53 protein-coding genes and 1 other RNA gene (2 of these 54 cut by a window edge) are annotated in these 57,671 nt (G+C 52.8%); 33 read left to right on the forward strand and 21 right to left on the reverse strand.

Translation table 11 applies throughout. The annotated features are described in order from the left end of the window. The 13 genes from E3E32_RS06880 to cca all read left to right on the forward strand — a co-directional run. On the forward strand, positions 1–815 hold the 3' end of the coding sequence (locus tag E3E32_RS06880; RefSeq protein WP_240910601.1) for a DUF4129 domain-containing protein. It extends 934 nt beyond the left edge of the window; 815 of the gene's 1,749 nt are visible here — the last part of the coding sequence; its start codon lies off the left edge, out of view; it ends in the stop codon at positions 813–815. Further along, the gene (locus tag E3E32_RS06885; RefSeq protein WP_167731118.1) at positions 808–1,806 is read left to right on the forward strand and encodes a DUF4350 domain-containing protein; all 999 of its coding nucleotides are present in this window, start codon (positions 808–810) and stop codon (positions 1,804–1,806) included. The genes E3E32_RS06880 and E3E32_RS06885 overlap by 8 nt, the downstream gene beginning before the upstream one ends. Before the next feature lies 1 nt (position 1,807). Next, positions 1,808–2,728 carry a MoxR family ATPase gene (locus E3E32_RS06890; RefSeq protein WP_012572793.1) on the forward strand — a complete coding sequence of 307 codons (921 nt, stop codon included), beginning with the start codon at positions 1,808–1,810 and terminating at the stop codon, positions 2,726–2,728. Then, a complete protein-coding gene (locus E3E32_RS06895) occupies positions 2,725–4,008 on the forward strand; it encodes a DUF58 domain-containing protein (protein WP_167731119.1) in 1,284 nt (427 codons plus the stop codon). Before E3E32_RS06890 ends, E3E32_RS06895 begins: the two co-directional genes overlap by 4 nt. Then, positions 4,005–4,559, forward strand: a complete 555-nt coding sequence (locus tag E3E32_RS06900; protein WP_167731120.1) for a hypothetical protein — start codon at positions 4,005–4,007, stop codon at positions 4,557–4,559. Before E3E32_RS06895 ends, E3E32_RS06900 begins: the two co-directional genes overlap by 4 nt. A 111-nt stretch (positions 4,560–4,670) precedes the next feature. Next, entirely contained in the window at positions 4,671–5,660 is a 990-nt protein-coding gene (locus E3E32_RS06905; RefSeq protein WP_167731121.1) for a DUF1616 domain-containing protein, read from the forward strand. An 84-nt stretch (positions 5,661–5,744) separates the two neighbouring features. Beyond that, complete coding sequence (locus E3E32_RS06910) at positions 5,745–6,341, forward strand: TasA family protein (protein WP_167731569.1); 597 nt, start codon at positions 5,745–5,747, stop codon at positions 6,339–6,341. Between the two features lie 40 nt (positions 6,342–6,381). After that, positions 6,382–7,188, forward strand: coding sequence for an HAD-IIA family hydrolase (locus E3E32_RS06915; RefSeq protein WP_167731568.1), 807 nt, complete (start codon positions 6,382–6,384; stop codon positions 7,186–7,188). Beyond that, positions 7,185–7,619, forward strand: coding sequence for a ferritin family protein (locus E3E32_RS06920; RefSeq protein ID WP_167731122.1), 435 nt, complete (start codon positions 7,185–7,187; stop codon positions 7,617–7,619). Before E3E32_RS06915 ends, E3E32_RS06920 begins: the two co-directional genes overlap by 4 nt. A 190-nt stretch (positions 7,620–7,809) precedes the next feature. Further along, on the forward strand, positions 7,810–10,542 hold the full coding sequence (locus E3E32_RS06925; protein ID WP_167731123.1) for an adenosylcobalamin-dependent ribonucleoside-diphosphate reductase: 2,733 nt from the start codon (positions 7,810–7,812) through the stop codon (positions 10,540–10,542). Between the two features lie 137 nt (positions 10,543–10,679). Continuing rightward, on the forward strand, positions 10,680–11,144 hold the full coding sequence (locus E3E32_RS06930) for a phosphoribosyltransferase (RefSeq protein WP_167731124.1): 465 nt from the start codon (positions 10,680–10,682) through the stop codon (positions 11,142–11,144). 62 nt (positions 11,145–11,206) lie between these two features. Beyond that, the gene (gene thpR / locus E3E32_RS06935; RefSeq protein ID WP_167731125.1) at positions 11,207–11,761 is read left to right on the forward strand and encodes an RNA 2',3'-cyclic phosphodiesterase; all 555 of its coding nucleotides are present in this window, start codon (positions 11,207–11,209) and stop codon (positions 11,759–11,761) included. 2 nt (positions 11,762–11,763) lie between these two features. Beyond that, positions 11,764–13,131 (forward strand): CCA tRNA nucleotidyltransferase, encoded by a 1,368-nt coding sequence (gene cca / locus E3E32_RS06940; protein WP_167731570.1) that lies wholly within the window; start codon positions 11,764–11,766, stop codon positions 13,129–13,131. Here cca and E3E32_RS06945 read toward each other — a convergent pair. Continuing rightward, on the reverse strand, positions 13,128–13,271 hold the full coding sequence (locus E3E32_RS06945; RefSeq protein WP_167712302.1) for a hypothetical protein: 144 nt from the start codon (positions 13,269–13,271) through the stop codon (positions 13,128–13,130). The two genes, cca and E3E32_RS06945, sit on opposite strands and share 4 nt — an antisense overlap. Before the next feature lie 139 nt (positions 13,272–13,410). Further along, positions 13,411–15,147: a glycoside hydrolase gene (locus tag E3E32_RS06950; RefSeq protein WP_167731126.1), complete on the reverse strand. Its 1,737-nt coding sequence runs from the start codon at positions 15,145–15,147 to the stop codon at positions 13,411–13,413. Between the two features lie 116 nt (positions 15,148–15,263). On the opposite strand from E3E32_RS06950, the gene E3E32_RS06955 reads away from it, so the two are divergent. Further along, entirely contained in the window at positions 15,264–15,572 is a 309-nt protein-coding gene (locus E3E32_RS06955) for a hypothetical protein (protein WP_167731127.1), read from the forward strand. Here E3E32_RS06955 and E3E32_RS06960 read toward each other — a convergent pair whose 3' ends face one another. The 3 genes from E3E32_RS06960 to E3E32_RS06970 are packed head-to-tail and all read right to left on the reverse strand — an operon-like array spanning position 15,573 to position 18,217. Continuing rightward, on the reverse strand, positions 15,573–15,794 hold the full coding sequence (locus E3E32_RS06960; protein WP_167731128.1) for a MoaD/ThiS family protein: 222 nt from the start codon (positions 15,792–15,794) through the stop codon (positions 15,573–15,575). It abuts the gene before it with no gap. A 19-nt stretch (positions 15,795–15,813) separates the two neighbouring features. Next, a complete protein-coding gene (locus E3E32_RS06965; protein ID WP_167731129.1) occupies positions 15,814–17,685 on the reverse strand; it encodes an aldehyde ferredoxin oxidoreductase family protein in 1,872 nt (623 codons plus the stop codon). A 4-nt stretch (positions 17,686–17,689) separates the two neighbouring features. Next, the gene (locus E3E32_RS06970; RefSeq protein WP_167731130.1) at positions 17,690–18,217 is read right to left on the reverse strand and encodes a 4Fe-4S dicluster domain-containing protein; all 528 of its coding nucleotides are present in this window, start codon (positions 18,215–18,217) and stop codon (positions 17,690–17,692) included. A gap of 113 nt (positions 18,218–18,330) precedes the next feature. Between E3E32_RS06970 and E3E32_RS06975 the strand changes: the two genes are divergently transcribed. The 3 genes from E3E32_RS06975 (at position 18,331) to ileS (ending at position 23,225) form a co-directional block, all read left to right on the forward strand. Beyond that, on the forward strand, positions 18,331–19,161 hold the full coding sequence (locus E3E32_RS06975; protein ID WP_167731131.1) for a DMT family transporter: 831 nt from the start codon (positions 18,331–18,333) through the stop codon (positions 19,159–19,161). Between the two features lie 62 nt (positions 19,162–19,223). Further along, complete coding sequence (locus E3E32_RS06980; RefSeq protein WP_167731571.1) at positions 19,224–19,598, forward strand: hypothetical protein; 375 nt, start codon at positions 19,224–19,226, stop codon at positions 19,596–19,598. A 426-nt stretch (positions 19,599–20,024) separates the two neighbouring features. After that, on the forward strand, positions 20,025–23,225 hold the full coding sequence (gene ileS / locus E3E32_RS06985; RefSeq protein WP_167731132.1) for an isoleucine--tRNA ligase: 3,201 nt from the start codon (positions 20,025–20,027) through the stop codon (positions 23,223–23,225). A 183-nt stretch (positions 23,226–23,408) separates the two neighbouring features. Here ileS and E3E32_RS06990 read toward each other — a convergent pair whose 3' ends face one another. From E3E32_RS06990 to E3E32_RS07010, 5 genes are all read right to left on the reverse strand, one after another. Continuing rightward, positions 23,409–23,804 carry a hypothetical protein gene (locus tag E3E32_RS06990; protein WP_167711407.1) on the reverse strand — a complete coding sequence of 132 codons (396 nt, stop codon included), beginning with the start codon at positions 23,802–23,804 and terminating at the stop codon, positions 23,409–23,411. Between the two features lie 5 nt (positions 23,805–23,809). Further along, positions 23,810–24,781 (reverse strand): halocin C8-like domain-containing protein, encoded by a 972-nt coding sequence (locus tag E3E32_RS06995; protein WP_167731133.1) that lies wholly within the window; start codon positions 24,779–24,781, stop codon positions 23,810–23,812. Positions 24,782–25,062: 281 nt separating this feature from the next. Then, entirely contained in the window at positions 25,063–25,224 is a 162-nt protein-coding gene (locus tag E3E32_RS07000) for an antitoxin VapB family protein (RefSeq protein WP_167731134.1), read from the reverse strand. Between the two features lie 38 nt (positions 25,225–25,262). Then, on the reverse strand, positions 25,263–26,039 hold the full coding sequence (locus tag E3E32_RS07005; RefSeq protein ID WP_167731135.1) for a hypothetical protein: 777 nt from the start codon (positions 26,037–26,039) through the stop codon (positions 25,263–25,265). 105 nt (positions 26,040–26,144) lie between these two features. Next, entirely contained in the window at positions 26,145–27,230 is a 1,086-nt protein-coding gene (locus E3E32_RS07010) for a radical SAM protein (RefSeq protein ID WP_167731136.1), read from the reverse strand. A gap of 75 nt (positions 27,231–27,305) precedes the next feature. Between E3E32_RS07010 and E3E32_RS07015 the strand changes: the two genes are divergently transcribed. Next, positions 27,306–27,668, forward strand: coding sequence for a ribonuclease P protein component 2 (locus E3E32_RS07015; RefSeq protein WP_167731137.1), 363 nt, complete (start codon positions 27,306–27,308; stop codon positions 27,666–27,668). Positions 27,669–27,670: 2 nt separating this feature from the next. Here the strand turns inward: E3E32_RS07015 and E3E32_RS07020 are convergent, their stop codons facing one another. Then, positions 27,671–29,023 (reverse strand): glycogen synthase, encoded by a 1,353-nt coding sequence (locus tag E3E32_RS07020; RefSeq protein ID WP_167731572.1) that lies wholly within the window; start codon positions 29,021–29,023, stop codon positions 27,671–27,673. A gap of 40 nt (positions 29,024–29,063) precedes the next feature. Then, positions 29,064–30,086 carry an HTH-type sugar sensing transcriptional regulator TrmBL1 gene (gene trmBL1, locus E3E32_RS07025; protein ID WP_167731138.1) on the reverse strand — a complete coding sequence of 341 codons (1,023 nt, stop codon included), beginning with the start codon at positions 30,084–30,086 and terminating at the stop codon, positions 29,064–29,066. A 71-nt stretch (positions 30,087–30,157) separates the two neighbouring features. On the opposite strand from trmBL1, the gene E3E32_RS07030 reads away from it, so the two are divergent. The 8 genes from E3E32_RS07030 to glmM all read left to right on the forward strand — a co-directional run bounded on the left by E3E32_RS07030 (position 30,158) and on the right by glmM (position 42,762). Then, positions 30,158–32,116, forward strand: coding sequence for an alpha amylase N-terminal ig-like domain-containing protein (locus tag E3E32_RS07030; protein WP_167731139.1), 1,959 nt, complete (start codon positions 30,158–30,160; stop codon positions 32,114–32,116). A 126-nt stretch (positions 32,117–32,242) separates the two neighbouring features. Continuing rightward, positions 32,243–33,562, forward strand: coding sequence for an extracellular solute-binding protein (locus tag E3E32_RS07035; RefSeq protein WP_167731140.1), 1,320 nt, complete (start codon positions 32,243–32,245; stop codon positions 33,560–33,562). A gap of 38 nt (positions 33,563–33,600) precedes the next feature. Continuing rightward, positions 33,601–34,500 (forward strand): carbohydrate ABC transporter permease, encoded by a 900-nt coding sequence (locus E3E32_RS07040; RefSeq protein ID WP_167731141.1) that lies wholly within the window; start codon positions 33,601–33,603, stop codon positions 34,498–34,500. Continuing rightward, a complete protein-coding gene (locus E3E32_RS07045) occupies positions 34,500–35,747 on the forward strand; it encodes an ABC transporter permease subunit (RefSeq protein WP_370456375.1) in 1,248 nt (415 codons plus the stop codon). Before E3E32_RS07040 ends, E3E32_RS07045 begins: the two co-directional genes overlap by 1 nt. Positions 35,748–35,756: 9 nt before the next feature. After that, positions 35,757–39,770: a glucodextranase DOMON-like domain-containing protein gene (locus tag E3E32_RS07050; protein ID WP_167731143.1), complete on the forward strand. Its 4,014-nt coding sequence runs from the start codon at positions 35,757–35,759 to the stop codon at positions 39,768–39,770. A gap of 30 nt (positions 39,771–39,800) precedes the next feature. Continuing rightward, positions 39,801–40,928, forward strand: a complete 1,128-nt coding sequence (locus E3E32_RS07055) for an ABC transporter ATP-binding protein (RefSeq protein ID WP_167731144.1) — start codon at positions 39,801–39,803, stop codon at positions 40,926–40,928. 32 nt (positions 40,929–40,960) lie between these two features. Continuing rightward, positions 40,961–41,365, forward strand: a complete 405-nt coding sequence (locus tag E3E32_RS07060; RefSeq protein ID WP_167731145.1) for a UPF0146 family protein — start codon at positions 40,961–40,963, stop codon at positions 41,363–41,365. Between the two features lie 29 nt (positions 41,366–41,394). After that, entirely contained in the window at positions 41,395–42,762 is a 1,368-nt protein-coding gene (gene glmM, locus E3E32_RS07065; RefSeq protein ID WP_167731146.1) for a phosphoglucosamine mutase, read from the forward strand. A 2-nt stretch (positions 42,763–42,764) separates the two neighbouring features. On the opposite strand, the gene E3E32_RS07070 is transcribed toward glmM, so the two are convergent. Next, complete coding sequence (locus E3E32_RS07070) at positions 42,765–43,580, reverse strand: MBL fold metallo-hydrolase (RefSeq protein ID WP_167731147.1); 816 nt, start codon at positions 43,578–43,580, stop codon at positions 42,765–42,767. Between the two features lie 116 nt (positions 43,581–43,696). Here E3E32_RS07070 and E3E32_RS07075 point away from each other — a divergent pair, with 116 nt between their 5' ends. Both E3E32_RS07075 and E3E32_RS07080 read left to right on the forward strand, forming a co-directional pair. Beyond that, the gene (locus tag E3E32_RS07075) at positions 43,697–44,962 is read left to right on the forward strand and encodes a M20 family metallo-hydrolase (RefSeq protein ID WP_167731573.1); all 1,266 of its coding nucleotides are present in this window, start codon (positions 43,697–43,699) and stop codon (positions 44,960–44,962) included. A 36-nt stretch (positions 44,963–44,998) separates the two neighbouring features. Continuing rightward, a complete protein-coding gene (locus tag E3E32_RS07080) occupies positions 44,999–45,742 on the forward strand; it encodes an RlmF-related methyltransferase (protein ID WP_167731148.1) in 744 nt (247 codons plus the stop codon). Between the two features lie 93 nt (positions 45,743–45,835). Here E3E32_RS07080 and E3E32_RS07085 read toward each other — a convergent pair whose 3' ends face one another. Continuing rightward, a complete protein-coding gene (locus E3E32_RS07085; protein WP_167711424.1) occupies positions 45,836–47,026 on the reverse strand; it encodes a class I SAM-dependent rRNA methyltransferase in 1,191 nt (396 codons plus the stop codon). 71 nt (positions 47,027–47,097) lie between these two features. Here E3E32_RS07085 and E3E32_RS07090 point away from each other — a divergent pair, with 71 nt between their 5' ends. Beyond that, on the forward strand, positions 47,098–47,406 hold the full coding sequence (locus E3E32_RS07090) for a DUF5748 family protein (protein WP_167731149.1): 309 nt from the start codon (positions 47,098–47,100) through the stop codon (positions 47,404–47,406). An 11-nt stretch (positions 47,407–47,417) separates the two neighbouring features. On the opposite strand, the gene E3E32_RS07095 is transcribed toward E3E32_RS07090, so the two are convergent. From E3E32_RS07095 to E3E32_RS07105, 3 genes are all read right to left on the reverse strand, one after another. Beyond that, positions 47,418–48,533 (reverse strand): tripartite tricarboxylate transporter permease, encoded by a 1,116-nt coding sequence (locus E3E32_RS07095; RefSeq protein WP_370456362.1) that lies wholly within the window; start codon positions 48,531–48,533, stop codon positions 47,418–47,420. Next, on the reverse strand, positions 48,527–49,693 hold the full coding sequence (locus tag E3E32_RS07100; protein WP_240910602.1) for a hypothetical protein: 1,167 nt from the start codon (positions 49,691–49,693) through the stop codon (positions 48,527–48,529). Before E3E32_RS07100 ends, E3E32_RS07095 begins: the two co-directional genes overlap by 7 nt. 81 nt (positions 49,694–49,774) lie before the next feature. Further along, on the reverse strand, positions 49,775–50,524 hold the full coding sequence (locus E3E32_RS07105) for an ATPase domain-containing protein (protein ID WP_012572741.1): 750 nt from the start codon (positions 50,522–50,524) through the stop codon (positions 49,775–49,777). Positions 50,525–50,837: 313 nt separating this feature from the next. Here E3E32_RS07105 and priL point away from each other — a divergent pair, with 313 nt between their 5' ends. The 3 genes from priL to E3E32_RS07120 are packed head-to-tail and all read left to right on the forward strand — an operon-like array spanning position 50,838 to position 53,924. Continuing rightward, complete coding sequence (gene priL, locus E3E32_RS07110) at positions 50,838–52,043, forward strand: DNA primase large subunit PriL (RefSeq protein WP_167731151.1); 1,206 nt, start codon at positions 50,838–50,840, stop codon at positions 52,041–52,043. Further along, entirely contained in the window at positions 52,036–53,076 is a 1,041-nt protein-coding gene (priS, locus tag E3E32_RS07115) for a DNA primase catalytic subunit PriS (protein ID WP_167731575.1), read from the forward strand. The genes priL and priS overlap by 8 nt, the downstream gene beginning before the upstream one ends. Then, entirely contained in the window at positions 53,073–53,924 is an 852-nt protein-coding gene (locus E3E32_RS07120; protein ID WP_167731152.1) for a DMT family transporter, read from the forward strand. Before priS ends, E3E32_RS07120 begins: the two co-directional genes overlap by 4 nt. Here the strand turns inward: E3E32_RS07120 and rnpB are convergent. The 4 genes from rnpB to E3E32_RS07140 form a co-directional block, all read right to left on the reverse strand. Further along, an RNA gene (gene rnpB, locus E3E32_RS07125) (RNase P RNA component) lies at positions 53,910–54,231 on the reverse strand. The genes E3E32_RS07120 and rnpB overlap by 15 nt on opposite strands. 47 nt (positions 54,232–54,278) lie before the next feature. Next, positions 54,279–55,886, reverse strand: a complete 1,608-nt coding sequence (locus E3E32_RS07130) for a hypothetical protein (RefSeq protein ID WP_167731153.1) — start codon at positions 55,884–55,886, stop codon at positions 54,279–54,281. Between the two features lie 41 nt (positions 55,887–55,927). Beyond that, entirely contained in the window at positions 55,928–56,209 is a 282-nt protein-coding gene (locus E3E32_RS07135) for a hypothetical protein (protein WP_370456363.1), read from the reverse strand. Beyond that, positions 56,209–56,616, reverse strand: a complete 408-nt coding sequence (locus E3E32_RS07140; RefSeq protein ID WP_167731154.1) for a DUF61 family protein — start codon at positions 56,614–56,616, stop codon at positions 56,209–56,211. The genes E3E32_RS07135 and E3E32_RS07140 overlap by 1 nt, the downstream gene beginning before the upstream one ends. Positions 56,617–56,836: 220 nt before the next feature. On the opposite strand from E3E32_RS07140, the gene glnA reads away from it, so the two are divergent. Next, positions 56,837–57,671 carry the 5' portion of a type I glutamate--ammonia ligase gene (gene glnA, locus E3E32_RS07145; RefSeq protein WP_167731155.1) on the forward strand. The gene runs 497 nt beyond the window's last position, so only the first 835 of its 1,332 coding nucleotides appear in the window; the start codon lies at positions 56,837–56,839; the stop codon falls past the right edge of the window.

Consider the following 57,671-nt stretch of genomic DNA (forward strand, 5'->3'; position numbering starts at 1 on the left):
CCGATGGAGGCTTCGCAAAGAGCTACCAATCCTCCGAGGCCGTGACGTTCCAGGTGCCGCTGGAATTCACCGGCGACGGAACCCACACCGGAACCTCAGAGATAGTCACTGTTGAGTTCAGGCGCTTCCCGGTTGCGATAACCCTCAACGGGCCCGAGGGAATAACCCTCGGGGAAAAAGCCGCGTTCACAGGAAGGGTGGAGCCGAACATGACCTTCCACCTCATCGTATATGTCAACGACACCCCTCAGTTCAACATCACGGCCGAGAACGGAACTTTCTCCTTCGCCCTGGAGCCGCAGAGCCCCGGCCGGCTGAAGGTCTACGTGGCATTCGCCGGCAGCGAGGTGTACGAGGGAGCTACATCCAACGTGGTTCTCCTCACCGTCGTCCCGCCGGAGAACATGCTGCCGAGGTACATCGCTATCGTTGTCCTGGCGATGCTCCTCGCGGCTGGCATCCTAACTAGGAGAAAGAAAGACCAAACAACGCCTCAAGCATCCCAGAAGACGGCCCCCAAGTACGCGGCAGAGGAGAATGAAACGTCCGGAGAGTTCCTTGAAATCCCCGGAGACGTGGGTGAGGCTTATAAGCTCCTCAGAGAAAGGCTGAGGGAGATGTTCGGAATAAGCGAGAGCCTGACTCCGAGGGAAGTCCTGAGGATTCTCCGTGACTGGGAACTGTATCCAGACCTTGAGGCCGTAACAAAGCTCCACGAGAAAGCTGTTTACGGGGAAATCCCCCTGAGTGGGGAGGAGCTAACCGAGTTCAGGGCGAGCATCGAGAGGCTGCTTCGGGGTGAGAGAGGTGAATAAAACCATAAAGTACCTCGTTCTTATCCTACTCATCTTCACCCTCATCACCATGCCGCTGACGGTACCCCTGTTCAAGAGCTCCACCCAGTACAGTATGTTCAACACAAATTGGGACGGGATTTCAAACTTCGTCAAGCTTGCTCACGGAGAGGGGAAGCGGGTCGCTCCCATCTTCGAATCCTTCGACATGGCCAACATCAGCGAGAATAACGGTGTTCTCGTCATAGTCGGCCCCAACATGACCTTCACTGACGCCGAGATAGAGCAGATTAAGACCTTCCTGGAGCGTGGAAATACCCTCTTCATAGCCGACGACTTCGGCACGGGCAACGGGATACTGAGGGCCCTCAACTTGTCAGTGAGCATATCCAACTATCCCCTCCGCGACTTCTTCTATGAGAAGGATGACAGGATCATAGTCTCCGTTAGGATAGAGGACCCCCTTCTGGCAAGAAACGTCACGAAAATAGTTACAAACGAGCCCTCGGCCGTTCTCGTGACGAGAGGAGGTGAGGCCTACACAAGCAAGGTGGCTATGATAAACTTCCAGAGGAAGCAGTATCCGCTCATGACTGAAGTCGAATACGCGAAGGGAAGGGTCGTAATCCTGGCAGATCCGGATATACTGATAAACCAGCTCTACGGCGAGAACGAGCCCTTCCTGAGGAACCTCATCGAGTACCTCGGAGGCGATACCTTCTACATAGACGAGGCCCATCACCCGGACTTCAACCTGTACACCGCTGGAACAGTCACGATAACGAGGCTGCTGCCCAAAGACATGGTCATCAGGCTGATACTCGTCATCGGCATTCTAATACTCCTCAGGGAGCTGGGCATCTTCAGAGTGGTGGGGAGGCTGCTCTGGAAGCCTGTCTCGCGCTTCTTCAGAAGGAAGGAAAGCCCCGAAGAGCTCGCCCTGGCTCTGGCGAGGGAGCGGGGCTGGGATGAGAAAGAGGTAGTGGAGATGCTCGAAAGGATGGGTGGTTGATATGATACTCGAGAAGATTAAGGCCGAGGTTGGAAAGGCAATAGTCGGAATGGACGATGTGATCGAGCTGATGACGATAGCCATTATAGCCAACGGGCACGTGCTCCTGGAAGGAGTCCCGGGAATAGCGAAAACGACCCTAAGCAAGAACTTCGCACAGACCCTTGGACTGAAGTTCTCGAGGATACAGATGACGCCAGACATACTGCCGGCAGACATAATCGGCCACACCTTTTACGACATGCGAACCGGGGAGTTCAAGATAAGAAAGGGCCCCATCTTTGCCAACGTCGTTCTCGTCGACGAGATAAACCGTGCCTCTCCAAAGACACAGTCAGCTCTCCTCGAGGCGATGGAGGAGCGACAGGTCACCATAGAGGGCCTCCCCCTCAAGCTCCCGGAGCCGTTCATAGTCCTCGCGACGATGAACCCTGTGGAAATGGAGGGCGTCTACGAGCTCCCTACCGCGCAGATTGACAGGTTTATGATGAAGATAGACCTCACTTACCTCCCCGAGGAGAGCGAGAAGGCAATGCTCAGGATGAAGAGCCTGGGGCAGTTCTCGGAAGCAAACCAGGTCGTCCTCGGGAGCGAGCTGGCCAGGGCCAGAAGAGAGGCCATGAGAGTCCACGTGAGTGAGGCAGCAATCGACTATATATACGCCATCGTCAAGGAGACGAGGCTCGACGAAAGGGTGATCCTTGGAGCCTCGCCGAGGGCTGGCGAGCATCTCCTCTACACCGCCAAGGTTAAGGCCTACCTAGAAGGGAGGAGCTACGTCATCCCGGATGACGTTAAATGGCTGGCTATTCCAGTCATCTCCCACAGGATCGTCGTCAAGCCTGAGTACGAGGTGGACGGCATCGACGGGAAGACCATTGTAAGGGAAGTCCTCGAAAGGGTAGAGGTGCCAACGGAATGAAAAGGGCAGGAGTCTTGCTCTCCCTCGCGGCAGTCCTTTCGGCCGCCGCCTACCTGATGGGCAGCCCAGCGGCGGCGCTGATGGCGGTCGGGATAATGGCCCACTACGCCCTCGCAAGGTTAAGCTTTGAGCCCAGTGTAAGGGTCGAGAGAACCGTTCCGGAGAGAGGAACCGAGAGGGAGCCTGTAAAGGCCAGGATCAAAGTCGAGAATCTCTCCGGGGTTACGGGCGTACTGAGGATAAGGGAAACATCGAAGAGCGTCTTCGCTAGGGAGCTCAAGACCTTCCTGAATCCCGGCGATAAGAAATATCTCGAGCAGACGATAGTTCCCCAGGCTAAGGGCAGGATAGCGATCAAAGCAGAGGCGACTTTCGAGGATGAGCGCGGGCTCTTTAAGAAGGACTTCCCTGTGATAGAACACGGAGAGATGACTATCTTCCCATCACCCAGAAGCATAAAAGAGGCCATGAGGGAGAGGCGCCAGGTCGAGGCCCTGGCCGAGGTCGAGAGGGCCCTTGGAATCGGGGCAGAGACCCTTGACTTCGAGGAGCTCAGGGAGTTCCTTCCGGGGGATGATATAACCAAAATCGACTGGAAGGCCACCTCAAGGCTCAACACGCTTATAGTCAGGGTCTTCAGGAGGGAAAGCCTTGCGGATGTTTACCTGCTCGTCAACGTCGACCGCAAGTTCCGCAGGGAGCTGAAGGCGGGCAAGATAGACTACCTCGTCCTCATCATAGCGCAGCTCTTCACCTACTTCAGGAGGTTCGGCCACAGCGTAAAGGTTGTAGCCTACGACGAGGCGGGCATTGTCAGGGTGATAGAAAACGCCAGCGACCCGCTGACACTCGTCTCCGAGCTCGGGCTCAGGGGCGAGAAAGGTTTGCCCCCGCTGAAGCCATCCGGCCTGTCGTCCCCATCGACGATAGGGAGGCTGGTACTGAAGATGAAGCGCGGCTCCAGCGCCTCGGGCCCCCTCAAAGCGGCAATGGAAGTCGAGAGCGGGGCGTACGTGATAATGGTCGATGACCTCGGCCTCCACCCGAGGGAGATAATCAAAGCAGCGGGGGTGCTCGAGAGAAAAGGCTCAAAGGCCGTCCTCCTGTATCCAAACCCGGTATTCTTCGTCAGCAAAGAGGGGCTGACCGAGAGAGAGCTGGAGACCCTCTACCGCGGCTACCGCGAGAGGAAGGAGGTCATGAGGAAGGTCAGGGGCTGGATAAAGGTCATTGAAGTCGGCCCCAGGGACGTGCTTCCAAGGGTGGTGGGTAGGCTGTGATAGGGCTGATAGCGACCATCCTAACTGGAATAGTGCTCAAAAACTACATCTTCCTCCTGATCATGCTGGCTTATCTGCTGAGGTTAAGGAGCAGGAATGCCTCACTGGCAGTGTTCTACCTCTATGTCCTCTCCATAGCAGTATCGCTTCCCAGTACTTCCATCTACATATGGGAAGGACTTAAGCTTGCCGGGTTCGTGGCCCTCTCCACGGTTCTCGCGCTCGACGACGTTCTCAGAGGAATCCGGGTCGAAAGGGAAGAGCTCATCCTCTCCACGGTTCTAATAGTCTCGGCCGTGACGGACTACACATTCCTGATAGTCCTCATAGCAGTAGTTCTCTACTCGTCCTACAGGCACTTCGGGAAAGCGGTTGCATACCTCGCCGGCTGGCTGGGCCTTTCAGCGGCGGTGATGTACCTGATAAGGGACAGCCTCACCGACCCCGTGGCTCAGGCCTTCGTCCTCATCGGCCTGGGACTGCTCTTCATCCTCTTCGCCGAGCGGAAGGACGTCGAATTCCTCGAGGTGAAGCCGTTTGAGGGAGAGTGAATGTCCAGTCCGGCGTGCTCAGGGATGGCTGCACAGGTATTCCCAATTTATTCTAGGTTCCGGAGGAAAGGGTTTTAAACTGGGCGAAGACGCCCAAAGGGAGGGGAGTGAATGAAGCTCAAGGACTACTGGGATCTGCTCACAATCATCACTCTCTCAATTCTGCTCGACCTTCTGATTTTCTACGCACCGGACAGCTTTCTCAGAAAAGCCCTCGGATTAGCCTTTGTACTCTTCTTCCCGGGCTACATCTTCATAACTGCCCTCTTTCCCAACAGGAAGGAGCTCGACAACCTTGAGAGGCTCGCCCTCAGCTTCGGCCTCAGCATAGCCATTGTTCCACTCATAGGCCTCGGCCTCAACTACACCCCCTGGGGTATAAGGCTCATCCCGATACTCGTCAGCCTGACGATTTTCAACATTGCTTTTTCAATCATCGCCATCTACCGCAGAGCAAAGGCCTTCGAGCCGTGGATTCCATGGATAACGCTCGAGGACGTGAAGAAAGAACTTGAATGGGAGGAGTCGAGCAAGCTCGACAAGGCCCTCACGGTGATCCTGATAATCGCCATCATAACATCCATTGGAACGCTGGGCTACGTCATAACCCATCCAAAGCCTGGAGAGGCATTCACGGAGTTCTACATTCTCGGGCCGGAGGGCAAGGCCGCCGATTACCCAACCGAACTGAGAGTCGGCCAGGAAGGGAGGGTTATAATAGGCATAGTGAACCACGAGCACAGGAACGTAACCTACTACGTCCAGATATGGCTCGTCAACCTGACGTGGGACAGCACGACCAACACGACGATAATATACGAGATGTACCCCATGCCGGGCTGGTTCAACGTCACCCTACCGGACGTTCCCGTCAACATCGAGGGCAACTGGACGCCCCAGTTCGAGACCAACTACACCTTCAGCATCGATAAACCCGGTCAGTGGCAGGTCTGGTTCCTCCTCTTCAAAGATGAACCGCCAGAGCTCCCGCCGGCACCTCTTGATGGGAACTACGCTGAAACCGATGCCAAGAACCTCATCCTTGATGCGATAAACGGCACGGTACAGAGCCTCAAGCTCAACGTGAAGGTGACCTCCTGAGCTCTATTTCTTACTATTTTGAGAGAAAATTTTATAAGTCCATCCCACGTAATCACTAGTTGAATACTATCGTTGGTGGTGGAAATGAAACGTAGAGAAGTTGTGCTGAGTGCGGCCCTTCTGCTGCTGGTTGCGCTCGCGGGGCTCTCCAGCTCCCTCTTCACGGACATAGCCCTCTCTGAGAACAACGAGATCTCCTCCGGAAAGTTCGATATAGGCATAAGCAAAGACGGAGAGAGGTTCTACAACGGCCTCAAGCTCTTCGACTTCTCGGATTTAATGCCTGGCGACGAGAAAACCGTAACCTTTTACGTGAAAAACCGCGGGGACCTCGAGGTTTCGAGGATTACGATGACCATTTACGTTAACGACCTGGAGGACGGTGCCCTCTCCCCCGCCGAGAAGGAAGTCGACAACACCACAGAGAGAGGCGAACTGAGCGGCTATCTAGTGATAACCGGCCTCTCGGTACAGCACGGGGACACAACCACCGACCTGACGGAGGTGGCGGGCAGAACACTGAGGGAACTTGACGGGAAGGAGATAGAGCTCTTCAAAGGCTCCCTGGAAGAGGGTGAGGTGCTAAAGGTCGTCATGAGGATAAGGTTCTCACCAGAAGCAGGCAACGAATGCCAGACCGACAGGGTGGAGGTGGACATGAAGATAAACGCAGAGCAGTGAGCTTTTAAACTCTCCACCTTTTCTTCTTCCGGTGCTCGCGATGATCGGGATAATCTTCGACATGGACGGCGTGATATACCGGGGCAATAAGCCCATAGATGGCACGCGGGAGGTAGTAAACTTCCTGAAAGAAAGGGACATCCCCTTCGCCTTCCTCACCAACAACTCCACCAAGAACGCCCGGATGTACCGCGAGAAGCTCCTCGGGATGGGAATAGACGTCGAAGAAGAGCGTATTGTCACCTCCGGCTACGCCACCGCCAGGTACCTCCAGGCCCACTTCAAGGAAGGCCCCATCTTTGTCATTGGCGGGAAAGGACTCCAGGAGGAAGTAGTGAGGATGGGCTGGCCCATGATGGGCCTCGAGGAAGCAAGGGAGAGGTGGAAGGAGGTCAAATACGTCGTGGTCGGCCTCGACCCTGAGTTAACCTACGAGAAGCTCAAGTACGGAACGCTGGCAATAAGGAACGGAGCGAAGTTCATAGGAACCAACCCGGACACAACGTATCCCGCCGAAGAAGGTCTTTATCCAGGAGCGGGGTCGATTATAGCGGCGCTGAAGGCATCGACAGATGCTGATCCCCTCATAATAGGCAAGCCCAACGAACCCGCCTACGAGGTCGTCAGGGAGAAGCTCGGCAACGTCGACGAGATATGGATGGTTGGCGACAGGCTCGACACGGACATAGCCTTCGCCAGGAGATTTGGCATGAAGGCGATAATGGTCCTGACGGGCGTCAGCACGCTGAAAGACGTTGAGAAGAGCGAGGTAAAACCCGACCTGATCCTCCCGAGCGTTAAGGAGCTGCTCGAATACCTGAAGGTCAGGCTGGAGGCTTCAGAATGAACCTTCGTGAGCTGCTCGAAAGACTCATCTGGCAGGAGAACGAGCTCTACAACCTGTACAAGCTCGGCGAAACGTTCGCCACCTACGAGAGGCCCGAGTTCGTCGAGACCTTCAGCCTCATAGCGGAGGAGGAGCTCAGACACAGGAAGACCCTCGAGGGGATGCTCTCCGAGGGAACCCTGAAGGGCACGGCCGTTATAGACTACCTAGACTCACTTTCGCTGGAGCCGATGCTGAGCGACGAAAGGGCTGGGCCCGAGAGCCTCGAGGAGCTGATACTCGAGGCGCTGATAAGGGAGAAGCACGCCTACGAGCTATACACGAAGCTCTCTGAAATCCTGGAGGGCTCTCTCAGCCAGATTTTCAGGATGATGGCAAGTGAGGAGCTTAAACACGCCTACAGGCTCAGGCTGGTCTACGAAGGGCTTTGACGTTTGGATAATTTGTCCGACATCTACCTTTTCTACCTCCTTACCCTGCAGGCAAATTTAGAGGCATAAATTTGTCACCCCGGCAAAGGCCACCGGGGTAAGGTATATGTAGGGGTGAAAGCCATAAAGTTGTGCTGATGCTTCTACTAATAGGGGCAACGATAAACAACTGTACGTCAGGGGTGTTTATATGGCCGTTGAAAAAGTGATGAAAAGGGACGGCAGGATTGTCCCATTTGATAAAGAGCGTATAAAATGGGCTATCCAAAGGGCAATGCTTGAAGTTGGTGTCCGTGACGAGAAGCTTCTCAACAGGGTCGTTAGAAGGGTCGTCAAAAGAGTGAACGAGCTCTACGACGGGCAAGTGCCTCACATAGAAAACATCCAAGACATAGTCGAGCTCGAGCTGATGAGAGTGGGTCTCTTCGACGTCGCCAAGGCCTACATCCTCTACCGTAAGAAGAAGGCAGAGATTAGGGAGGAAAAGAAGAAGATACTCAACAAGGACAAGCTCGACGAGATAGATAAGCGCTTCTCCATCAATGCCCTCCGCGTTTTGGCTTCTCGCTACCTTATCAGGAACGAGAAAGGAGAAATAATTGAGAGCCCGAGGGAGCTCTTTGAGAGGGTTGCGACTCTGGTGGTCATCCCTGATCTGCTCTACGATGAGAGGGTCTTCGACAGGGAAGGAAACCACGAGCAGGACCTAAGTAATGTCGAGAAATACATGGAGAAGCTCGACAAGTACGATAGAAAACTCTCAATCGGCAGGTTCAAGCTCAACAAGTACCACTTCGAAAGGCTCCTCAACCTCTACCGCGAGCTCGCCCAGAAGGGCCAGATGAAGGTCTCCATAGACGAAGTCATCGGGATGCTCGAGAACGGAGCCTTTGACAAGTACGAGGACGAAATAGAGGAGTACTTCCGCCTGATGACAAGCCAGACCTTCATGCCGAACACACCGGCCCTCATAAACTCAGGAAGGCCGCTCGGGATGCTCTCAGCATGCTTCGTCGTTCCGATAGAGGACGACATGGAGAGCATAATGAAGGCGGCACACGATGTAGCAATGATACAGAAGATGGGTGGCGGTACCGGTTTGAACTTCTCCAAACTCCGCCCGGAGGGTGATTTAGTCGGAACCACCACTGGAGCGGCCTCTGGCCCTGTCAGCTTCATGCACCTCATCGATGCCGTCAGCGACGTGATAAAGCAGGGTGGAGTGAGAAGGGGCGCGAACATGGGCATCCTCGAAGTCTGGCATCCTGACATCGAGAAGTTCATCCACGCCAAGGAGAAGAACATCGGAACGAACGTTTTAGCAAACTTCAACATCAGCGTGGGCATATGGTCCGACTTCTGGGAAGCTCTGAGAGAGGGCAAGCGCTATCCGCTCATCAACCCGAGGACTGGCGAGAAGGTCAAGGAGATTGACCCGAAGAGCCTCTTCGAGGAGTTAGCATTTATGGCCTGGGCCAAGGCCGATCCGGGAGTTATATTCTTCGATGTCATCAACAGGAGGAACGTCTTAGAGCCCGCAAAAGGTGAAAAGATACGCGCGACCAACCCCTGCGGAGAAGAGCCCCTCTACGAGTACGAATCCTGTAATTTAGCCAGCATAAACCTCGCCAAGTTCGTCAAGTACGATGAAGAAGGCAAGCCCTACTTCGACTGGGACGAGTACGCCTATGTAATCCAGAAGGTCGCCAAGTACCTCGACAACGCAATCGACGTCAACAAGTTCCCGCTCCCTGAAATAGACTACAACACCAAGCTGACGAGGAGGATAGGCGTCGGAATGATGGGCCTGGCCGATGCCCTCTTCAAGCTCGGCATAGCCTACAACAGCAAGGAAGGCTACGACTTCATGAGAAAGGCAACAGAGTACCTCACCTTCTACGCCTACAAGTACAGCGTCGAAGCAGCTAAAAAGCGCGGACCCTTCCCGCTCTACGAGAAGACGAGGTACAAGGATGGCGAGCTTCCGGTCGAGGGCTACTACCACAGGGAGGTCTGGACACTCCCATGGGACGAGCTGGTTGAGGAGATCAAGAAGTACGGCGTCAGGAACGGAATGGTGACCACCTGTCCGCCCACCGGCTCGGTCAGCATGATAGCCGACACGAGCAGCGGAATCGAGCCTATATTTGCCCTCGTCTACAAGAAGAGCGTCACCGTTGGCGAGTTTTACTACGTTGACCCCGTCTTCGAGGCTGAGCTGAAGAAGCGCGGTCTCTGGAGCGACGAGCTGCTGAGGAAGATAAGCGATAACTACGGAAGTGTCCAGGGCCTCGAAGAAATCCCCGAGGACATGCAGCGCGTTTTCGTCACCTCGATGGACATACACTGGCTCGACCACATACTGGCTCAGGCCAACATCCAGCTCTGGCTCACCGATTCAGCGAGCAAGACAATCAACATGCCGAACGACGCCACCGTCGAGGACGTTAAGGCTGCATACCTCCTCGCATACAAGCTCGGCTGCAAGGGCATAACCGTCTATCGCGACGGCTCGCTCAGCGTTCAGGTCTACAGCGTCGAGGGAGAAAAGAGGCAGCGCGTCAAGGCCAAGCCAAGCGCTTACGCTGTCGAGAAGCTCAAGGCCGTCGTTGAGGCCGAGCCATGGCTGACCAAGTTCATCAACATCGAAGGCATACTCAACGGCACCAACGGCAAGAAAAAGGAGGAAGCCCCAGCACCCAATTTTTCCCTGAGCATGACAAAGACTCTTAAACCCGAAGCCCACGAGCATCCACATCATAGGGAGCCGCCGGAGATTCCCGAGGAGAAGATAAAGGAGCTCTTAGGGGTCACTTACTGTCCAGTCTGCTATGAGAAGGACGGAAAGCTCGTTGAGCTGAAAATGGAGAGTGGTTGCGCCACCTGTCCTGTCTGTGGCTGGAGCAAGTGCGTCATTGGATGAATTCTCCCCCTTTTTCTTATGCTTTGACATCTCTCTGTTAACGGAGGCTTTTTAAGCCTACATATTTAACTTCTTGCCATCAGACGAAAGCCTTAAATTGGAGGCCTTTCCAACCTGCGCTATTCGGAGGTGTTAACATGGACAAGGTTTACCTTACCTGGTGGCAGATTGACAGGGCGGTCTTCGCGCTCGCCGAAGAGCTGAGGAAGAAGTTCATGCCAGACGTCATAGTCGGCGTCGCTAGGGGCGGCCTCATTCCCGCTGTAATGCTCAGCCACATCCTTGGCGACGTTGATGTCGAGATCATAGCCGTCAAGTTCTACAAGGATATAGAGGAGCACATGGAGAAACCAGTGGTGACAATACCGCTGCATGGCTCGCTGGATGGAAAGAGGGTCGTCATCGTCGACGACGTCAGCGACACAGGCAAGACTCTCGAGGTCGTCATAGAGGAAGTCAAGAAGGCCGGCGCCAGGGAGGTAAAGGTCGCCTGCCTCAGCATGAAGCCCTGGACTAAGGTCGTTCCTGACTTCTATGTCTTCAGGACCGACCAGTGGATAGTCTTCCCCTGGGAAGAGTTCCCTGTTGTTGTGAGGGAGTGATTTCCTTTTCTCCCCTCGAAATTGAAATAAACCCTTCTTCCAATTCTTCTCGGGTGAGGACTATGCGCGCGTTCATAGCCATTGAAGTTAGCGACGAGGTCAGGGACAACCTCCTGAAGGCTCAGGAAAGGATTGGAAATAAAGCGGCAAAGATAAAGTTCGTCGAGAGGGAGAACTTCCACGTCACGCTCAAGTTCCTCGGCGAGATCGACGAGGCAACCGCCGAGGAAGTGAAGAGGGCTTTGGCAGAAATAGCGAAGAAGCACAAAAAGCACAGGGTCAGGGTCAAGGGCATCGGCCTCTTCCCCAACCCGAACTACGTCCGCGTCATCTGGGCTGGAATAGAGAATGACGAAGGCATTAAGGCCATAGCAAACGACGTTGAGCGCGAGATGAGGAGGCTGGGCTTCAAGAAGGACAAAGACTTCGTCGCCCACATCACAATCGGTCGCGTCAAGTTCGTGAGGGACAAGCTGGAACTGGCGATGGCGCTGAAAGATCTGGCAAACGAGGACTTCGGAGAGTTTGAGGTCGATGCTATAGAACTGAAGAAAAGCACGCTCACCCCCAAGGGTCCGATTTACGAGACCGTGGCGAGGTTCGAACTGGCGGAGTGATGGTGATGGTTCAGGAAGTTATTGGGGAAGTCCTCGTCAGGATCAGGCCGAACGAAGAGGAGAGGGCTTTTGTTGAAGGCCTGATGCGAGAGATCGAGAACATAGCCCGTGGAAGGGCTGAAGAGCTTGGCCTTGACATTAAACCTTATTTTGTTGGTTCCCTTGCCAAGGACACCTACCTAGCCGGCGACCATGACGTTGACCTCTTCCTGGCCTTTCCCCTCGACACTCCCCTCGAAGAGCTCCGCGGGAAGGGCCTTGAGCTTGGTAAGGCCATAGCGGAGAGGCTCGATAACTACGAAGTTGCCTACGCAGAGCACCCCTACGTGAGAGCCCGCTATAAAGGGGTTAAGGTTGATATAGTCCCTTGCTACGACGTCGACAGCTGGAAGGACGTCAGAACGGCAGTTGACCGCTCCATACTCCACACGAAGTGGGTGCTTGAAAACCTCAACGGCAGAAACGACGATGTCAGGCTTTTGAAGCGCTTCCTCAAGGGAATAAACGCCTACGGCAGCGAGATTTACGTGAGAGGCTTTTCGGGCTACCTTGCTGAAATCCTGATTATCAAGTACGGCTCATTCCTGGATGTTCTGGAGAAGGCCGACTTCATGCTGAGGCAGAAGATAATAGACCCTGCCAGCTGGCTCAAGAGTGAGCCAGAAATAGCCATGAAGACCATCAAGAGGGAAGCTGAAGGGGACAAGCCGCTCATCGTCATAGACCCCGTTGACCCGAGGAGGAACGTGGCCGCAAATCTGGGCTGGGAGAAGTTCGGGAGGTTCTACTTCAAGGCCCATCAATTTCTGGAAGAGCCCCTCGTAGAGTTCTTCTTCTCGACGGAGAGCACGGGAGAGAACTACCTCGGAGAGCTCAGAAGGAAGAGAACACACCTTGTCACGCTCCTCTTCAAAAAGCCCCAGCTTGTTGATGACCTGATCCTCCCGCAGCTGGAGAGGAGTGCCAAAGGCTTCGAGAAAGCGTTGAGCAGGGAGAACTTCAGGGTTCTCGGCTGGGACTACGGCTACGTTGGGGAGGAAGCGTTCATCATGCTGGAGCTGGACAGAATAGTGCGCGAGAAGATAACCATAAAGCCCGGCCCGGAGTTCTTCACTGAGATGGGCTGGGACTTCTACCGGAAGAACGAGAGGGTCTGGCTGATTGGAAAGAGGCTGTACGCGGAGAAGAGGGTTAAGGAGAGCATCGTCGACGTCATCGTAGAGCTCCTGGAGAAGAATCAAGTTGCCTTGGGCAAGCAGGTAAGAGAGTTCATCCACTCCGCTGATATTCTGGTGGATTATGTTCCAGGGGAGCTCAAGAGGGAGGCATACCTCTTCCTGAGCAGGAAAAAGTGGAATTTGAAGGGCTAAGGCGGAAGTTGCCGTTCATCGAACAGCTTTTCAATCTCTTCCAGTATTCGTTTCAACTTCAAATACTCCTCTCCATCCAGGGTTCCAAATATCAGCTCCAGTATGAAAGAGTTCCCTCCAGAGGATTTGGACTCCTTCATTCAGCACCACCTTTGTGATAGGGAGCGGTTTTCTTTTGCCAGCTTCTTCCCGATCTCCACGATTACATCCACGGCATCACCGTGTTTGGGAATTGCTTGCGTCGCTTGCGTCAATAAAGAAAATTTGAAGTCAGAATATTCAGTCTCTGTGCTCGCACCACTCCTGATTCTCCCAGTGGCCGTGCCTCTCGCCCGGAATGTGGCCGGTGTCGGCAACGGCCCACTCGAGGTTGTAGGGTCCGATCAGGGCCTTAAGCTCGCCCTTCACGTCCCTCTTTCCGACGTAGAGTGCGGCCCTCGTCACCACGTTGTAGCCGCTGTTAGGTACCTCTGGCTTCAGCGCGCTATTCCATGCTTTCTCACTCGTTTCCCAGCCTTCAAGAGCCGGTAATGAGCCGAGGTTCCAAAGGTGGTAGAGTCTACCGAAGTTCAGGAGTTTCAGGTAGGCCTCAACGAAGATGTTCCTCTTCTCGTCGTTGAAGTAATTCATAAGCTCGATGAGGGCCTTTGCCATTACCGAGACGTTGCCGAAGGCCACGCGCGTGTCGAGGTTCTCCCAGAACCTCGGGCAAGAGTGATTTGCCAGAAGCATGAGGTAATAAATCCTTCCGAGCTTCAGGGCCTTCTTCTCGCCGTTCGCTGGCTCGAGGACGTAGTCCATTGAAGTTTCAATGCCGAAGTAGTCATAGTAATCCTTGAAGAAAATCCTCGCATATCTCACGAGGAACTCCTCGGCGTTGACGTTGAAATCCTTCAAACCTTCAAGCACGCCCAATCTCACGATCCTATTTAGCTCCTCAAAAAGGCGCGTGAAAGCGACCTTCCAGAGCTGGCTTATCCTCCTCCCCTCCACCTCGCGGGCAAAGACCTTTCCATCGACCCTTCTGTAGCCCAGCCACCTCGAATCGCTCGTCTTTCCGTCGAGGCTTAAGTCGAAGTAGTCGCTCCAGGCCGAGTAGTCCTTGACGCCCATCTCAAACTCGCATTCCCCATCAAGGCGCTTGAACTCACCAGTGAGCTTTTTCTTAACGAACTCCATGGCAGAAACTCTCTCGACACCATTCCCTTCGAGACCCTCCATCCATGCCGTAAACCTGTCGAGCTGGGCCGGATTTCCGAGGAGGCTCTCAAGGTCGCTGGCAGTAAAAACTAAGTACGGAACTCCTAGGCTCTCCTTATAGTCGTCCCGCCGTCCGAGGGTTCCCTCTATCAGTCCCGGGACGTCGAGGGTGTTAAAGGCGAAGGCGTCGCTCAGTCCCCACTCGCGACCGAAGACAAAGGAGTTAGAATAGCGGTTGCAGGAGTATTTGGCCTGAGGGAAGTCGTAGAGGAGCTGCCTCTCGTCGAGGAGGAAGACGAGCCTTTTGTCCGTTGAGGACTCGACTATCTCGGCGCTCCCCCGTGTTATGACAGCCTCGGGAAGCCAGTAGCCAACGACAGGCTTGTTGCCTGTAAGTGGAGCGTAGAAGTCAAAAGAAACCCTCGCCAGAATCCGCTGCTCGAACTCGTCGAGGTGCGGGACGATTGGATGGAAGGGTGTGGTCGGAACAGCGTCAAACTTCTCCAAGAGGGAAACCGTCTCCTCGAAGGCCTTCCTGTGGTAGCGGAGGAGCATTAGAACGGTGAACGGCTCAATGTCTATGCTTATTCCCTTCATTCGCGAGAGTGTATCGGCTATGTGTTCGTAGGAGTAGAGCATTGCCCTCGTCCAGTTCTCCCCCCTGACTTCCTCCCCGCGGATTTTTATGGCAACAGAACTCCTTCGCTCCTCATACTCTATCGGCTTACTTCCATCGCCGTCCTTAACGTAAACTATGTCGCCCGGCTGGTAGGCGTGAAAATGGTGTGCGTACTTCATAAAATACTTCGTGAACATGGTCTCACCGAGAGTGATACATCACTTCCCTTTATTGCCCTTTCGGAGGTGCATTTCTACCCATATATGGCCGATAAGTTAATAAAGCTGTGCATTGAAATTAGACCGGTGGGAGAATGGAACGTGAGTTCCGGAAGATTCTGGGCGAAGATCTGGCCAATTACCTTGAGCTTCTTCAAGCCAAGTTAGCCTTTGCCGAAGAGCTCTATGGCGTTAAGATGAACTACGTCCCGCTCATAACCGAGGGGGAAATAGTAATCCTCGACAAGAACGACGGCAAGATTAAGTGGCTAAAAACCAAGAGACCGCTCACCCTCGAAGAATTCGAGCAACTGGCCGGGAAAATAAAGGAAAATCTCGAATCTGGTTACGTCGAGATGCTCCTTGCAATGAACATGTCCTGCGTCCACGGGCCGGGAGAGTAATCACCCTCCATAGACCACGGGGAGGAGCTTAACGACGTCGCCATCTTTTAGAACGTAATCCTCATCCACTTTTCCCTCGTTAACAAGAATGTGGTGCTCATTCGCGCTTATCCCGAGCTCCCTCAACAGCTTTCCGATAGTCTTTCCCTCGTCCACCTCAACTTCCTTCCGTGAACCGTGGCGAAGCGCGTACTGTCCGTAAAGCACGAGCGTTATTTTCATACCAACCACCGAAAAAGGATTAAAGGCCGAGGCGCTTCCTTATGCGCCTAATCTCGCGCTTCGCTTCACCTATGCCAAGCTCTTCAAGGACTTCCTCCTTCGGGATGCCGTGCTCGTCGTAGCCGACTTCATCGTAGTATTGTCTCACCTTCGCACGTATCTCCTCTCTGCTTGGGGCCTTGCCTTTAACAGGGCCACTCGGCAGGGGTTCGTAGAAGCGCTGTGGATTGTCGTCGTCTCTCCTTGGATCCCAGTAAACGTCAGGTCCGCCGAGGAGAAGGAGTATTCTCTGGAGATGGATTATTCTCAGACCGGTCTCGTTGAACCATTTCTCCGGTGTCAGGTCGAAGCCCGTGATGGCATTTCCAAACTCCAGTATTCTCTCAAAGCCCGGTCTGGTGGTGAACATGCAGATGACGGCCGAGTCGTAGAAAGCATTCACCAGCTCGCCCTCGTAGCTCCTCGCGGGAAGTCCTGCCGTCGCTGTGTGGTCGCCGCCCTGAACGGAAACGGCGTAGCTTATGTCTCTGGTGTAGTCGAGGTCGCTCCTTATCCCGTGCGCTCCGATGCCTATGCCCTTGACGTGGACGGCGTACTTCATGGCATCAACGCCTTTCATCTCGGAAATCTTGAGCGCGGCCCTGTAGGTTCCTTCCGCGAGGATTTCACCTATCCCTTCCCTCTCGACTATCAGTTCAAGGAGCCTCGCAAAGGCCTTCTCATCGTCCCACTCAAGCCTGAAGCCGATGTCCTCCTCCGTAAGGATGTCCCTCTGATAGAGCTCGGCAGCAAAGCCGAGGACGTTGCCGGCGTTTATGCCATCTAAACCCAGCTCATCCACGAGGTATGAGAGGTAGACTATCTTCTCAGGCTCGAAGATGCCGAGGTTGGTCCCCATGTAGGCCATCAGCTCGTAGTCAGGGGCATCTGTGATGGCTCCCTTATACGGCCCGTAGCGGAGGTAGGAAATCTTCATGCAGTTGACGGGACAGCCGTAGTCTGCCCAATACTTCTTGACCCATGTCCTGAGCTCGAAGTTAACTACACTTATCCTCTCGTCGTCGTGATACTCCTCCTGCCAGTTCCTCACCGGCTGGCTCGAGCGATCCTTTCCGACGCTGTAACCGCCAGCTCCGGTTCCCCACTGCCTGAATGTCGTGAGGGTCAACAGTTCGCGCTGGAACTCCCGGAGCATGGCCTTGAACTTCGTTGAATCGTGAACTTCAGGCAGAGGCCCGTTACCCTTCACGAGGACTGCTTTAAGGTTCTTGCTGCCCATCACCGCTCCAAAGCCACCGTAGCCAGCGGCGTGCATCATCTTCGCCATTATCGCGGCGAAGCGGACTTTGTTCTCCCCACCCCTCCCGATGTACATCATGGCTGGTTCCTTAGGGACACCCCTGAGTTTGGCCCTTTTCCTCAGCTCGTCGTGGACTTCCTTAAGGAGTGTCTTATGGAGCTCAACACCACCCATTTCCCAGTACTTCGAGGCGTCGCGTATCTCAATGGTTTCGTCGTTTATGAGGAGGTATACCGGCTCTTTTGCCCTTCCGCGGATTATTATTCCGTCATAGCCAGAGGCTTTGAGCTCGATTCCAACCTCGCTGCTCAGGACGCTGCCAACGATACCGTTGCTCTCCGGGGACTTCGCAACGACAGAGGTTTTAATACCCGGATAGTAGCCGGTCAGCGGGCCCGTGAGGATGAGTAGAAGGTTCTCCTCACCGAGTGGATCAACATCTTCCCATCTCTCTCCTAGCTCCTTCCAGAGGAGGTAAGTCCCCAGTCCCCTACCACCGTAGAACCTCAGCATCTCCTCGTCGAGCTCAACGAATTTCACTGTCTCGGTGCTAAGGTCAACGTCTATCAGCTTTCCAGCGTATCCCTTCATGTTATCACCCCAACAACTCCCCGTACATCTTTCTCGAGAGTTCCTCGCTCTTCTCCACAGGGTCTTTGGCGAACGTCCTGTAGATCGAGCGGTAATCACCCTTCACGAGTGTTAGGGCGTCGTGACCAGCCTCGTGGCATACCTCGACGCATTTCGGGTTTCCGCCACAGAGATCGCAAATGACCACGCTTCTCTTACCGGGGGGAATTCTTGGGACGTTACCTGGGCAGGCAAGGAAGCAGGCGCCGCACTCGGTGCAGTTGTCTTCGTTCACGAGAACCGCTCCGGTTCTCTCATTCACGCTCAAGGCATCAAAGTTGCATGCCTCAACGCACGGATAATCAGGACACTGAACGCAGGTGTGCGGGACGTTAACTCCGGGCAGAAGCTCGTATATTCTTATGCGCGAAGCTTCCGGCCATATTATTCCCTCGTGCTCCAGTGAGCAAGCTATTTCACAGAGTCTGCAGCCGCTGCACTTGTCAGGTGTTATCAGAATCCATATCCTCTCTTTGGTAGCATCGTCACTCATCGGGAACACCTAGTACCATAGTTGGAATTCGAACTATATAACCCTTATGAAAACGCACAGACGTGAGTTTATGCGGGGAAGCTCTTATAAATTAAAGGGGACAACACACGGCGATGAACCGCTCCGAACTAATACTCTTAGGCATCACGGCGATATGGGGCTTCACGTTTCCAGCTATGAAGGCGAGCCTAGATTACCTTCCCCCAATCCTGTTCCTCGCCTATCGCTTCGGAATCGCCTCGCTCCTCATGCTCATCATCTTCCGCTCCCGCGTCCTCAAAAGGGAGACACTGAAGGAGGGATTTGTCCTAGGCCTAACCCTCTTCTTCGGCCACGGCTTCCAGATAGTGGGGCTGAAGTACACCACCGCCTCGAACTCGGCCTTCATCACGTCGCTCTACGTCGTCTTCACGCCGTTTATAGCCTACTTCCTCCTCGGAGACAGGTTGGGAGGAAGGGACGTTCTTTCCCTGATCATGGCGCTGACCGGCCTTTACCTTATATCCGGGGCCAGTCTAAACTTCAACTACGGCGATCTGCTCACCGTCCTCTGCGCGATAAGCTTCGCTTTCCAGATAGTCCTAGTTCAGCGCTTTGAGAAGAAGGACTATCTCAGTTTGGCTTTCTGGCAGATACTCTGGAACTTCGTTTTCTCGTTAGCTTTTGCTCTGCTCTTTGAGTCCTTAGTTGTTCCAAGAGACCCGATGCCTTGGATGGGCATTCTCTACACGGCGATATTCGCAACGGTTGTGGCCTTCACGCTCCAAGTCAAGTACCAGAGGGACACAAAGGCCCACAGAGCAGCATTGATATATTCCGCTGAGCCTATATTCGGCCACATAGCGGCGTTCTTGACGATAGGCGAGATACTGAGCCCCAAGGGCTACCTCGGCGCGGCGCTGATTATGGCAGGCATATGGAATGAAGTTAGAAAAGAGACCTGAGAAGTATTTACCAACAAAAAGTTAATAAATTTCAAAGCTATTCTTTGTTGGAGGTGATGGAGATGGTCCACGCATACATTAAGGAAAAGGCCAGAGAGTTCTCAAAGGAGGAGAAGGAGAAGCGCTACAAGTATCTGGGTAAGGAAGTCCTCGATGTCGGAGATCCCGGACTGGACAGCATCCCCGAGTTCTACGGCATAGCCAACGCCATCTGGCGCGACTGGAAGGAGGGAGAGATAAGCACCAAGACTGCACTGGGCAGGCTCGCACTTCTCAAGCTCCTCACGTACAAAACGAAGAACAAGAAAATCCAAGACATCCCCGAGGAAGACCTCGAAGAGGTCAGGAAGTTCATTGACTACGTGATACAGGTCATCAAGAACGAGAGCAGAAGAAAGGGCGAGCCGGAGGAAGAGAGGCAAGTGAAGACGGAGTAAGCCCCTTTCGATTTTCTAATCCCGTCTTTCGACACAAGCCAAGTAAACAAGCCTCTGGAGGGCCCCCAATTCTCATCGTGCTCTTCACGTCACCCAGTTCTCCGCGAGGTTTAAATTCTCTAGAGAGATAATCATCACCGCGCCCTCCCCCTCACGCCCCTGGGAGAAGTGACCTGGGGTCGGTCGGGGAGGGCACACTTCTCTCCACTAGTCTCCAGCAAGCCAAAATCAAGAGGAAACGTCTGGAAAATGAGAGACGCGTAGCGCTTCCCATCCAAAAACCTTATAAGGAAAGTTCCCAATTTTGCCCCGATGCCAATGAGGGGGGAGTGTTTTATCCTTCGCTTCGCCCGTTACGCGGCCCTCGCTTGAATCCCCCTATTCTGGGTTAGTCTATCGTAAAGATCATTTCTGGAGGGTTTTGAGATGATAAGGGAGCCAGAGTTTAGGGAATACAACCCAGGGAAGCTTGAGGAAAAGGTTGAGCGCTTTTGGAAGGAGAACAACGTCTATGAGAAGGTGAAGGCCAGCAGAGCAAACGGCCCGAAGTACTACTTCCTCGACGGGCCGCCCTACGTCAGCGGTGCCATACACCTCGGAACGGCCTGGAACAAGATAATCAAGGACATGGTGATAAGGTTCAGGACCATGCAGGGCTACAACGTTCGCAGGCAGCCGGGCTTCGACATGCACGGACTGCCGATAGAGGTCAAGGTCGAGCAGGCTCTCGGCCTGAAGACCAAGAAGGACATAGAGACCGAGATAGGCGTTGACGAGTTCATAAGGAAGTGTAAGGAGTTCGCCCTCAACAACCTCAAGGTGATGACCGAGCAGTTCAAGATGCTCGGCATATGGATGGACTGGGACAACCCCTACATGACCATAAAGAACGAGTACATAGAATCGGGCTGGTTCACGCTCAAGCGCGCCTGGGAGAAGGGCCTCCTCGAGAAGGACAAGAGGGTTCTGCACTGGTGTCCGCGCTGTGAGACGGCTCTCGCTGAACACGAGGTTCGCGGTGAGTACAAGATAAGGAAGGACCCGAGCATATACGTCAAGTTCCCGGTTGAGGGCAAAGACAACGAGTACCTTCTCATCTGGACAACCACGCCGTGGACTCTTCCGGCCAACCTCGCGGTTGCAGTTCATCCCGAATACGACTACGTCAAGGTCAGGGTCGAGACCGAGAACGGCGAGGAGTACTGGATAGTGGCCAAGGCCTTGGCTGAGAGAGTTCTCAACGAGGTCGGCGTTAAGGGCGAGATAGTCGAGGAGTTCAAGGGTGAAGACCTCGAGGGACTCCGCTACATGCACATACTCATGGAGGAGTACCCAACTCAGAAGGAGTTCCGCGAGAGGTACGAGTGGGCCCACCGCGTTATCCTCGGCGAGCACGTGACGCTTGAGGACGGTACCGGACTGGTTCACACCGCACCGGGCCACGGTGAGGAGGACTTCGAAGTCGGAAGGGAGTACGGCCTTCCGGCATATTCACCAGTTGATGACCAGGGCAGATACGTGGAGGGCAGGTGGAAGGGAGTCTACGTTAAGGACGCCGACCCGGAGATCATAGAACACCTCAAGGAGAAGGGCTACCTCGTCAAGGCCGGAACGATAGAGCACAAATATCCGCACTGCTGGCGCTGTAAGACGCCGCTTATATTCCGCGCCACCGACCAGTGGTTCCTCAAGGTGAGCAAGGTCAAAGACCAGATAATCAAGGAGAACGACGAGAAGGTGACCTGGTACCCCGACTGGGTGAAGGTCAGGTACGACAACGGCGTTATGAACTCCGGAGATTGGGTCATAAGCAGACAGCGCTACTGGGGAATACCCCTGCCGATATGGCAGACTGAGGACGGCGAAATATACGTCGTTGGAAGCTTTGAGGAGCTTGTCAAGCTTTCCGTGGCCATAGATGTGAACGGCGAGAGGATAGACCTCCCAGAGGACTACAGCGAGAAGCTCAGGGTCATCGAAGAGAAGCTCGGCCCGGAGGACCTCCACAGGCCCTACGTGGATGCATTCATCATAAGAGTCAACGGCAAGGAGATGCGCCGCGTTAAGGACGTCGTTGACGTCTGGTTTGACAGCGGAATAGCCAGCTGGGCCTCCCTCGACTACCCGAGGAACGAGGGGCTCTTCAAGGAGCTCTGGCCGGCAGACTTTATAGTTGAGGGTGAAGACCAGGTAACCAAGTGGTTCTACTCCCAGCAGGCGGCCAGTGTTATAGCCTTCGACACGGTCCCCTACAGGAAGGTCGCCATGCACGGCTACGTCCTCGATGAAAAGGGAGACAAGATGAGCAAGAGCCTCGGCAACATCATAAGGCCGGAGGAGGTCGTCCAGAAGGAAGGAAGGGATCCCTTCAGGTTCTACATGCTCTGGGCCACCAACCCCTGGGAAAACCTCAAGTTCAGCTGGAAGGGCCTGGCTCAGGTCAAGAGGATGCTCAACATACTGTGGAACGTCTACGTTTTGAGCGCCACCTACATGAGCCTGGATAACTTTGACCCGACGAGAGTCAACCCCGAAGAGCTGCCTTTCCGCGAGGAGGACAGGTGGATACTAAGCAGGGTCAACAGCCTCATAGGAGAAGTCACGGAGGGCATAGAGACCTTCAGGCTTACCAAGGCAACGAGGGCGATATACAACTTCGTCGTCGAGGACCTGAGCAGGTGGTACATCAGGCTGATCAGGAAGCGCATGTGGGTTGAAGGCGACGACCCGGACAAGTTAGCCGCCTACTACACCGTCTGGAAGGTCTTCAACGTCCTCCTGAGGCTTATGGCACCCTTCACACCATACATAGCCGAAGAGATATACCAGAACCTCCTCAAGCCGTTCCTCGGCGTTGAGAGCGTCCACATGCTCGACTGGCCGAAGGCAGATGAGAAAACCATTGATGAAGAACTCGAGAAGGAGATGGAAGCCGTAAGGAAGATAGTCGAGGCCGGCTCAGCGGCAAGGCAGAAGGCCAAGATAAAGCTCCGCTACCCGGTTAGGAGAATAATCATAGAGACCGAGGACGAGACCGTAAAGAGGGCTGTCGAGAGGCTTAACAGACTGCTCAGGGATCAGCTCAACGCTAAGGAGGTCGTTGTTGGAAGGGTCGAGCGCGAGCTGATAATAAAGCCGAACTTCGCGAAGGTCGGCCCGGAGTTCAAGGGCGATGCCAGACTCGTCTCCCAGTGGATAGCCGAGCACGGCAGGGAGCTCTACGAGGCCGGCGAGATGGACGTCGAGATAGAGGGCAAGACCTTCCACCTCACAAAGGAACACTTGACCATAGAGGAGAAGCTCCCGGACTTCTTCGTTGCTGAGGACTTCGACGGCGGAAGGGTCTTCGTGGACAAGACCCTTACCAGGGAGCTGCTCGCCGAGGGGCTCGCGAGGGAGTTCGTCAGGAGAATACAGGAGATGAGGAAGAGGCTCGACCTCGACGTCAACGACAGGATAATCGTCACCATAGAGACCACCGACGAGAACCGCGAGCTTCTTAGCGAAAACCTCGACTACATAATGAAGGAGACGAGGGCAACTGAGGTCATCTTCGGCGAGGCCAAGGGCTACGTGGTTGAGTGGCCCGAGGTTCAGGCGAAGATAGGGATTGAGAGGACAGAGTGAAGGGTCAGCCCTTCAATTTCGTTGCCCCTTTTCATTTCTCTTATTCTCTTTATTGAGGTCTCGTCATCAATATTGAGGCCAGCCCGTAAATCGCTCTGGATAGAGGGCCACAATCACTGACAGGGGCTTTCAGGCGTAGATGCCGTAGGCAACCGCCAAAACCATGAAGGAAAAGGCAATAGCTTAGTTAGGGTCATCATTCTTTTTGTCCCTAATCAATTCCTGCAGGTATTCTTCAAGTATTTTTCTCTTGTTACCATTTTTCTCACGCGATATCACCTCCCTCCTTGCAATTTCGATAAAAGTCTTTTCTTGAATCCCCTTTGTATGTCTTCGTGAAAGTTTATACCAAGAATACAAGTAATCCAACTGATATTTTTTGAAAATGATTGTTCTAGGCACGTACAGTGTGTAACCGGCAACGAATAGGACGCTAAACAGAAGCGTTAATCTACCCACATTGTCTTCAACGTTTTTGATACCATATACAAAGAGAGGCGAAACTAAAGAAAGGGGAACAAAAAACACCCAACTCTTATATCCTATCAGATCTAGGAGTTTTGGCTTTCTTTTCTTCATATTTCTCACCCCTGACAGTATCCTTCACTGGAACATATATTATATGCTCCATAGGCACATCCAAAGAAAGCTACTGCTGATGAAATCTTCCAGCAAATTGGGGCACAAGTTGCCAAACAGGTCCCGATAGCAAATGGGTTAACTGTCATAAGGCATATCGTTCCGCATATTCCAGTACAACTTGACCACACTCCCGCCTGGCAGATAAATGTAACAACATATGTACAAATTGTACACTTTAACCACTCAGTATATCCGTCCATTACTGTTGTCATTCCTATTGCTTTCCCTTGGTTGTACTCTAGTAGTTTGAGTCTTACCAGGTGTGAGAGGTGCCTCAGCTCGTAGGCACTTCTACCCCAAATCCAGTTGGTCTCATCTCCACGCCTGAGCTTCATGAGAACCTTGTTGAGAGTCCAGTAGTACTCCGAGAGGGTCAAGTTGTCAGCGGTAATAATCGTATCTCCGACGGGGACAACTTTATCCTCATCATTTGGAGCAATGTTCATTCCAGTAACGAAGGCTTTGTATTCTCCAGTCTGTGGGTCCGTGAATATCTTCGTAATCAGTGTGAAGTTGTACTGGCTCCTTTCCGCTTTATAAATGAGAGCATACATGGTGTAGTTGAACGTGCTGTTGGAGAGATTAATTCTAAGGAAAAGCAACTGTTCATGATTCTTGCTCATGTTGTAAAGTGTAACTATGGAAACGTTTAGTGGACTCACAACACTGCAGGAGCTTGAGTTGTGACAGGCACAGGAGGAGTTTGTTAAGTTCGAGAAGTCAATAGTCTTGTTCACCCACGTGACATTCATCTGAAGCCTGCCCTTGTCATCATACCACGCAATGACCGCCCTGCGGAATGTTACGCTGGTGTTGTTGGTAGTCATTGCCAGCGCCTGTGGCGCGGCAATCAACTGCAGGCTCAAAACCATGAAGACCAAGAGGAGACTAAACCCAGCCTTCCTCCAGTTCATGGCCACCGCCTGACCAATTAGTCATTGGATATAACAGCCAACAATATATAATCCTTTCTATTTGCTAGTTGTATTTAATAACGTTTTTTTCGTAGGATTTTCAATTTCCAACCGTATCAAAACGACGAGAACGAGTCGAAAGGAGCTAGAGTAAAAGAAAGAACAAAAGAACACAAAAGTTCATTTTTCCAAAATTTTTACTTTCAGTCCATATTCTTTGAACCGTTCAAAATCGTCATCACATGTAAAAAGCTTTAGTAAGAAGCCCCGACTGTTTAGATTCAATCACGGCATGGTGTCCACTCGTTCATCCACTCTTCTACTTCCTTCAGCGTTTTTCTAAATCTCTCAACTTCTTCTTCGCTCATTGTTCCAAAGGCAATCATCAGAACGTCAAGGTTGCCCCTCTTCTCCCGCTTGGAGGTGTGTTCCTTGCCCGCCATGTTCAGAAGTTGGCCTTTCCATTACTTAACGCTTCCCCTCATCCAAAAACCAGCCCCCACGCCACCCACAGCTGGGCAACGACGATTAGCGTTAAGACCAAAGCAGTCAGTTTTCTGGCCTTTCTCGGCCCGTAGAAGCCGACGATGCCGAAGAGGACGTTTAAACCCGCCAGCTCGAAGAGGGAGTTTACAACGCGGTCATTTCTGCCGAAGGCGATTAGCTCCATGAGATATCTAGGGCCAGAGATATCGCCAACGTGAAGCACGATGAGCCTGACCGCGATAAGGATTGCCGTGAAGACAAGATTAAGCCTTATTAGCTCAACCAGAAAATCCCTATTGAGCTCCCTTCCGGTAAAGAGCTTGTAGAGGGCAGAGGGAAAGGCCATAACCCAGATAACCATCGAGATAAGCAAAATGAAAAACGAAAATATTAACGTAAACATTGCCAGACCGTTAACCACTCCCCACAGGGGGTTCTCTGTCATGAGAACAGCCGAGGAAAACAATCCCCAGAAAATGAGCGCCCTTGTGATGATATCAAAAATCTCTTTGGAAAGGTAGAGTCTGCCGTGGGTTTTCTCGACTATTTCTGGAAGTCTTCTAATGTCCTCCCGCGAGTAGCCGTAGTTCTCAAGGGTCTTTCCAACGAGGTACAGTGCCACAATGAGGAATGGAACCAGAAGAAGGAAAATCGAGATAAGATTGAGGGGAGTGAGGTTTTTCCTCGCCTGGGGAACGAAAATCCAGATGGCAAACCAGAAGACGATAGCCAACAGCCACGGGATGAGATAGTCCCTGATGAAGACCCGCATGGTGGTTAATATTCCTGAGGGTAAATAACCCTTTCGAAACCCCTATAACTTATGCCCTCGTAAGTTACTTACGCCCCCATAACCAGAAACTAAAAAAGTAAAAACTCACGACAGCGGAACCCTCTCCACCTCAAGGTGGTCCCAGGTGGGGTACTCCTCGACGATAAAGAACTTAACCTCACCTTCTACAGCCTCGGCAAGCTCCACGGCTACTTCTTCGGGCATCTCAATCCTGCCCTTCTCCCTGTTGATGTAGAGCCACTCGGGTGGAACCTCTGCCTCCTCCACGAGGAGGGTGTAGAGCTCGTCTAAATCCTCGTACTCAGCTATTCCAAAGCGGAGCGTTCCGTCCTCGGTTATCTCCATGTAAGGCTTAGCGACGTTTCTCGCCATCCTTTTCAGCCTGTTCTTGAGCTGAACCGCGTCCTTGAGCTTGGCGGTGCAGAGGTGGTAGCTCAGTGAGGTGCTCTCCTCGCCCCAGCGCAGGATTTCGAGGCCAAGTTCTAAGCTTCCCTTAATCGCCGAACTCTCGTCGCTGATGGGCCGGTACCCCTTATCCAGGAGGTTCCTTAAATTGGTCTCGCTGAACTCCAGCTCGTTGATGTTGAGGAACTTCGCTCCAAGTCCGTCCAAAAACTCCGCGAACCACTTAATCCTCTCACCCTGACCCGGAACGGCGGGAACCTCTCCTCCAACGTCCCAGTCGAAGTCGAATGCGTTCTTTATGTTCTCAATCTCCACCCTGAAGAGCCTTGAGTTCGGGTTGAAGAGATCCGGATGAAAGCGGATTTCATCTAAACCAGCGTCGTAGAGCTTTTCGAGGGCCTTTTTCGTTGTGAGTGCTCCGGTCGTGTAGAGGTGGACATGGAACTTTTCCCCGAACTGCTCCTTTAAGGCTCGAATATATTCGGCGGTTCTGTCTAATCTCGCCAGCGGATCTCCACCGGTGACCCCTGCTCCCCTTGCCTCCTGAATTCTGGCCTCCTCGATAATGTCATCTATCCTCTTAACCGGCCTCTCGTTGGCGTAAACGACATCCTCCCTCCTCCAAGGGCTCAGCGGGCAGTAGAAGCAATCCCTCGGGCATGCACCTGTGGTGAAGAGAACGAGCTTCTCTCCTCTAACGCACATCTGACAGCCTTTGGGCAACTCGCGAACGGCGTATGAGAAGTAAGGCGTTTCCCTGACCAAGCAACTCACCTCACTAACCCTAAACCCGGGGCAGGCCTTAAAAAGGTTGGTAGCCAAAAATGGGAAGGTGTGAAAATGAAGGAGAGACCCAAGACACTGCCGCCGACACTAAGGGATAAGCACCGCTATATTGCCTTTCAGGTCATCGGTGAGAGAACCTTCACAAAGGATGAGATAAAGAGGGCCATCTGGGAGGCAAGCCTCTCGACCCTTGGGACGCTTGGCTCCGCTCGGGCCAAACCTTGGTTCATAAAGTTTGACGAGAAGAGTCAGACTGGCATAGTCCGTGTTGATAGAAAGCACGTGGAGGAGCTCCGCTTCGCCCTGACGCTCGTCACCCACATAAACGGTTCTAAGGCAATTTTCAGGACGCTCGGCGTTTCTGGGACGATAAAGAGGCTGAAGAGAAAGTTTCTGGGCGAGTTTGGATGGAAATAAAATCAGCGAAGGAATGAAACCGCCTTGTCAACCCTACCCTCGTAAACCCTCACATATCGCTCGCACGCTTTCTCCCAGCTGAAGTCCTCCCTGGCCCGCTTTTTCCCGTTCTCTCTGAGCCTCTCCAGAGTCTCATCGTCGAGCTCCTTGGCCCATATCATCGCCCTCGCCAGGGCAAAAGCGTCCCTTGGAGGAACGAGCATCCCCGTCGCACGCTCTGAATCACTGCTGAGGTCTATTATCGTGTCCTTTAATCCCCCAACAGCGGAAGCTATTGGAACGGCACCAAGGCACATCGCCTCGAGCTGAACCAGACCGAAAGGCTCGAAGTACGACGGGATTACAACGAAGTCCACGGAACCGTAGAGCTCCCTAACGACCTCTCTGCTGAGAAGTTTGGTAATTGTCCTCACGTTCTCAGGGAAACGGTTTTCCATGGCCCTTGCCCACGCTTCTAGCTCCGGATCCCCCTTGCCGATGATGATGAACCTCATTTCACTGAAAGAGGGGTCCGTGGAGAGGAGCTCTATCGCATACAGCAGGGTGTCCACACCCTTCTGTGCCTTATCAAAGCGCCCTATGAACATAAAGGTCTTTCCGTCGCTTAATCCAAGGTCCTCAAGAATCCTCCTCCTGCGCTCTTCCCTCGGAAGGTCTCCCGTCTCTATCAGCTCCTCGTTCCAGAAGGAGCAGTCTATACCGTTGAAGACGTGCGTAACTTTGCCCTCGAAGAGCCCGAAGAAGTCCCATTCCTCCCATAGGTAGCTCCTGCTGACGGTCGTTACTGCGTCGGCTATGTAAGCCGCGGTATGTTCGGGGTCGATGTCCGGGTAGGGGACGAGCTCACTGAGGTGGGCTTCGTGGAAATAGTGGGCGGGAACCTTGGCCTTGTTGAGCCTGTGGACGGTGAAGACACTCCTCAGGCCAAAGTACTTCCTGAGGAGGCCAAGAGCGAAGACCGTGTGCCAGTCGTGGGCGTGGACAACGTCAGGCTTGAATTCGCTAATAAGCTCGTTCATGAGCCCAACGCTGGCCTTGCCGAAGAGAACGGATTTTTTGAGCAGGCCGTTCCAACCGGGGCCATAAACGTCAAAACTGTCAAGAACACCACCGCCGAGAGAATAAACCACGACACCATTCTGCTCTCTCTTTTTTACAGTTACCTCCACTCTCTTCCCAAAGGCTGAAACCCTAAAGGATGTGAAAGGCTCGCCAAGTTCTTTTCCGTGGCTCGGGGTAAAAACGGCCACTTCATGGCCCAGATTCGAGAAGCCCTCGGCTATGCTGGTTACGGCCTCAGCCAAGCCCCCGACCTTAACGGGCAGGTACTCAAATCCCAGTATCAGAATCCGCATTGCGACCATCTCCTTGTTAAAAATAGGGGAGGATGAAAAATCACTCCAGAAGGATGAACTTCTCGCCCTCAACGTCCTCAAAGTAGCTCCCGATTCCGCCAACCTTCCATTCCTTGCCATCGGCCTTGACCGTAACGTTGGCCATAAGCGGCGTGTACTCGTACTCAACTATTTCCCCGTCAACGGTCACAGGCTCCTTCGTCTCGACGAGCCTGCCGACTATCTCAGCTCTCTTCGGGAGTTCTGTGAACTTCAGCAGGGTTATTAGGGTCCTGATGTTGACGAGCGAGAGCGGCTTGGACAGCTTATCGTAGTTTAGTGGCTTGATTATCCTGCTGTTGTCGAGGTAGATGGTGTAGAACCAGTGCATATAGTTCTGGATGATCTTTGGACTCTTGGCCCAGAAGGAGTAGAACTTCTCACGCCTCTTGTCTCTCGGCAGAGCACCGAAGAAGAGCGCATAGTCGATGTCCCCGATTATCCAGCTGGCCATGAGCCAGGGGGCGCCACCGGTTTTCGCCAGGATGATGTTGTCGCCGTTAAGCCACTCCGGAATCTCCTCGAAATTGCTGATTATGACGAATATTATATCCCTCCGGCGCTTTATCTCATCCTTCAAAAGGCGAAGGAACTCAAATGGGGCGTTTATCAAAACCTCGTGTTTGGCTGTCCTGATGACGTACTCCGCCCTCTCAACGGTGTTCTCAAAGCCCTGAATCGTCCATATCTCGGGAAGCTCCTCCCCGTGCACCTGGCGGTAGAGCTCGAGGAAGGCCGCCTTTAGGTTCTCCATGTCCTCAATGAACTCTTCCTTTATCTTCTCGAGGACAACTTCAGGATTGACTGGCTTGTAGAGCCTTGGGGCACCGTGCATCACATCAACGAACCCCTTTCTGTGAAGGGAGCTCAGAACGTCATACACCCTCGTGTGGGGAATGCCACTCTCCCTTGTTATGTCCGTGGCCTTACTGGGGCCAAGCTTGAGGAGGGTTATGTAAGCTAAGCTCTCGTATTTAGTCAAGCCGAGCTTCTGGAGCTTTTCGATAATTTCCTCTTCCTTCATTTTCAGACCTCCAACTTTTTAAGTTCACTAGCATTAGTTTAATCATCACTAGTGATACCTGGGTGGGGAAGGTGTATAAAATTTTCGGATTCGAGTCAAACGAATACTTTGGCCGGATCGCAAAGGTTGAATTTTCAGTCCCGTCCAGGGGAAGCTACGCCTACCTCGTCGGGAGCTTCAATGCCTTCAACGAGGGCAGCTTCCGGATGAGGGAAGAGAACGGAAGATGGCGTGCCACTGTTGAACTCCCCGAGGGGGTCTGGCACTACGGCTTCTCAATTGACGGAAAATACGCTCCAGACCCAGAGAATCCAGAGAAGAGGACTTACAGGCGGTTCTCATACAAATTCAAGAGGGAAACCAGCGTTGCCAAAATATCCGCCGGAGACGACTTCTATCACGAACCCGCGCTCGCTTACTTGTACTCCTTTGCCGACAGAACCCATGTCCTGCTGAGGACTGTGAAGGGAAAAGCAATCTCCACTTACCTCATCACCGATGAGCGTATAGAGATGAGAAAGAAGGCAAGCGACGAGCTCTTCGACTACTTCGAGGCCGTTCTTCCAAGAACCGAGGAGCTAAGCTACGGCTTCGAGATAGAGACAGGAGAAGGAACAATCGAATACGGTAACTTCACCGCCGAACCGAGAGAGCTCCAAGTCCCAAGATGGATATTCAATCGGGTGTTCTACCAGATAATGCCCGATAGGTTCGAAAGGGACATGATCAAAAAGCCAAGAGGAAGGATAATCGAAACCGGTCTGGGGCACCACGGTGGCGATTTAGCCGGAATTGTGAAGAGGCTCGGCCACCTTGAGGAGCTCGGTGTGAATGCACTCTATCTGACCCCAATCTTCGAGTCCATGACGTACCATGGCTACGACATAGTTGATTACTTCAAGGTCGCGGGGAAGTTCGGAGGTAACGAGGCCTTCGGAGAGCTCGCCCGGGAGCTGAAAAGGAGGGACATAAAACTGATTCTCGACGGCGTCTTCCACCACACGAGCTTTTTCCACTCATACTTTCAGGACGTCGTGAAGAAGGGAGGAGAGAGCAGATACCGGGACTTCTACAGAATCCTGAAGTTCCCGGTGGTGTCGGAGGACTTCCTTCGGGTTCTCAACTCGAACGAACCGCCGGAGCGAAAGTACCAGGGGCTGAAGGAGCTCCATCAGAACTATGAGAACTTCTTCTCGGTGTGGCTCATGCCCCGTCTGAACCACGACAATCCACAGGTTAGGGAGTTCATAGTCAGTGTAATGAAACACTGGCTCGAGAAGGGTGCCGATGGCTGGCGGCTGGATGTCGCCCATGGCGTCCCGCCAGAGCTGTGGCGCGAGGTCAGGGAGAAAATGCCTGAGGACGCGTATCTGGTCGGCGAGGTCATGGACGACGCAAGGCTCTGGCTCTTCGACAAGTTCCACGGAACGATGAACTATCCCCTGTACGAGGCCATTCTAAGGTTCTTCGTGCGTGGAGAGATAAGTGCCGAAGAGTTCCTCAACTGGCTCGAGCTCCTGAGCACCTATTACGGGCCCGCTGAATACTCCATGTACAACTTCCTCGACAACCACGACGTTGAGCGCTTCCTCGACCTCGTCGGTGATGAGTGGAGATACCTCTGCGCTCTCGCTTTCCTGATGACCTACAAGGGGATTCCAGCGCTTTTCTACGGTGACGAAATAGGACTGAGGGGAATAGGTGCTTCTGGGATGGAAAGCTCAAGGACTCCAATGAAATGGGGGAAAGAGACGTGGAACACCGAGATACTCGGAGTGACAAAAGCGCTGATACGGCTGAGAAGGAAGAGCAAAGCCTTACAGCTGGGAGAATTCAGGCCACTGGAGTTCAAAGGCGGCCTGCTCCTCTACGAGAGGGTTTACCGGAACGAAGGAGTTCTGGTGGGGATAAACTACTCAGACGTTCCCACAGCCATTCAGATTTCGGAGGCTTACCGTCCTGCAGCGGATGGAGTGTCATTCCTCAAGATGAAACCCTGGTCCTTTGTCGTCCTCGCCTCAACCATCTGATGTCATATTTTTTTCAGCAGGGTTCTATGTTGTGCACTCCGTGTAAATTTGAACAGGGAAGCGCAAGGTATATATATCACTGACGATGATACTATAACACCCAAAGCGAATACGGGTGATAAAGCTATGAAGAAAGGACTGTTTACCCTACTTTTGGTTGGAGTTTTGATTTTTAGCGTCGTGGCCAGCGGCTGTATAGGTGGCGGTGAAACTACCAGCCCCACCACCACTCAGCCAACAACCACCCCGAGCGAGACCACAACGACTACCAGCCCAACAGAAACAACCACCACTCCAGAGATCGAGTGCGGCAGCGGAAAAATAGTCATATGGCACGCCATGCAGCCGAACGAGCTCGAGGTCTTCCAGAGCCTCGCAGAGGAGTACATGGCCATGTGCCCGAACGTTGAGATAGTCTTCGAGCAGAAGCCGGATCTTGAGAGTGCCCTCAGAGCCGCAATTCCGACTAACCAGGGTCCGGACCTCTTCATATGGGCCCACGACTGGATTGGAAAGTTCGCCGATGCTGGCCTTCTCGAACCGATTGATGACTACGTTACCGACGACATTCTTAACCAGTTCGCTCCGATGGCCCAAGATGCTATGCAGTACAAGGGCCACTTCTACGCCATGCCCTTCGCTGCCGAGACCGTTGCAATCATCTACAACAAGGATATGGTAAGCGAGCCGCCCAAGACCTTCGACGAGATGAAGGCAATAATGGAGCAGTACTACGATCTGAACAACGATAAGTACGGCATAGCCTACCCAGTTAACGCTTACTTCATCTCTGCCTGGGCTCAGGCCTTTGGAGGCTACTACTTCAACGACCAGACCGAGATGCCCGGTCTCGACCAGCCCGAGACCATAGAGGGCTTCGAGTTCTTCTTCCAGAACGTCTGGCCATACATGGCCCCGACCGCTGACTACAACACCCAGCAGAGCATCTTCCTCGAGGGCCGTGCTCCGATGATGGTCAACGGTCCGTGGAGCATTGCCAGCGTCAAGGACGCTGGAATCAACTTCGGCATCGTCCCGCTCCCGCCGATAATCAAGGACGGTAAGGAGTACTGGCCGAGACCCTATGGTGGAGTCAAGAACATCTACTTCGCCAAGGGCATAAATAACAAAGAGACCGCCTGGTACTTCGTCAAGTGGTTCACCACCAATCCAGAGGCCATAAAGGAGCTCTCCCTCCAGCTCGGATACATCCCGGTCCTTTCGCCGGTTCTTGAGGACCCAGAAATCCAAGCTGACCCCGTTATCTACGGCTTCGGTCAGGCAGTCCTGCACGCATACCTCATGCCAAAGAGCCCGAAGATGGGCGCCGTTTGGGGCGGTGTTGACGGAGCCATCAACGAGATACTCCAGGATCCTGCCACCGCTGACATACCCGCCATACTCCAGAAGTACCAGCAGGAGATTCTGAACAACCTCGGGGGCTGAAGCCCTTTCCCTTTTCCTACCTTTTTGGAGGGATTGGGATGAAGAAGATCACCACAATTGCTCTGTTCCTCATTCTTCCAGGGATGGCGGCGTTTCTGCTCTTCAACCTGTGGCCGATAATCTACTCGATTTACCTTGCCTTCACCAACGCCCAGCTCGGCAACTTTCCAATCCAGGCGCCGGATGCAGAGCCCTTCAAGTTCGTTGGTTTAGAGAACTTCAGGTGGATACTGAGCGACGAAAAGTTCAGAAGCGCCTTTATGTGGACTTGGATATTCGTCGCAACGAGCGTTACCCTCAAGGTTCTTGTGGGAACCTTCCTCAGCCTGCTCTACAACAGCAAATACGTCAAGGGCAAGATGGTCTACAGGTCGCTCCTGATAATCCCATGGGCCCTACCGCTCCTCTTCTCGGTCACCGTTTGGAGGTTTATGTTTGATCCGGTTTTTGGTCCGATTAATCAGATTCTCAAATCGATCGGTGTGAGTACCCTTCCCAACTGGACGAACGATCCTTTCTGGGGCCTTGTAGCTCTCAACATAATCGAGGTCTGGCTGGCCTATCCGTTTATGATAACCGTCATCACGGCGGCGCTTCAGTCCGTCCCGGACACGCTCGTGGAGGCGGCAATAATAGACGGTGCCAACTACTGGCAGAGGATCAGGCACATCGTTCTTCCGATAGTCGGCAAGCCAATAGCCTTCGCCACGATACTCACCAGTGCGGCAAGCTTCCAGTACTTCATGGTGCCATACATCTACAACGCGAGCCTATTCGAGGACAAGTTCATACTGCTCTACGGCTTTAGGAAGGCCTTTGGAGCGAGTCCCCACTACGGAAGGGCAGCGGCGGTGATGATAATAGCCACCCTCGTGCTGGCGGTTTACATGTACGTCAACGTTAGGATAACTAAACTCCAGGAGGGTGCCAAGGGATGATGGGCCAAAAGAGAAAGGAGATAATCAAGAGCTTCCTCCTCACCCTCGCGGCCATCTTCATAATGTTCATCATCCTCTTCCCAGTGTACTACATATTCACCGTGTCGATAAAACCAGCCGCAACGCTCGCAACAACAGAAATTGGGCTCATACCAAGGAACGTTACGCTCGATGCCTACCGGGAGGTGCTCTTCGGATTCAAAGGAAGCAAGATAAGCGAGAACTTCACTGGAGCCATCGAGGGACAAGCTAGAATAGAAGGCGGAAAGCTCTATCTGGACAACGGAAAGCTTACGGGGACTGTTAAGTACGGACCATTCACAGGACTGAAGTTTGAAATACCCGTCTCTGGCATCATCTTCGACGTTTCCACGACAGGAAACGTTCAGGGGACGCTCAAGGGAGAGATAAAGGGACTGTTCGTCCTCACCAGAATGAACGACGACGGCAGCATAGGATTCGGAATAGTCAGGGAGGTTGAGCTGACGAGCGGTGAAGTGAGCGGAATCCATGTTTCGGGTCGGATGGAGAAGTACATCGTGATCAGGAACACAGGTAAGGCCGAGTTCACAGCGGTCGGAAAGTTCCTCAACTCGGTGTTCTTCGGCTACCTGAAGAACAGCCTCCTGCTGGCCACGCTAACAGTCCTCCTGTCAATGATCTTCGTCGTTCCAGCGGCCTACGCATTCTCCAGGATGCAGTTCTTCGGCAGAGATCACATTCTTTACTTCTACCTGATGTTCACGCAGGTTGCAGGAGGTCTCGGCATAGCCGGGTTGATAGCCCTCTACGGTATGATAGTCAAGCTCGGCCTATACGACAAGCTGCCGGTGCTGTCCTTCATCTATGCCGCCGGAAGCGTTCCCTTCAACACCTGGCTCCTCAAGGGATACATCGACTCCATAAGCCCCGACTTCGACGAGGCGGCACTGGTAGATGGCGCGAGCTACCTGCAGATTATAAGACACGTCCTCCTGCCGATGGCCTTACCAGGAATAGCCACGGTGGCAATATTCGCCTTCATCGGCGGCTGGACGGAGTTCATCCTCGCGAGCCTGCTCCTGACGGAGAAAAACCAGCCACTCTCGGTGTGGATATACCTCCTCATGGGCGGCATCGGCAGGGGAATAGACTGGAGCTACTTCGCGGCAGCGGCGCTGCTCTTCGCGCTGCCCGTGTTCGTGATGTTCATGCTCGCTCAGAACTACATAAGGAGCGGCCTAACCGTTGGAGGTTTAAAGGAGTGAGGTGATAATATGAGAAAGGTCCTTTCCCTATTTGTGGCCTTTTTAATGCTTGGAAGCCTCCTGACAGTTCAGCCGAGCGTGACGGCTGAAGAGCCCAAGCCCCTGAACGTGATAATAGTCTGGCACCAGCACCAGCCCTACTATTACGACCCGATACAGGACATCTACACGAGGCCGTGGGTCAGGCTCCACGCGGCCAACAACTACTGGAAGATGGCCTATTACCTGAGTCAGTATCCTGAGGTTCACGCTACCATAGACCTCTCGGGCTCGCTCATAGCCCAGCTGGCTGACTATATGAACGGCGCCAAGGACAACTACCAGATAATCACTGAGAAGATAGCCAACGGCGAGCCGCTCACCGTTGACGAGAAGTGGTTCATGCTCCAGGCCCCGGGTGGGTTCTTTGACCACACGATTCCGTGGAACGGTGAGCCGATAACCGACCCGAACGGCAACCCCATAAGGGACTTCTGGAACCGCTACACCGAGCTGAAGAACAAGATGATGCAGGCCAAGGCCAAGTATGCCAACCTGCCGGTCGAGGAGCAGAAAATAGCCGTTACCAACGAGTTCAAAGAGCAGGACTACATAGACCTCGCCGTTCTGTTCAACCTCGCTTGGATAGACTACAGCTACATAATGAGCCATCCAGAGCTGAAGGCCCTCTACGACAAGGTTGATGAAGGCGGCTACACGAGGGAAGACGTTAAGACAGTTCTGGACGCCCAGATGTGGCTCCTCAATCACACCTTCGAGGAGCACGAGGCTATTAACCTCCTCCTCGGCAACGGCAACGTGGAAGTTACCGTCGTTCCCTATGCCCACCCAATAGGCCCAATCCTCAATGACTTCGGCTGGGAGAGCGACTTCAACGACCAGGTGAAGAAGGCCGACGAGCTCTACAAGGAGTACCTTGGCGGCGGTCAGGTTGAACCGGTTGGAGGATGGGCCGCTGAGAGCGCTCTCAACGACAAGACCCTCGAGATACTCGCCGGCAACGGCTGGACCTGGGTCATGACCGACCAGCTCGTGCTCCAGAAGCTTGGCATAGAGGGAACTGTTGAGAACTACCACAAGCCCTGGGTGGCTGAGTTCGACGGAAAGAAGATATACCTCTTCCCGAGGGACCACGCGCTGAGCGACCGCGTTGGATTTACCTACGGTGGAATGAACCAGTACGATGCCGTTGAGGACTTCATAAACGAGCTTCTCAAGCTCCAGAAGCAGAACTACGATGGTTCTCTCGTTTACGTCATAACTCTCGACGGAGAGAACCCGTGGGAGCACTACCCCTACGACGGCAAGCTCTTCCTTGAGACGCTCTACAAGAGGCTCACCGAGCTCCAGGAGCAGGGGCTCATAAGAACCCTCACCCCAAGCGAGTACATCCAGCTCTACGGAGACCAGGCAAACAAGCTCACACCCCAGATGATGGAGCGCCTTGACCTGACCGGCGACAAAGTTGAGGCCCTCAAGAAGGCCCAGAGCCTCAGAGATCTCTACGACATGGTGGGCGTTAAGGAAGAAATGCAGTGGCCCGAGTCGAGCTGGATTGATGGGACCCTCTCAACGTGGATAGGCGAGCCCCAGGAGAACTACGGCTGGTACTGGCTCTACTTAGCGAGAAAGGCCCTTATGGAGCACAAGGATGAAATGAGCCAGGCCGACTGGGAGAAAGCTTATGAGTATCTCCTCCGCGCTGAGGCCAGTGACTGGTTCTGGTGGTACGGAAGCGACCAGAGCAGCGGGCAGGACTACACCTTTGACCGCTACCTCAAGACATACCTCTACGAGATGTACAGGTTAGCTGGCCTCGAACCACCGGGCTACCTCTATGGAAACTTCCTTCCCGATGGAGAGCCCTACACAGTTAGAGCCCTCGACGGCCTCGGGGAGGGCCAAGTCAAGAACTACTCGAGCATGTCCCCCATCGCTGAGGGCATAAGCGTCTACTTCGACGGCGATGGAATCCACTTCATAGTTAAGGGAGACCTCAGCGAATTCGAGATAAGTATATACGAGAAGGGCGAGCGCGTTGGCAACACCTTCACGCTCCTCCAGGACAAGCCGACTGAGCTCAGGTACTCGATGTTTCCGTTCTCAAAGGACAGCGTCGGGCTGATGATAACCAAGCATATAGTTTACAAGGACAACAAGGCGGAGGTTTACCAGGCTACCAACTACGAGGATAGCGAGAAGATCGGCGATGCTGTCGTTAAGAAGGTAAATGGCAGAGTGGAGATCATCGTCCCCTTCGAATACATCAAGACCCCTGAGGACTTCTACCTCGCGGTCTCCACAGTCAAGGACGGAGAGCTTGAGGTTATAACCACTCCGATTGAGCTGAAGCTCCCCACGGAGGTTAAGGGAGTAACCCTCGTGGACATCTCCGACCCCGAGGGCGATGACTACGGTCCAGGAACCTACACCTACCCAACCGACAAGGTCTTCGTGGAGGGTGCCTTTGACCTGCTCAGGTTCAGAATGCTCGAGCAGACCGATGCTTACGTGATGGAGTTCTACTTCAAGGATCTCGGCGGCAACCCATGGAATGGACCGAACGGCTTCAGCCTGCAGATAATCGAGGTTTATCTTGACTTCAAAGAGGGAGGAAACAGCTCGGCAATAAAGATGTTCCCGGACGGACCGGGGGCAAACGTCAACCTCGACCCAGAGCACCCGTGGGATGTGGCGTTGAGAATAGCCGGCTGGGATTATGGAAACCTCATAGTCCTGCCGAACGGAACCGTCTACCAAGGCGAGATGCAGATAGGCGCCGACCCAGTTAAGAGCGCGATAATCGTAAAGATCCCGAAGAAGTACATCCAGATAAACGAGGACTACGGATTCTGGGGAGACGTTCTCGTTGGTTCACAGGACGGCTACGGTCCGGACAAGTGGAGGCCAGTTGCAGTTGAAGCGGAACAGTGGAAACTCGGAGGAGCTGACCCGCAGGCGGTAATCAACAACGTCGCGCCAAGAGTCGTTGATGAGCTCGTCCCAGAGGGCTTTAAGCCAACCCAGGAAGAACAGCTCAGCTCCTATGATGCCAACGAGATAAAACTCGCCACCGTTAAGGCTATTCCACTCCTCAAGCAGGGCATAACCATGCTCGACCCGGAGGGTGACGACCACGGTCCGGGAACCTACACCTACCCAACCGACAAGGTCTTCGTGCCAGGGCACCTCGACCTGCTCAAGTTTAAGATGATTGAAGGCGACGACGCCTGGACGCTGGAGTTCTACTTTAAGGATCTCGGTGGCAACCCGTGGAACGGGCCGAACGGCTTCAGCCTGCAGATAATCGAGGTCTACTTCGACTTCACAGACGGAGGAAACACCAGCGCCATCAAGATGTTCCCCGACGGTCCAGGAAGCAACGTCCAGCTCGATCCGGGACATCCATGGGATCTGGCGCTTAGAATAGCGGGCTGGGACTACGGAAACCTGATAGTGCTCCCGGACGGAACCGTTTACCAGGGTGAAATGCAGATTTCAGCCGACCCAGTAAAGAACGCCATAATAGTCAAGGTTCCCAAGAAGTACCTGAGCGTCACTGACTACGGGCTCTACACTGCGGTGCTCGTAGGCTCTCAGGACGGCTACGGTCCGGACAAGTGGAGACCAGTTGCAGTTGAGGCGGAACAGTGGAAACTCGGAGGAGCTGATCCAAACGCTGTCATAGACAACCTCGCCCCGAGAGTGGTTGACATGCTCGTCCCAGAAGGGCTCAAACCAACACAGGAGGAGCAGCTGAGTTCCTACGACCTAGAAAAGAAGACCCTCGCGACGGTTCTCATGATACCGCTCGTCGAGGGAACTGGTGGCGAGGAAGTGACTCCTACTGAGACACCCACCGAGACTCCGAGCGAAACAACGACCACTCCAAGCGAGACCACAACAACTCCAGCCGAGACCACCACTAGCACAACCACTCCAGGTGAAGAGGGAGGAATCTGCGGTCCGGCGGTTTTGCTTGGACTGGCTTTGGCCCCGCTCCTGCTTAGGAGGAGAAGGTAACCCTCCTTCCAAATTTTTTGAGGTGATACCATGGCCGAAGTAAAGCTCATTGGGGTTTGGAAGCAGTTCGGGGACTTCACAGCCGTCAAGGACATGAACCTGGAGATCAAACACGGCGAGTTTATGATACTCCTCGGGCCGAGCGGCTGTGGAAAGACGACGACTCTCAGAATGATAGCCGGCCTTGAGGAGCCCACAAAGGGACAAATCTACATCGGCGACAAACTCGTCGCCGACCCGGAAAAGGGAATCCTCGCTCCACCAAAAGACCGCGATATAGCCATGGTCTTCCAGAGCTACGCTCTCTACCCGCATATGACGGTCTACGACAACATAGCCTTTCCCCTCAAGCTCAGGAAAGTCCCCAAGCAGGAGATAGATCAGCATGTAAGGGAAGTCGCCGAGATGCTTGGCCTTACGGAACTCCTCAAGAGGAAGCCGAGGGAATTAAGCGGTGGCCAGAGGCAGAGGGTAGCCCTCGGAAGGGCCATCGTAAGAAAGCCGCAGGTCTTCCTCATGGACGAGCCGCTCAGCAACCTCGACGCGAAGCTTAGGGTGAAAATGCGCGCCGAGCTCAAAAGGCTCCAGAGACAGCTTGGAGTCACAACAATATACGTCACCCACGACCAGGTCGAAGCAATGACCATGGGAGATAGGATTGCGGTCATAAACCAAGGCGTTCTCCAGCAGATCGGCACGCCAGACGAGGTATATGACAGGCCAGCAAACACCTTCGTCGGCAGCTTCATAGGCAGTCCGCCGATGAACTTCATAGACGCATCAATAGTGGAAGACGAGGGGGGCGTCTGGGCCGACTTCGGAGAGTTCAGGCTCAAACTCCTCGACGACCAGGGAGAGGTTCTCAGGGAGAAGAACCTGATAGGAAAGGAAGCCATCTTTGGAATCCGCCCGGAGGACATCTACGACGCAATATTCGCACAGATCAAAATACCCGGAGAGAACATGACTAGGGCCATGGTGGAGATCATCGAAAACCTCGGAAGCGAGAAGATAGTCCATCTCCGCGTCGGAGATATAACCTTCCTGGGCGCCTTCCGCTCCGAATCCAAGGTTAAGGAAGGCCAGGAAGTTGACGTTGTCTTTGACATGAGAAAGGCTCACGTCTTCGACAAAGGAAGCGGAAAAGCCGTCTTCTGAAGTTTTTTAAATCCTTATTTCTATTTTCTCCCATGCCAATTGAAGACTTCGCAGATTTCTTGGCGGAAAGGGTTCCGAGAGGGAAAATAGTCGAACTCGGTATAGGTTTCCAGTTCAAAGTGGCCTTAAAGCTGAAAGAGATGGGCTACGATGTTCTTGCAATTGACTGGAATCCAGCCTCCGTTGAAAGGGCAAGGGAGCTTGGGATAAACGCTGTCAGGGATGACATCTTCAATCCAAGGCCGGAACTGTACAGGGATGCCAAAGCCTTGTACTCCGTAAGACCAACGCCCGAAATAGTCCGTCCGATTCTCGAGCTCGGGAAGAAGCTTGGACTCCCAGTTTACATCCTTCCCCTCAGTGGTGACACAATGCCCGGTAACCTGAAGCTTATCAACCACAAGGGATTGGCCATATACATGGCTAAAACTATTTAAAGTCGCTCCCAAGTAGTCATGGTGGTGTTATGAAGCTCTTCGGAACGGCTGGAATTAGAGGCACTTTATGGGAAAAGGTCACACCAGACCTAGCGCTGAACGTTGGGAGAGCCCTCGGAACGTACATCAGGAAGGGAAAAGTGGCCGTCGCAAGAGACGGAAGGACTTCAAGCATAATGCTCGAGAACGCGCTCGTTTCTGGACTTTTGAGTTCAGGCATGGAGGTAATCCAGTTTGGGCTGATACCAACGCCAACATTGGCATGGGGCACCAACCGCTATGGCGACGCTGGAGTCATGATAACAGCCAGCCACAACCCGCCCACGGACAACGGAATAAAGGTCTTCAACGGCGACGGAACCGAGTTCTACCTCGAGCAAGAGGCAGAGCTGGAAAGGATAATCTTCTCAGGGGAGTATAAGAAAGCGAACTGGGACGGGATAAGGAAGGTTCGTCAGAGGGACATCGTCGACGAGTACATCGGCACAGTCTTGGACTTCGTTGACCATGAGACTAGTCTGAAAGTCCTCTACGACGGTGCGAACGGCGCCGGAAGCGTCGTTGCTCCCTATCTGCTTCGCGAGATGGGGGCGAAAGTGATAAGCATCAACGCCCACATTGACGGCCACTTCCCGGGAAGAAAGCCCGAGCCGAGGTACGATAACATAGCATACCTCGGAAATCTTGTGAGGGAGCTTGGCGTTGACTTAGCTATAGCCCAGGACGGCGACGCCGACAGAATAGCGGTCTTCGATGAAAAAGGCAACTACGTCGACGAGGACACACTGATAGCGCTCTTCGCTAAGCTCTACGTCGAGGAGCACGGGGGTGGAGTCATCGTTACATCGATAAACACCGGCTCGCGTATCGATGAAGTCGTCGAGAACGGTGGTGGAAGGGTCTACCGCGTTCCCCTCGGCCAGCCGCACGACGGCATAAAGAAGTACAACGCGATTTTTGCCGCCGAGCCGTGGAAGTTCATCCACCCCAGATTCGGCCTATGGATAGACAGCTTCGTCACGATGGGCCTGCTCATCAAGCTCATCGACGAGCGCGGAAAACCCCTATCCGAAATAATCCGCGAGGAGATACCGACCTACTACCTCACTAAGAAGAACGTGAAGTGTCCGGACAGGTACAAGAAGACCGTCCTCGAAGTTGCAAGGCACGTTCTCGAGGAAAAGCTTAGGGAAGACATAAAGGAAATCCTGACGATCTCCGGCTTCCGCTTCAACCTCAAAGATGGCTCTTGGGTTCTTGTAAGACCAAGCGGAACTGAACCGAAGATAAGAGTGGTCGTGGAAGGCCCAACCGAAAAGAGGCGCGATGAGCTCTTCGAGCTGGCTTACAACACTGTCAGAAGGGCAGTGGAAGAGGCAATGAAAAAGAAAGAGTGAAGCTAAACGAATCTAGCAGGTCTGAGCGTCCGCACCGCTATTTCGTTTTTATCCACCATTACTTTGAAGCCCTCTTTGGCGACATAGGTCTTCACGCCCGTTACGGTCTCTATGTATTTTGCCTCCTTGTACGGGTTGGCGAAATGCATCTTCATGCCGATGTGGCTCATTATGAGGACCTCAGGTTTTGCCCCCATCTTCTTAAGCATCGTAACGATATCATCGGTGCTCAGGTGGTAGGGAATCCCCATATCCCTCGGCCGGGTTACTGCAGCTATAATGAGCCTCGAGCCCTCATGCCACTCAATGAGCTCATCGAAGTACGCGGTATCCGGTATGTATGAGATGTCACCATATCTGGTTCTCATTCGAAAGCCTATGGTCGTCGGGTCTGAGTGTCTCGTAGGGGTTATTATGAGCTCCTCCTCCCCTACCGAGATTTTGTTGCCAGGTTCAGGGGTATGTATGCTCTCAAGGACGTCCATGTGATATTTGCTGACCGCTGGGGTGTGCGTCTCGTCGCCGTAGACAACGCTTTTCGAGGCTATAAGCATGCCCCTTTTCTTCAGCGCCCCTCCCGTCATGGCTTCAATCATGACTTCGGTGTCGTTGCAGTGATCAACATGCCTGTGTGAAACGAAGATAGTGTCGAGCTTCCTGGGGTCAAGCTTGTAGCGCCACGAACGAACCAGAGCCCCCGGCCCGGGGTCAACGTAGATGCTCTTACTGGCCTTAATGTGGAAGCCTCCCGTGGAGCGAAACTGTGTTATGGTTATGAATCTGCCGCCGCCGCTGCCGAGGAAGGTTATCTCTATCAACTCTCCACCCCCGCGTTCTTTTGCAGACGTATGGGTATCGCCATGAGGGTATATAAGACATTTGGGACGTCGAAAACCGTTTAAGTTCGAAGACCCTACCAAATCCGGTGGTTGGAATGGTCAATATTGAAAGGGTATCGAGAGAAATCGAAAACCTACGTGACGATATGGTGAAAACCCTGGTGGAGCTCATCAAAATCCCTGCAATAAGCCCGAACTACGGCTACGAGGGCGAATACGATAAGGCCCAAAAGCTTCTCGAGATAATCAAGGACTGGCCCTTCGATAAGGTTGAGGTCTACAACGCCCCTGATGAGAGGGCCAAGAACGGCGTGAGGCCGAACATTCTCGCCTATTATTACGGCGAGAAAGGAGAGGACTCACCAAGGCTCTGGATTCTAACACACATTGATGTCGTCCCACCGGGAGACCTGAGCAAGTGGACAATAACCGAACCGTTTAAACCACTCGTCAGGGACGGAAAAGTCTACGGCAGGGGAAGCGAGGACAACGGACAGAGCCTGGTCGCTTCACTCTATGCAGTTAGGGCCATGATGAACCTTGGAATAAGGCCGAAGAGAACGATAATCCTAGCCTTTGTCAGCGATGAGGAGACCGGAAGCAAGTACGGCATCGAGTGGCTTATGAAGGAGCACCCAGAGCTTTTCAGGAAGGATGACCTCGTTCTCGTCCCGGACGGCGGAAATGAGGATGGAACCTTCATCGAGGTTGCAGAGAAGAGCATCCTCTGGTTCAGGGTTAAGGTCAGGGGCAAGCAGGTTCACGCGAGCATGCCCGATAAGGGGTTGAACGCCCACCGCGTTGCCCTTGATTACGCATATCACCTGGATAAGCTCCTCCACGAGAAGTATTTCGAGAAGGATGAGCTCTTTGACCCACCGGAGAGCACCTTCGAGCCGACGATGGTGAACGGTCCGGCCGATTCACCGAACATCGCACCAGGAGAACACGAGATAGTCTTCGACTGCAGAATTCTGCCGAAGTACAGTCTGGATGAGATGCTGAGCGATGCAGAGAAGCTCGCGGAAGAAGTGAAGGCAAAATACAGGAAGGAAATTGACGGGGAGGTTCTCCCAGAGATAAAGGTAGAGGTCATCCAGCGCCTCGACGCTCCAGAGCCAACCGACCCGAACAGCGAGATAGTAAAGCTCCTCCAGGCGGCCCTTAAGGAGCTCCGCGGGAAGGAGGCAAAGGTCGGTGGAATCGGTGGTGGAACCTTCGCAGCCTACTTCAGAAAGCTCGGCATTCCAGCAGTTGTGTGGGCAACACTTGATGAGATGGCCCACCAGCCCAACGAGTACGCAAAGATAGACAACATGGTTGAAGACGCCAAGGTTATGGCGGCCTTGGCGTTGCTCTGAGCGAAACTCTTTTCTTTTCCACGCTTACTTTTCTCCATGCCCACCTGGAAGGACGGAAAGCTCGGACTGCCTATCAGCGAAGCCGTTAAGGTCTTCCCGGAGCTAGAGAAATACCTCGACGAGCGCGGAAGGCTAGACTTCTCGAACAGGGAAGCGAGGATACTATATAACAGGGCGATAGCTAAAGCCATTTTTGGGCTGGATATCCAATATCACCCAAGAGGCTTGGTAACCACCCCCGTCTCGCGCTATATCTTCCTCAAAACCTTCCTCTGCGGTAGGGAGAAAGCCCTCGAGATAGGAACCGGGCATACTGCCATGATGGCGCTCATGGCGGCGAAGCTTTTCAACTGCGACGTTACCGCGACGGAGATTGATGAGGAGTTTTTCACCTACGCCAAGGCTAACATCGAGAGGAACAATGCCAGAGTCAGGCTAATCAAAAGTGACGGCGGGATAATCTTGGGTGTAATCCCTGAAGGGGAGAAGTTCGACGTTATCTTCTCTGCCCCACCCTACTACGAGAGGCCTACGAGGGGAGTTCTGACGGAGAGGGAAGGCGTCGGTGGAGGGAAATATGGAGAGGGCTTCTCAGTGAGGCTTATAGAAGAGGCGCGCGATTACCTCATCCCTCGCGGAAAGGTCGCCCTCTTCCTGCCAGATAAAAAGCCGCTTATCGAGGCAATAACGGAGAAGGGGGAAGAGCTAGGTTATAAAACCAAAGATGTTAGATTCAAAGCCGGAACCCGCTGGAGGCACAGTCTGATTTTAACGCTCTGAGGGACTCGGGCCCGTGGGCGTCTCATCACTCACGCCGGAATCAGAGGAGGTGCTTTCTCCTCATCGTCCCTCGATGCTCCGCTGGGAGGAGTTTCACTTCATGTCCTCCACATAGAGGAAGAGCGCCTTGAGGTATTCCGTATCTTTGGAGGCCATAAGTATCGGATGGTCTGGCGCCTGGGTTCTGTAAGGTTCGAGCATTCTGAGGAATTTGCCAGCCTTTGCTGCCGCGGCTATGACCATATCTTTGAAGGTCTGCATGTCCACGTGCTGGGAGCACGAGGCAGTAACGAGTATTCCACCTTCCTTGACGAGCTGTAAACCTGCGTAGTTCACGTTGAAGTAAGCCCTGAGACCGCGCTTTAGGTCCTTTTCATGCTGGACGAAGGCGGGTGGATCGAGGATCACTATGTCGAACTTCTCACCGCGCTTTATCATTTCCTCCATGACAGGAAAGGCAGAGCCAACTATGAACTCCATCCTGTCCTCAACGCCGTTGAGCTTTGCATTTTCTTTGGCCATCTCGATGGCCCTCGGTGACTTGTCAACGGCAACTACTTTTTCGGCACCGGCGACGGCCGCGTGGATAGCGAAGCCGCCAGTGTAAGTAAACACATCCAGAACCTTCATCCCAGGCTTGACATACTTTTCCAAGGCTATCCTGTTCTCCCTCTGGTCGAGGAAGAAGCCTGTCTTCTGCCCACGCATGTCCACGATAAACTTTGCCCTTCCTTCCTCTATTATCGTGCGATACTTCTCCTTGCCAAGGAGAACGCGCTCTATCTCGGGCAGGCCTTCCCTCCTGCGCGAGCGACCGGTGTTCTTTTCGAAGACGGTCTCAATTTCGGGCTCGGCTTCCATTATAGCCTCGGCCAGATCAAGCTTGAAGCGCTCCATTCCAACACTTGAAATCTGGAGAGAGGCTATCTCGTTGAAACGGTCCACGATGAGACCCGGCAGGTAGTCAGCCTCACCATAGACCATTCTGTAGGCCTTATCGTAGCCGAGAACCTTCTTCCTGTACTCATTGGCCTTTTTGATTCTCTCCCGAAAGAGTTCCTTGTTTATCTCAGTATCTTTGTCCTTAGTGACGAGGCGAACCATGATATTTGAATTGGGATTAACGAAGCCCTTCCCAAGGAACTTCTTTCCGCGCGTGTAAACCTCAACGATGTCTCCCGGCTTAACCTCGCCCTCAACGCGGATCACGCCCTTTTTAAAGACTATCATCGCGCCTTTACCTATAGCTCTCGCGGCCTGAGCGTCAACGTAAACCTTCGCCATCCCTCACCACCGTGGGAAGTTCGGCGATAGGTATATAACCCTTAGCGTCCTTAATATTTAATGGTGGTTCTATGAACTTCGATGTGGTGAAAGAGTTTCTGGAAGAAATCGGGGCGGATTGGACAGAGATAGATGGCGAAATCCACCTCGACCCCAAAATTTTCTACGAAGTCTGGAAATATATGGGAGAGCCTGACCTCGAGACGTACGTTATAGAGTACGAGGTCGTAGAGCCTGGTTCGTACAATCCGCCCGAGAAGAAGTACGTCAGCGCTAAGACCGTTAAAATCAAAAAAGCCTACTTTACTACCCTTGACGGCAAGAGGATAGTCACAGACTATGTGGAACTTCAGAAGATTCTAAAAGAGAAGTCCATCTGATCCTTCTCTTCTTATTCGATTATTATCGAAAGCATCAGCACTCCCATGCAACTCGTTCTCTTGACGCCAAGGTTTACGGCTAGAAGACCGATTAGGGTCGCCCCAGTTAAGACAAGGAGACCAAAAAAGCCGTCAAAAAAGTAGGAAAGGACAAGGAGAAAGAGAACCACAGCTATGTTGAGTGTCCTGTAGGGTATTTGGGAGATGATACTCAAAATAAGATCCGCAAGGGCCTCTCCATAGGCCAGAACTACCATCGAGACAAAAAGGGCTGCAAGAAGATAAAATCGAAGGGCTTCTTCTCCAATGGGCGTCATCAGGGCGACGATGCCGTTTCTTATTCTGCCCGTTGCCAAGAAATTCGCAAAGGAGAAAAGGAAGTTTGAAGTGTTGACGGAGAAAACGATTGTAAGGAAAGATCGTTCATCTTGTGAAAAGAAAGAGCCCAGCAAGGCCGCCTGAGAGGCCGTGAAAGCTGGAACGAGTGAAGCAACCATGCCGAGAAGTGTCCCAAGAAAGGAAAAGCCGATGAAGCTTTTTATGCTCATTTTAATGCCCCCATCTCCAGGGTTCAGGCGAGGATTCTTTGAGCCAAGCGCCACAATAAGCACAGGAAGGCCAAAGAGACCCGCGAAGAGGTGGTAGTAAGGCTGGCTGAGTGAGAGCCTAAAGGCAAAGATACCCAAGATTCCCGAAAGAAGAAAGACAAAGAGTGCGAAGAGCTTTCTCCAGCCGCGTTCCGTGAGTATCAGGGTCAAAGCAAGGAGTAGAACAAGGAGCCTGCCAAAATCTGGGCGGTATAGAGGAGCCAGAAAGAGATACAGGGTCATCAGGGGAGCAGCCATTAGTACGGAAAGAAAACTGGCCCAGAGAGCTATCCTAACTACTTCCATCGCTCTGCCCTCGAGAACAAGTCTATGTGCAGGAAGAACACTGAGGGAAGTTCCCTCATCTGGAACGCCGAAGAATGCCGATGGAATGACGTCAAGAAAAGTGTGGGTCAATCCCATGGAAAAGAGGAGCAGGTTACCGTCTACCCCCACACTTGAGAGAAAAGCAGCCAGCGTATTCACGTGGATTCCGGGGGAGATACCGCTCAGCGTTCCGCCGAGGATCCCGGCTAGCATCTCCCGGAGCAAAGGTCATCACCCGAGGCTATTTCAAAGGCCGGCATGCCGCGGTAGGTCGTGAAGATCCCATAGGCCGTGACCGTCTGATTCTCCTCCAGTGAGACTTCAAGGGATTTCCTGAGCTTTAGGAGAACCCAGCAGTTTCCATTAGTAACGTTCGCAAGCCCAAAGCCGTTTTTGTATACTTTAACCCATTCGACCCAGCCACTCACTTTTGCGAATTCCCCCACCTCAAACGAGCAGATTTCATTGGGAAGCTCCTCCCTTGGCGTAACAATCTTGCAATTCATGCAGTAGAGGGAGGATTTCCTCCTGATGGCCTCGAGGTAAACCCTATCTCCTACCCGGGCAGAGAAGCCGTAGAGCCTCAAATCAGTGCAGTTCAGCTTGAGAGAGCTCCCACTCCCAATGACAGTGCAACTTCCAACCGCCACTTCACCAATCTCAGCATGTGAGACGTCCCTGCGTCCTGCATCTCCAATGACTTGTATGTCCTCCTGAGAATCTACAATAAGGGAGAGTTTCGAGTAAGACCGCACTATTCCCACAACGCGAACCCTCTTGCCGAGCTCGAGTTTCGTTCTATAGGGGAGATACAGTACTATTTCCTCGCTGCCGTTCCAGAGTACTGTTTTTGAGCCGGCGTAGATAATGATTCCCTCAACGCTCCAAGGCATACGATCCTCAGGCTTCTCTGAGAATCCAAGGGTCTCGTACCTCACAGGGTAGAACTTCTTCCCGTACCAGATGCCCTCAACCCTAACTAATTCACCTTTTCTTGCATCAATTGGGATTCCCAGTTTTATTTTGCCTGGAGCCAGCAGGTAATGACCGTCTGATGGCCAGTATGCTCCTTCAATTACATCAAGATGGAAAGATGGCTCTGCGGACTCTACTCTTCCTAGACGCATTCTTAACCCGGAAGTGGAATTGAATAACCTCCCCCTTATCCGGTAAACTTTACCCTCCTCAAGAGCTGTATACACTCCCACGACTGTTTCCCCATCGCTCAACACAGAGAAAGAGTCCGAAGAGTAGACACACAATCCGGTGAACTCCTGGAACTCCCGAGTGCTCTCGCCAAGTAGGGCCATGGTACCGAGAACTACGATTGATCCAACTATTAAAACAACTACTAATCTTTTGTTTCTCACCATGATTTTTAGTAATCACAGAGGTTTAAAAAATTTATCCCAAAACCTGCAGCGATGCAGAGGGATACAGAAAGGGGTGGGAGGTTAGTAAACCTCGCCGCTCGGGTAAACAACGATGCCTTCCTCGTTTATTTCGAATGGATACTTCTTCATGGAGTGCTTGGTCTCACGCATCTTTCTGATCAGGAGGTAGCGCTTGAGCTCGACCTCCTTCTCAACGAAGTCGAGAAGGATAACTCCCCTCGCAATGTACTCCTCCATACCGTATCTGCTTATCCTGCCCCTGCTTGGATCGGGAGCTTCAGTGGTTAAGATCGAAGTAACGCCCATCTCCAGGAGTATTGTGTTGAGCTGCAGGAGAACCTCCCTTATTCTGGACTCCTCCTTGAGCCTGAAGGCTATCGACGGGATAGAGTCAATGACGAGCCTCTTCGCGTTTATGGACTTAACCACGCGGTAGATGTAGCGGAGAAAGTCCTCAGCGTTGAGGTTGCCTTCAAGAACGTACTGCTCCTCCGAAGGAAGCCCTACGACGGCACTGACGCCATCAACTATAGCTATCTTTCTCTCCCGTTCATACCTCTCGAGATCCCACCCAAAAGCTCTCATTTCCCTCCTGAGATCCTGTGCTCTCTCCTCAAGGGTAACTATGACCCCTGGCTCGTTGTACAACTCAGCACCTTTATAGACGAACTGAACGCCAAAGGTTGTCTTACCGCTTCCAGTCGGACCGGTAACTAGAACGGTAGTTCCAACAGGAAATCCCCCCTCAATTAAATCATCAAAACCAGGAATCCCACTTTTCACTCTTTTGATAGTGTATTTCGTGACCATTCAAATCACCTTTAAGAGTTCTTTACGAACTCATGTTTTTAATTTCTAATATAACATGTAGAGTCGAATAGATATAAAACTTTTGGGATGCAAGTAGCCACTTCACCCAAAACGGTGAAAAATCGAGAAGTGTTTTGAGGTTTGTAGCTTTCTCTGCTGCAAAGGCTGTAATAAAGACATGGGCATGCTGCATAGAGTTTGAATTAGTAAATCTAATTGCAAACATGCAATGTTCTTGTCAGCAGACAAAACTTTCTTGGGGAAGGAAATTGTTTTATGTTCCAACCAACACCTATTGATGAGAGGTGAGGTCATGCTGGATCCCTTTGGAAGCGAAGCCAAGAGGCTTGTCAAGGAAGAATTCGGTGGAATAAACGAATTGCTTTCAATAATTCCTTCATACATTGGAATAGAGCATGCACTGGAGAGGGTCTCGTGGATAAAATCCGGGGAGATTCCAGAAGACATCCTCGAGCTAAGCGACATCCAGGATTTACTGACATTCTATGCCCTTCTTGGTGCTCTTGCCTTTTCGCCGTACGGAATCGAGATGGAGCTCGTGAGAGAGGCCAATATCAAGATATACTCCGAGCGGATAAGGAGAGCCAGCAAAATAGAAGGAACGGCAATACCGTTGAAGATTGTTGAAAGGGATGAGATTCCCAATAGGGACAGAACAATACTCGAAAGAATCCACCACACCGAACTTCCCCCAAGCGAGAGAGAAAAGCTGAGACTGAGATACAAGACCGGGCTCAAAAAGTTCCTCGAGCTTTGGGACGGGAGCCTCAAAGAAGTCTACATCAGAAAAGGCTACGCTTACCTGACAGGGGAACAGGCGCTGAAGCTGTGGGAGGAGGCCTTTGAGAAGAACTTCGAAAAAGCGGTAAATCTGCTCTACGAGATAAGAGACGAGCTGTCCACCTACTACCTCCAGCTCTATGAGAAGCTGAGCGAGATAGCCCGGGAGTACTTCAAGGAAAGACTCAAGAGGATGGGTTCTGCAGAGGCCCAGCCGCTTCGCTTTGAGCTGTTCCCCCCATGCGTTAAAATCGCCCTTGGCGGCGTCCCCGCTGGTTTGAGGAACTACGCGATAACCGTCCTCCTGACGAGCTTCCTGAGCTATGCGAGGCTCTGCCCCAACCCACCGCGGAGGGACGTCAGGATCAGGGACTGCGTTCAGGATTTAAGCGTAATCGAGAAAGAAATACTTCCCATTATCATAGAGGCAGGAAACAGGTGCAGCCCGCCGCTGTTCGAAGATCAGCCTCACGAGATCAAAAACATCTGGTACCATCTCGGCTTCGGCTTAACAGACAAACCAACGCTCGAGGACAGCGGAAACTCTACATGGTACTTCCCTCCCAACTGCTCCAAAATAAGGGCCAACGCTCCCCAGCTCTGCAAGCCCGACAGACACTGCAGGAACATCAAGAACCCACTAACGTACTACCTGAGACAGCTCTACCTGGAGAACAGAAAGAAAGAGGAGCGCGAAGAGGGTGGTGAAAGTGGCTGAGCTATTTAGGGAGGTCACCAAAGAAGAGAGAGTCCTCTACTACAAAGCCGAATGGAACGCAAAGAAGCTACCGAGGTTCCTAGTTGAGAAGCTGGAAAATAGGGAGTTCGGCTTCGATCACACGGGAGAGGGACCAAGCGATAGGAAAAACGTCTTCATGGACGTCAGAGATCTGGAGGACTACATCAAGGCCACGGCCCCCTATGCGATTTACTCGAGCGTTGCACTGTACGAGGATCCAAAAGGGATGAGCGGCTGGCTCGGTGCGGAGCTGGTGTTCGACATAGACGCCAAGGACTTGCCCCTGAGAAGGTGCGGACACATTCACGAGCACGGAAAGGTGTGTCCAATTTGTCTGGGGGACGCGAAGGAGCTCGCAAGAGACACCCTGGTGATTTTAAAGGAGGACTTCGGTTTTGAGGATGTTCACGTGGTCTATTCCGGGAGGGGTTATCACATAAGAGTTCTCGATGACTGGGCCATCCAGCTTGACTCGAAAGCAAGGGAGAAGATTTTAGCCTATATTTCGGCGACCGAAGAGGTAACTTTCGAAGACATCCAGAGCAGGAAGATAATGCTCTCCTCGGGCTACTTCAGGGTCTTTCGCCTTCGCTTCGGCTACTTCATCGCCCGCGCCAACGAGAATCACCTGCTTAACATCGGGCTGAGAAAAGGGCAGGTGAAGAAGATACTCGAGAGCCGCGATGAGATATACGAGGGCTTCGTCAGAAAGGGTCTTTTAACGGCCTTTCCACAGGGGATAGGATATAAAACACTGACGAGGCTGTTCGCCCTCTCCAGCACTTTCTCAAAGGCCTACTTTGACGGGAGAGTCACGGTTGACGTCAAGAGAATCCTCCGCGTTCCATCCAGCCTGCACTCAAAAGTTGGACTGATAGCGACATACATCGGCTCAGACGAGAGAAAGCTCGAGAAGTTCAATCCCTTCCGCGATGCGGTTCCAAAGTTCAGGGAGGAAGAAGTCAAAGAGGCCTACGAAGAGTGGCTCGAGCTTCACGGGGATGAGCTGTGAACGGAAGGCTGAAAATAATTGTCCCAATGCTCATATGGGGAAGCGTGGGCATCTTCGCTCGTTTTTCCAACCTCTCAGGACTAGGGGTGGCCTTCTTCAGGGTCTCATTAGGCGCGCTGCTACTCTTTCTAACTTTCGGAACCGGGAAGATGGCATGGCTCAGAGAAGTCGGGAGGTCCCTGAAAGAGAAGACGAAGCCCCTCATCGCACTCGGAGTTGCCTTGGCCCTCAACTGGGTATTTCTCTTCACAGCCTTCAACTACACCACGATAGCGAAGGCCGTGCTCGTTTACTACCTCGCCCCGGTCATCGCCACCATAATATCATGGCGCTTCCTAGGGGAGAAGTTAACCCTAAAAAGGTGGGCCCTCATAGGTTTGGCCTTCCTCGGCCTGCTCCTCATAATGAGCGGGGAAAAGCTAAACTTCAACGACAGAGACTTTCTAGGAGTAATCTTCGCACTAACGGCAGCGTTTTTCTATGCCCTTATCCCGAACCTCGGAAGGTTCCTGAGGGATGTTGAGGGCTCGGTTCTAACTTTCCTCCAGCTGGCGATAGCATCACTGGTTCTTGCGCCGTTTATGGTAGTTTCAGGCATTGGAGACCCGGTCTGGTGGGCTATCATAATTCTTGTCGTCATTCATACTGCCCTCGCGCTCTTCTTATACATGGATGGCCTGAAAGATGTTGAGGTCAACGAAGTGGCCATATTGAGCTATCTAGACCCGCTGAGTGCCGTGGTTTACGCGTTCCTAATTTTCGGTGAAGTTCCAGAGCTTAGAACAGTCATAGGCGGTGCGCTGATTCTTCTGGCATCGATGCTAGACGTTTGGGCGAGGGGGTCGTAGCCCGCCTTCTGTGTCAAGGGGTCATTCGACTGAGCGGCCTACCACGGGACTCCCACCGGGAATTCATCGTCCCTTCTTCGGCCTTGCACCCCGCGGGACGGCCGTTTCACCGCTCCCTGACAGGTCGTCTGCGGGTTAGCTCGGGAGCCGTCGCCGGCCCCTTCGCCGCTTTCATCCCCATCCCTGCCAGGGCGTGTCGTTTCTGCGCCGTTGCCCTCCCTCTCGGGAGGTGCCTTACGGCACCGCGGCCCCGGTGCGGTGGGCGGAACTTCCTCGGGAGTGCCCCGAGAGCCCCCGACCCCCTCGCCAAGAAGAGTTATGAAAAAGGGGATAAAAAGGTTTGGTACACCCAGATCACTTCTTCGGAAGCTCCCTGTTTTCCGGGAATCTCGGCTCCTTTGGCCTTCTGAACCTTCCAAGGGGCGAACGCCTCTTGGGTTTAGGCCTGACACGCTTCTTGGATTTTTCTCCAGCTCTCGTGTAGTAGAAAGCACCTGCTATGAAGAGCAGGAAGACCATTATAACGAGAACTATCCACCAGATTGAGGAACCGTTGCCCCCAGAGGTCGTCGTGGTGTTCGACGGACTAGTTGTCGTTGTTGTGGTCGTGGTTGGGGGAGCCGGCGGCTGGAGGTAGAGCTCACCCTTTGAGGTACTGGTTTCATCCATTGAAACGAGCGTAAACTCGTATTCAACAACCTTTCCGACAGGAAGCTTGAACCTGAGGGCTATTTCATTAACACCAGCCTTCAGTGTTTCCTGCAGAGAATCCTTGTAGAGAACCTTACCCCCACTTGTTATCCTGTACGTGAGGATAACGTCAACACCATCCTCACCGGGATTGAGAACCGTGACCTTGAACAGTACCTCCTCATCCGAGAGGCGCTCATAGGTTACGTTTCTGATCACTGCCGGAGCCAGGACTGTATAAGAAACGTTGCCCTCGCCGATTAATCTGCCGTTGAAGGTCAGCTTTATGAAGGCAGTTATGGAGCCCGAAACGTTCGTGAGGAGAGGTACGTCCAGAACATCCGTGCCTCCCTGGATGATTACCGGAGTTGTCATGTTCGATATGAGGGTCTCACCCCGATACGTCTCCACTGTGAGGTTCACGCCTATCGCCCTTTCCGAGAGGACGGTGAGGTAAGCTCTGTTCTCCTCCCCGAGCTTTACTTCATCCGCCTGAAGGGAAAGGCCAACGAGCCTAACTCCAAACTTAACCTGGAACTCCCGGGAATACCTGTAACTATCACCATCGTATTGAATGGAGTACTCAAGCCGGTAGGTGCCCTCTGGGACGTCATAGCCCACGGGGATTTCAAACTTGACGAGGTTATCGCCCGGGGCCATCTCCAGTGTCCTATTTTCGAAGAAGTAGACCATTCCGTTTCCGGTGAACGAAACGGATGCATTAATCGTAACTGCGGAGTGGCCAATGTTGATAACGTGGGAAAAAACAACAAGGGTTTCACCATTCAGGATGTATGGAGAGCCGGGCCTTTCCTTGACGTAGGCTTCGGCCACTTCGAAACGGAGCGGTTCAGATATAACGTTGAGGGGAACCTTGGCGTGGACTATGTACATGGAGCCACCGGCAGTGAATGCCCAGAACTTGAGGTAGAGGGTGTAAGTTCCCCCCTCAACGCTGCCGTTACAGGAAATGTTGTAAAAGAGTGAGTATGTCTTCTGGGGCGACCAGTCGCTGAATATCCTCGGGCTCACTGTAAGATTGAATCCCTGGACAATGTTTCCCTCCGAATCCTCAACCCAGAAGCTCTGGTAGCTGACCACCTTGAAGCTGAATCCACCTGCGTTGGTAAGCTGAATCGTCCCAGTGCTGTAGTCTCCCCTGAGAACGGATATTGTATCGTTAGTCGTGAAGCTCACGAACTGAGCGGAGGAGCCGGGTAGGGTTGAGATAACCAGCAGTAAGGCAATCAACGTGACCGTTGCCTTCCTCATGCGTTCCCACCATTGGTAGTTGTACTTTATCCATATAAAGGCTACTCTCCATAGAAAAGAAGCAGGAGCCCCATAAGAACCAGACCAACAAAAAAAGCCACCGCAAGCCTGTACCAGAGCAGCTTAGAAAAGTGTCCCCTGATTACCAAGGCGAGGATGAGGAGCATGAACCCGTAAAAGATCGTGAAGATTCCGAGGGCCACGTTAAGCCTAACCCCGAGGAGAAGGAGAACACCCAGCAGTGCCCCGGCTAACACCGTCACATGGGGAACTGTAAAGAGGAGATAGTCCCGAAGAACCTTGGTGTCCTCGTTCATACTCATCACTCCGCTATGAATGCGTATGTCGTTGTCGTCGGAAGGGCTTTTCTGATTTTCGGGAGAAGGTATCTTGGGTAAAGTCCCTCGCTTTTGTCCTCCAGTATATCGTATGTGCCGAGAATTTTGTCTATAACCTTGACCTCTACCCTTCCTCTAACCCGGAAGTATCCCCGGTAAGTCGTGCTTATCTCCAAGACTATTGGGACTCTCAAGGTATCCTCCTCACCGTCATCTATAAGGGAACGAAGATACTCGAGCTCAGAGCGTTTAAAATAGTGATAGCTGCCATCGCGGAGCCGAACCTTTGGCTCATCCTCGTTGATGAGCTGGCCGAGTGTAGGTCTTGCAGCGGGCAGATGAAGGTTCACCCGGGCTATTTCCCTATTGAGGATATCTTCGGCTGTGGGCATGTTTTTGCATACGCCTGACACCCAAAAACCTTTGTTTAACACATATTTGTAAATCTATCCAAATGTCATGAACAAAATCTGCAAAATTCTGTCAACCAGTCCCAGTACTGCACGTATTCTCGTCATAATGACAAAAACTCAACAAAAATGCTTTTATTGGATAAATCGTTCAATGAATCGTCATTAAAACTGAACGTTAGCACAGTAAATGGTGGTAAAAATGAACGAAATCACCAAGGTGGAGGGAGCAGATGGAATCTACACCAAATCCCCAAGATTCATTCAGCTGATATTCGTCGACATCAACGGGGTTCCAAAGGGGATGGAGATACCGGCGAGCAGGTACGAGGAAGCAGTAACAGATGGAATAACCTTTGATGGTTCCTCAATCCCAGGCTTTCAGGGAATAGAGGACAGCGACCTCATCTTCAAGGCAGACCCAAGCACCTACGCAGAAGTTCCATGGGAAGGCATAGCGAGGGTTTACGGGTACGTCTATAAAGATGAAAAGCCCTATCACGCGGACCCGAGGGGAGTTCTCAGGAAAGTCCTGGAAAGGCTCGAAAAGGAGGGGTTCACGGCCTACATCGGCCCAGAGCCAGAGTTCTACTTATTCAAAAAGAACGGTTCGTGGGAACTCCACATACCAGACAGCGGAGGTTACTTTGACCTCGTCACACTCGATAAGGCAAGAGCCCTCAGGAGGGAAATAGCACTCTACATGACATCCTTTGGCCTAACTCCTGAAGTTCTTCACCACGAGGTTGGGAAGGCTCAGCACGAGATAGACTTCAGATTTGACGAGGCACTAAAGACGGCAGACAACATCATAAGCTTCAAGTACGTCGTCAAAGCAATAGCAGAGATGCGCGGACTCTACGCGACATTCATGCCCAAACCGCTCTACGGAATGCCTGGCAACGGAATGCACCTCCACATAAGCCTCTGGAAGGACGGGGAGAACGCTTTCAAAGGTGAGAATGGGCTCAGTGAAACGGCCCTGTACTTCCTCGGGGGAATACTCAAGCACGCAAAGGCTCTGGCTGCAATCACGA

This window comes from Thermococcus sp. GR6 (assembly GCF_012027415.1).
Classification (GTDB): Archaea; Methanobacteriota_B; Thermococci; order Thermococcales; family Thermococcaceae; genus Thermococcus; species Thermococcus onnurineus.

What these genes read in the sequence shown, in the direction of transcription:
- E3E32_RS06890 (WP_012572793.1), top strand. Translation starts at nt 1,808, where the DNA reads ATGATACTCGAGAAGATTAAGGCCGAGGTTGGAAAGGCAATAGTCGGA.
- E3E32_RS06895 (WP_167731119.1), top strand. Translation starts at nt 2,725, where the DNA reads ATGAAAAGGGCAGGAGTCTTGCTCTCCCTCGCGGCAGTCCTTTCGGCC.
- E3E32_RS06905 (WP_167731121.1), top strand. Translation starts at nt 4,671, where the DNA reads ATGAAGCTCAAGGACTACTGGGATCTGCTCACAATCATCACTCTCTCA.
- E3E32_RS06910 (WP_167731569.1), top strand. Translation starts at nt 5,745, where the DNA reads ATGAAACGTAGAGAAGTTGTGCTGAGTGCGGCCCTTCTGCTGCTGGTT.
- E3E32_RS06915 (WP_167731568.1), top strand. Translation starts at nt 6,382, where the DNA reads ATGATCGGGATAATCTTCGACATGGACGGCGTGATATACCGGGGCAAT.
- E3E32_RS06920 (WP_167731122.1), top strand. Translation starts at nt 7,185, where the DNA reads ATGAACCTTCGTGAGCTGCTCGAAAGACTCATCTGGCAGGAGAACGAG.
- E3E32_RS06925 (WP_167731123.1), top strand. Translation starts at nt 7,810, where the DNA reads ATGGCCGTTGAAAAAGTGATGAAAAGGGACGGCAGGATTGTCCCATTT.
- E3E32_RS06930 (WP_167731124.1), top strand. Translation starts at nt 10,680, where the DNA reads ATGGACAAGGTTTACCTTACCTGGTGGCAGATTGACAGGGCGGTCTTC.
- thpR (WP_167731125.1), top strand. Translation starts at nt 11,207, where the DNA reads ATGCGCGCGTTCATAGCCATTGAAGTTAGCGACGAGGTCAGGGACAAC.
- E3E32_RS06945 (WP_167712302.1), bottom strand. Translation starts at nt 13,271, where the DNA reads ATGAAGGAGTCCAAATCCTCTGGAGGGAACTCTTTCATACTGGAGCTG.
- E3E32_RS06950 (WP_167731126.1), bottom strand. Translation starts at nt 15,147, where the DNA reads ATGTTCACGAAGTATTTTATGAAGTACGCACACCATTTTCACGCCTAC.
- E3E32_RS06955 (WP_167731127.1), top strand. Translation starts at nt 15,264, where the DNA reads ATGGAACGTGAGTTCCGGAAGATTCTGGGCGAAGATCTGGCCAATTAC.
- E3E32_RS06960 (WP_167731128.1), bottom strand. Translation starts at nt 15,794, where the DNA reads ATGAAAATAACGCTCGTGCTTTACGGACAGTACGCGCTTCGCCACGGT.
- E3E32_RS06965 (WP_167731129.1), bottom strand. Translation starts at nt 17,685, where the DNA reads ATGAAGGGATACGCTGGAAAGCTGATAGACGTTGACCTTAGCACCGAG.
- E3E32_RS06970 (WP_167731130.1), bottom strand. Translation starts at nt 18,217, where the DNA reads ATGAGTGACGATGCTACCAAAGAGAGGATATGGATTCTGATAACACCT.
- E3E32_RS06975 (WP_167731131.1), top strand. Translation starts at nt 18,331, where the DNA reads ATGAACCGCTCCGAACTAATACTCTTAGGCATCACGGCGATATGGGGC.
- E3E32_RS06980 (WP_167731571.1), top strand. Translation starts at nt 19,224, where the DNA reads ATGGTCCACGCATACATTAAGGAAAAGGCCAGAGAGTTCTCAAAGGAG.
- ileS (WP_167731132.1), top strand. Translation starts at nt 20,025, where the DNA reads ATGATAAGGGAGCCAGAGTTTAGGGAATACAACCCAGGGAAGCTTGAG.
- E3E32_RS06990 (WP_167711407.1), bottom strand. Translation starts at nt 23,804, where the DNA reads ATGAAGAAAAGAAAGCCAAAACTCCTAGATCTGATAGGATATAAGAGT.
- E3E32_RS06995 (WP_167731133.1), bottom strand. Translation starts at nt 24,781, where the DNA reads ATGAACTGGAGGAAGGCTGGGTTTAGTCTCCTCTTGGTCTTCATGGTT.
- E3E32_RS07000 (WP_167731134.1), bottom strand. Translation starts at nt 25,224, where the DNA reads ATGGCGGGCAAGGAACACACCTCCAAGCGGGAGAAGAGGGGCAACCTT.
- E3E32_RS07005 (WP_167731135.1), bottom strand. Translation starts at nt 26,039, where the DNA reads ATGCGGGTCTTCATCAGGGACTATCTCATCCCGTGGCTGTTGGCTATC.
- E3E32_RS07015 (WP_167731137.1), top strand. Translation starts at nt 27,306, where the DNA reads ATGAAGGAGAGACCCAAGACACTGCCGCCGACACTAAGGGATAAGCAC.
- E3E32_RS07020 (WP_167731572.1), bottom strand. Translation starts at nt 29,023, where the DNA reads ATGCGGATTCTGATACTGGGATTTGAGTACCTGCCCGTTAAGGTCGGG.
- trmBL1 (WP_167731138.1), bottom strand. Translation starts at nt 30,086, where the DNA reads ATGAAGGAAGAGGAAATTATCGAAAAGCTCCAGAAGCTCGGCTTGACT.
- E3E32_RS07035 (WP_167731140.1), top strand. Translation starts at nt 32,243, where the DNA reads ATGAAGAAAGGACTGTTTACCCTACTTTTGGTTGGAGTTTTGATTTTT.
- E3E32_RS07040 (WP_167731141.1), top strand. Translation starts at nt 33,601, where the DNA reads ATGAAGAAGATCACCACAATTGCTCTGTTCCTCATTCTTCCAGGGATG.
- E3E32_RS07045 (WP_370456375.1), top strand. Translation starts at nt 34,500, where the DNA reads ATGGGCCAAAAGAGAAAGGAGATAATCAAGAGCTTCCTCCTCACCCTC.
- E3E32_RS07050 (WP_167731143.1), top strand. Translation starts at nt 35,757, where the DNA reads ATGAGAAAGGTCCTTTCCCTATTTGTGGCCTTTTTAATGCTTGGAAGC.
- E3E32_RS07055 (WP_167731144.1), top strand. Translation starts at nt 39,801, where the DNA reads ATGGCCGAAGTAAAGCTCATTGGGGTTTGGAAGCAGTTCGGGGACTTC.
- E3E32_RS07060 (WP_167731145.1), top strand. Translation starts at nt 40,961, where the DNA reads ATGCCAATTGAAGACTTCGCAGATTTCTTGGCGGAAAGGGTTCCGAGA.
- glmM (WP_167731146.1), top strand. Translation starts at nt 41,395, where the DNA reads ATGAAGCTCTTCGGAACGGCTGGAATTAGAGGCACTTTATGGGAAAAG.
- E3E32_RS07075 (WP_167731573.1), top strand. Translation starts at nt 43,697, where the DNA reads ATGGTCAATATTGAAAGGGTATCGAGAGAAATCGAAAACCTACGTGAC.
- E3E32_RS07080 (WP_167731148.1), top strand. Translation starts at nt 44,999, where the DNA reads ATGCCCACCTGGAAGGACGGAAAGCTCGGACTGCCTATCAGCGAAGCC.
- E3E32_RS07085 (WP_167711424.1), bottom strand. Translation starts at nt 47,026, where the DNA reads ATGGCGAAGGTTTACGTTGACGCTCAGGCCGCGAGAGCTATAGGTAAA.
- E3E32_RS07090 (WP_167731149.1), top strand. Translation starts at nt 47,098, where the DNA reads ATGAACTTCGATGTGGTGAAAGAGTTTCTGGAAGAAATCGGGGCGGAT.
- E3E32_RS07095 (WP_370456362.1), bottom strand. Translation starts at nt 48,533, where the DNA reads ATGCTAGCCGGGATCCTCGGCGGAACGCTGAGCGGTATCTCCCCCGGA.
- E3E32_RS07100 (WP_240910602.1), bottom strand. Translation starts at nt 49,693, where the DNA reads ATGGTGAGAAACAAAAGATTAGTAGTTGTTTTAATAGTTGGATCAATC.
- E3E32_RS07105 (WP_012572741.1), bottom strand. Translation starts at nt 50,524, where the DNA reads ATGGTCACGAAATACACTATCAAAAGAGTGAAAAGTGGGATTCCTGGT.
- priL (WP_167731151.1), top strand. Translation starts at nt 50,838, where the DNA reads ATGCTGGATCCCTTTGGAAGCGAAGCCAAGAGGCTTGTCAAGGAAGAA.
- E3E32_RS07130 (WP_167731153.1), bottom strand. Translation starts at nt 55,886, where the DNA reads ATGAGGAAGGCAACGGTCACGTTGATTGCCTTACTGCTGGTTATCTCA.
- E3E32_RS07135 (WP_370456363.1), bottom strand. Translation starts at nt 56,209, where the DNA reads ATGAGTATGAACGAGGACACCAAGGTTCTTCGGGACTATCTCCTCTTT.
- E3E32_RS07140 (WP_167731154.1), bottom strand. Translation starts at nt 56,616, where the DNA reads ATGCCCACAGCCGAAGATATCCTCAATAGGGAAATAGCCCGGGTGAAC.